The sequence below is a fragment of the Affinundibacterium amnicola genome (assembly GCF_014284275.1).
In the GTDB taxonomy this organism is placed as follows: domain Bacteria; phylum Pseudomonadota; class Gammaproteobacteria; order Burkholderiales; family Burkholderiaceae_D; genus Undibacterium; species Undibacterium amnicola.
The window spans coordinates 1-55,988 of record NZ_JACOFU010000011.1; the positions used below are offsets into that span (position 1 = coordinate 1).

A 55,988-nucleotide genomic window follows, 5' to 3' on the forward strand; every position below is an offset into this window, starting at 1 on the left:
ATAACGTTTCTATCACAGTAAAATTGATCAACCCGATCGCGATGGAAGAAGGTCTCCGTTTCGCGATTCGTGAAGGTGGTCGTACTGTTGGTGCAGGTGTTGTTGCTAAAATTATCGCTGGTTAATTTAAAGTTTGTCGGTGAAGCTCGCTAGTTTCATCGATAAAATTTAGAATAATTCGAAATTTGGTGTACACTAGTCGGCTGTCGTGCTTTTTAAGCTCGACAGCCGTAGTTTTTTAGTCTAAGTAGTAATCGCTCTTTGTTAAAAATGCCACTTTCCAGCATTGTGGCTCGTTCTTTACAGGAAATATCATGTCTACAGCAAATCAAAAAATCCGTATTCGCTTGAAAGCTTTCGATTACAAGTTGATCGATCAATCAGCTCTCGAAATCGTAGAAACAGCTAAGCGTACCGGCGCTGTTGTTAAAGGTCCAGTTCCTTTGCCAACACGTATCCAACGTTTCGACGTATTGCGTTCCCCGCACGTTAACAAAACTTCCCGTGATCAATTCGAAATCCGCACGCATCAGCGTTTGATGGACATCGTTGATCCAACGGACAAAACTGTTGACGCATTGATGAAACTCGACTTGCCAGCTGGTGTCGACGTAGAAATCAAATTGCAATAATTAATAAAGCGATAAATGTCATTGCAGGGCACAGACCGTCGTTGCTTGTCCTCGCAATACTTAAGTATTGCTGTGGGAAGCGCCTAGTTCTGCATCCCTGAAATGAAATTTCTCGCATTATTAAGTGCTGTCAGGTTTATTGGTGTGGTTGATATTCAAAATATTGAATTTGAATTGTGCTAGTAAAAAACTGACATACCATAATTTTTTCTATTTTCAAATAAATTTATCTTGTAAGTGGAAAATTTTCGGGTTACAATCGAAGGCTTAGATTTGGATAGGCTTGCGCCTGTCTATTTTTTAAGTTTTAAAAAGTAAGTTTCTAAACATCAGCCTCACCCAATCGTAGGTGAGAATGGAGAAAACAATGAGCTTGGGCCTAGTTGGTCGCAAGGTTGGTATGATGCGCATTTTTACTGATGATGGTGATTCAATTCCAGTCACAGTATTAGATGTGTCCAACAACCGCGTGACACAAATCAAAACTCCTGAAACAGACGGTTACTCCGCTGTTCAGGTAACATTCGGTCAGCGCCGTGCATCCCGTGTAACTAAAGCGGCTGCAGGTCACCTCGCAAAAGCGGGCGTGGAAGCTGGTACTGTCTTAAAAGAATTCCGTGTTGACGCTGCTAAAGCTGCTGAACTGAAAGCGGGCGATGTTGTGCCTGTTGGCTTGTTCGAAGCTGGTCAAAAAGTCGACGTGCAAGGTGTGACAATTGGTAAAGGCTATGCCGGTACTATTAAGCGTCACCACTTCGCATCTGGTCGTGCTACTCACGGTAACTCACGTTCACATAATGTTCCTGGTTCTATCGGTATGGCGCAGGATCCTGGTCGCGTTTTCCCAGGTAAGCGCATGACTGGTCACTTGGGTGATGTTACGCGTACAGTGCAAAATCTTGTTATCGCTCGTGTAGATGCTGATCGCCAATTGTTGTTGGTGAAAGGTGCTATTCCAGGCGCGAAAAACGGTCAGGTGATTGTATCGCCAGCTGTTAAAGTTAAAGCAAAGAAGGGGGCTTAATCTATGGAACTGAAGCTCCTAAATGCAGATGGTCAATCTGCTTCTAATGTTGCTGCACCAGATACTATTTTTGGTCGTGACTACAATGAAGCTTTGATTCATCAAGTAGTTGTTGCTTACCAAGCGAATGCTCGCAGTGGTAACCGCAAACAATTGGGTCGTGACGAAGTTCACCACACAACTAAGAAGCCGTGGCGTCAAAAAGGTACGGGTCGTGCTCGTGCTGGTATGTCATCTTCCCCATTGTGGCGTGGAGGTGGTCGCGCTTTCCCTAATTCTCCTGATGAGAACTTCTCTCACAAAGTTAACAAGAAGATGTATCGCGCAGGTATCTGCTCGATTTTGTCTCAGTTGGCTCGTGAAGGTCGTTTGAATGTTGTTGACAGTCTGACTGTTGATGCGCCAAAAACTAAGTTGTTGTCTGAAAAATTGAAGACTATGGGTTGCTTGGATTCAGTATTGATTATTACTGAAGACTTCAACGAAAACTTGATGTTGGCTGCTCGCAATCTGGTTAACGTTTTGGTTGTTGAGCCACGTTATGCTGATCCAGTTTCTTTGGTGTTCTACAAGAAAGTGTTGATCACAAAAGCGGCCTTGACAAAGATTGAGGAGATGCTGGCATGAGCGTAATCAAGCATAGTGAAGAACGCCTGATGAAGGTGTTGCTGGCTCCGGTGATCTCTGAAAAAGCAACTATGGTTGCAGAGAAAAACGAGCAAGTTGTATTCCTGGTGATGCCAGATGCAACTAAGCCAGAAATCAAGGCTGCTGTTGAGTTGCTGTTTAAGGTTCAGGTTGAATCTGTGCAAGTAGCTAACCGCTTGGGCAAACAAAAACGTACTGGTAAATTTAATGGCCGTCGCAATCATACAAAACGCGCTTTTGTATGCTTGAAACCAGGTCAAGAAATTAACTTTACCGAGGGGGCATAAGCATGGCACTCGTTAAGATGAAGCCAACCTCACCAGGCCGTCGTGGTATGGTTAAAGTGGTAACTGAAGGCCTGCATAAAGGTCGTCCGTTTGCTGCTTTGTTGGAAAAGAAAAATAAAACTGCTGGCCGTAACAACAATGGTCATATCACTACACGCCATATCGGCGGTGGTCATAAGCAGCACTATCGTTTAGTCGATTTTAAACGTTCTAAAGATGGTATTCCTGCGAAAGTTGAACGCATTGAATACGATCCTAACCGTACAGCGCACATTGCTTTGTTGTGCTACGCGGATGGTGAACGTGCATACATCATTGCATCCAAAGGTATGGCTGCTGGTGACCAGGTCATGAACGGCTCACAAGCGCCGATCAAATCTGGTAACTGCTTGCCAATCCGCAATATCCCAGTCGGTACAACTATGCATTGCGTAGAAATGTTGCCAGGCAAGGGTGCGCAGATCGCTCGTACTGCTGGTGCTGGTGTGGTGTTGATGGCTCGCGAAGGTACATACGCTCAAGTGCGTTTGCGCTCTGGTGAAGTTCGTCGTATCCATATCGAATGCCGTGCAACTATCGGTGAAGTCGGTAACGGTGAGCATAACCTCCGTAAAATTGGTAAAGCTGGTGCGATGCGTTGGCGCGGTGTACGCCCGACAGTTCGCGGTGTTGTCATGAATCCTATCGATCACCCACACGGTGGTGGTGAAGGTAAGACAGCAGCAGGACGTCATCCAGTTTCTCCATGGGGTCAGCAAACTAAGGGTAAGAAGACACGTCGCAACAAGCGTACGACTTCCATGATCGTTTCACGCCGTGGCAAGAAATAAGGGGTAACACATGACACGTTCAGCTAAAAAAGGGCCGTTTTGCGACGCCCATTTGGTAAAGAAAGTCGAAGCTGCGCAAGCAAATAAAGACAAAAAGCCAATTAAGACTTGGTCACGTCGTTCGACAATCATGCCTGATTTCATCGGTCTGACTATCGCTGTACATAATGGTAAGCAGCACGTACCAGTGTACGTTTCTGAAAACATGGTAGGCCATAAATTGGGCGAATTCGCATTGACTCGCACATTTAAAGGTCATATCGCGGATAAGAAAGCGAAGAGATAATATGGAAACCAAAGCAATATTGAAGGGTGTACGTCTGTCCGAGCAAAAAGGTCGCTTGGTAGCAGATTTGATCCGTGGTAAGAAAGTCGATCAAGCATTAAACATCTTAGCCTTCAGTCCGAAAAAAGGCGCGACTATCATTAAGAAAGTCTTGGAATCAGCAATTGCTAATGCCGAGCACAATGATGGTGCCGATATCGATGAATTGAAAGTTACGACGATTTATGTCGAAAAAGGACCAATTCTCAAACGCTTTACAGCGCGCGCAAAAGGTCGTGGTGATCGTATCTCTAAACAATCCTGTCACATTTATGTGACTGTTGGTAACTAAGGAGTCACGATGGGACAGAAGATACATCCAACCGGTTTCCGTTTAGCGGTAACACGTAATTGGTCTTCACGTTGGTATGCTGGCAATGGTAACTTTGCCACTATGCTCAATGAAGATATCAAAGTACGTGAATACCTGAAAAAGAAACTGAAAAATGCATCAGTAGGTCGTATCACTATTGAGCGTCCAGCAAAAAATGCACGTATTACTATTTACAGCTCTCGTCCAGGCGTTGTGATTGGTAAAAAAGGCGAAGATATCGAATCCTTGAAAGCGGATTTGGCAAAGATCATGGGCGTGCCTGTGCACGTAAATATCGAAGAAATTCGTAAGCCAGAAATCGATGCTCAATTGATCGCTGATTCTATCTCTCAGCAGCTCGAAAAACGTATTATGTTCCGCCGCGCGATGAAACGTGCGATGCAAAACGCAATGCGTCTGGGTGCTAAGGGTATCAAGATCATGTCTAGTGGTCGTTTGAATGGTATCGAAATTGCTCGTAAAGAATGGTATCGCGAAGGCCGCGTGCCTCTGCATACTTTGCGCGCTGATATCGATTACGGTACAAGTGAAGCATCTACGACATACGGTATTATTGGCGTTAAAGTTTGGGTTTACAAAGGTGATCGTTTAGCTAATGGCGACGCTCCTGTAATCGAATCCACACCAGAAGACGACAAAAAACGTCGTGGCCCACGTCGCGAAGATGGCAAGCCAAATAGCCGTCCACGTGCAAAGCGCCCTGAAGGTCAAACTCCAACTGGTACAGCAGCAGCTCCAGCAGCTAAACGTGTTCGCACGAAAGCAGCTGACGGCGCAGCGGCACCAGCTGAGAAAGCAGGAGAATAATCATGCTGCAACCAGCACGCAGAAAATATCGTAAGGAACAAAAAGGCCGCAACAAGGGTATATCCCATGACCGTGGTACAGCAGTTTCTTTCGGTGAATTTGGTTTGAAATCAATTGCACGTGGCCGTATTACAGCACGTCAAATTGAGGCGGCACGTCGCGCTATGACTCGTCATATCAAACGTGGTGGCCGTATCTGGATCCGTATTTTCCCAGATAAGCCAATTTCTCAGAAACCAGCTGAAGTTCGTATGGGTAATGGTAAAGGTAATCCAGAGTACTACGTAGCCGAGATTCAACCAGGCAAAATGTTGTACGAAATGGATGGCGTTGATGAAGCGCTGGCACGCGAAGCTTTCCGCTTAGCAGCTGCTAAATTACCATTGTTGACAACGTTTGTCGTACGTCAAGTCGGCACTTAATAGGGAGTTGTAAATGAAAGTATCTGAACTCCAAGGCAAAGACTCCGCAGCTTTGACGAAAGAATTGAATGATTTGTTGAAGGCACAATTCAGCCTGCGTATGCAAATCGCTACGCAACAGTTGAATAACACTTCGCAACTCAAAAAAGTTCGTCGTGACATCGCCAGAGTTAAAACAGTCATGAATCAGAAGGATGCCAAATAATGAACGATCAAGTTAAAGTTGCACTGAAGCGCACATTGATTGGCAAAGTTGTCTCCGACAAGATGGACAAGACAGTGACAGTATTAGTTGAGCGTCACGTTAAACATCCTTTGTACGGTAAGATCATTGTGCGTACTGCGAAATACCATGCACACGATGAAGCTAACCAAGCAAAAGCCGGTGATACAGTCGAGATTCAAGAAGGTCGTCCAATCTCTAAAACTAAAGCTTGGACACTGACTCGCGTTGTACAAGTTGCGCCAGTTTTATAATAGTTGTTGCAGTAATCGTTTTTTGATGTAATAATGATGGGCTGTCATTTGCAAAGCTTGCAAATGACAGCTTAAATGTCTCTCAGGCTAGTAATTTGAGAGTGGTTAAAAAATCGTCCACCTAATCGGTTGACTCGTGCATTGTTATTTGTGCTTCTAAGGCGTCTGACAATAAAAGAGTTGGCTGGCGGGGCCAAGACTGACTACAGATTTGCAATGTGCGGATTGTGTGGATTAAGTTGGGAAAGAGAACAATATGATTCAAACAGAAAGCCGGCTAGAAGTGGCTGACAATACTGGTGCGCGTGAAGTTTTGTGCATTAAAGTATTGGGTGGCTCTAAGCGTCGTTATGCAGGGATCGGTGATGTTATTAAGGTAACAGTCAAGTCTGCTGCTCCACGCGGTCGCGTAAAAAAAGGTGAAATTTACAATGCAGTTGTAGTTCGCACTGCTAAAGGTGTTCGTCGTCAAGATGGCTCTTTGGTAAAGTTCGACGGCAATGCTGCAGTGTTGTTAAATGCAAAACTTGAGCCTATCGGAACTCGTATTTTCGGCCCAGTAACGCGCGAATTGCGTACTGAGCGTTTCATGAAGATCGTTTCGCTTGCTCCAGAAGTGCTGTAAGGAGTCGTGATGAATAAGATTCGTAAAAACGACGAAGTCATCGTCTTGACGGGTAAAGACAAAGGTAAACGTGGTCAAGTGCAGCAATGCGTTGATGCGAATTACGTTGTTGTTGCGGGCGTTAATGTTGCTAAAAAAGCGACTAAGCCTAACCCAATGACTGGAGCAGTTGGTGGCATCGTTGATAAATTGATGCCGATTCATGTTTCCAATGTTGCGTTATTTAATGCTGCATCTGGTAAAGCAGACCGTGTAGGTTTTAAAGATGTGGATGGCAAAAAAGTCCGCGTTTATAAATCTACTGGCGAAGTTGTGAAGGCATAAAGTCATGGCCCGTCTACAAGCATTATATAAAGAAAAAATCGTTGCTGATTTGACTGAGAAATTCTCTTACAAATCACCAATGGAAGTTCCTCGCATCTTGAAGATCACCCTGAATATGGGTTTGTCCGAAGCGATTGCTGATAAGAAAATTATCGAGCATGCAGTTGGTGATTTGACGAAGATTGCAGGTCAAAAACCTGTCGTAACTAAGGCACGTAAAGCGATCGCTGGTTTCAAAATCCGCGAAGGCTATCCAATCGGTTGTATGGTCACCCTGCGTGGTAATCATATGTACGAATTCTTGGATCGTTTCGTGACTGTGGCTTTGCCACGCGTTCGTGACTTCCGTGGTGTATCTGGCCGCGCATTTGACGGTCGTGGTAACTACAATATCGGTGTTAAGGAACAGATCATTTTCCCTGAGATCGAGTACGACAAGATTGACGCGTTGCGTGGTATGAATATCAGTATTACTACGACAGCTAAGACCGACGAAGAAGCAAAAGCGCTTCTCGCCGCATTTAAATTTCCGTTCAGAAACTGAGGTCGCCATGGCAAAATTGGCACTGATTAATCGTGAGCAAAAGCGTGCAGATTTGGTGAAGAAATTCGCTGGCAAACGCGCCGAATTGAAGGCCATCATTGATGACCAATCAAAAACTCCAGAAGAGCAATATTTAGCTCGTTTGAAGTTGCAGGCATTGCCACGTAATTCTAATCCGACTCGTCAGCGCAATCGCTGCGCTTTGACAGGTCGTCCACGTGGCACATTCCGTAAGTTCGGTTTGGGCCGTATTAAAGTCCGTGAATTCGCCATGCGTGGTGAAATCCCGGGTATGACTAAAGCTAGCTGGTAATAGGAGAATAAGCAATGAGTATGAGCGATCCTATCGCCGATATGCTGACCCGCATCCGTAACGCGCAAGTTGTTCAAAAGACTGCCGTCGCGATGCCGTCCTCTAAGGTAAAAGTTGCAATTGCAAACGTACTGAAGGACGAAGGCTACATTGAGGATTTCGCAGTAGTTGACGCTGCTGGTAAATCTGAATTGAAAATCGGTTTGAAATATTATGCAGGACGTCCTGTTATCGAACGCTTGGAACGTGTTTCACGTCCAGGTCTCCGTATTTACAAAGGTAAAGACGAGATCCCAAGTGTGATGAACGGTTTGGGCGTGGCCATCGTGTCCACACCTAAGGGCGTTATGACTGACCGCAAAGCGCGCGCAACCGGTGTCGGTGGCGAAGTTATTTGCTACGTCGCCTAAGGAGTGCAAGATGTCTCGAGTAGGTAAAATGCCAATCGCGTTGCCAGCAGGTGCAGAAGTTGCAATCTCAGCAGCGGCGATTACAGTAAAAGGTCCAATGGGCGTGTTGACACAAAGCTTAAACGGCTTAGTGTCTATCGCTAACGAAAGTGGTGTCCTGAATTTCAAACCGGCAAATGACAGCCGTGAAGCTAATGCTATGACTGGTACCTTGCGTGCCTTGGTTAATAACATGGTGAACGGTGTTACTAAAGGTTTTGAGAAGAAGTTGAACCTCGTCGGCGTTGGTTATAAAGCGCAAGCGCAAGGCGACAAGTTGAATCTCTCCTTGGGTTTTTCTCATCCTGTCGTTCATGACATGCCAGCTGGCGTGACATGTGCAACACCAACTCCAACTGAAATTCTCATCAAAGGTGTGAATAAGCAGCAAGTTGGTCAGGTCGCAGCAGAAGTTCGTGCATACCGCAGCCCAGAGCCTTATAAAGGCAAGGGTGTCCGCTACGCGGACGAAGTGGTTGTGATTAAAGAAACCAAGAAGAAGTAATAGGGGTTAGACGATGGATAAGAAACAATCACGTCTGCGCCGCGCGACTCAAACCCGTGCCAAGATCGCAGAGCTCAAGGTCACACGTTTATCTGTGCACCGTACGAACCTGCATATCTACGCCAGCATCATTGATGCAGATTCCAAAGTATTGGCATCTGCTTCTACAGTGGAAGCTGAAGTGCGTGCAGAATTGGCAGCGGCATCTAAGCACGGTGGTAATGCTGCGGCAGCCACTTTGATTGGTAAGCGCGTTGCGGAAAAAGCATTGAAAGCAGGAGTTACCGAAGTCGCGTTTGATCGCTCCGGTTTTCGTTACCACGGTCGTGTGAAGGCGTTGGCAGAAGCCGCGCGTGAAGCCGGCTTGAAGTTCTAAGGAATATTGTCATGGCAAAAATGCAAGCAAAAACAGCAGCCGACAAGCCGGATGATGGCATGCGCGAAAAAATGATCGCGATCAACCGTGTAACCAAAGTGGTTAAGGGTGGTCGTATCATGGGTTTCGCAGCACTGACAGTCGTTGGTGATGGTGACGGTCGCATCGGTATGGGTAAAGGGAAATCGAAAGAAGTTCCAGTAGCCGTACAAAAAGCGATGGAAGAAGCCCGCCGCAAAATGATTAAAGTAACTTTGAAAAACGGTACATTGCAACATGCAGTGACTGGTAAGCACGGCGCCTCATCAGTCATGATGATGCCTGCTAAAGAAGGTACTGGCGTTATTGCTGGTGGTCCAATGCGCGCGATTTTCGAAGTGTTGGGTGTGGTTAATGTAGTTGCTAAGTCAAATGGCTCTACTAATCCATACAACATGGTTCGTGCAACTTTGAACGGTTTGTCGAAAATGAGTACGCCTTCCGATATCGCTGCAAAGCGCGGTAAGTCCGTTGAAGAAATTTTGGGCTAAGGTGAGCGAAATGACAACTACAGTTAAAGTACAATTGGTCAAGGGTTTGATCGGTACGCGCGAGTCACATCGTGCTACTGTGCGCGGCTTAGGTCTGCGTCGCGTAAATTCAGTTTCTGAATTGCAAGACACACCAGCAGTGCGCGGTATGATCAATAAAGTCTCGTATCTTGTGAAGGTTGTATCGTAAGCCCTTGGGGTTACGATCGGAGCAAATTATGGAATTAAATACAATCCAACCAGCTGATGGCGCTAAACACTACAAACGTCGTGTTGGTCGTGGTATCGGTTCTGGTATCGGTAAAACAGCGGGTCGTGGTCATAAAGGTCAGAAATCTCGTACAGGCGGCTTTCATAAAGTCGGTTTCGAAGGCGGTCAAATGCCTTTGCAACGCCGTTTGCCTAAGCGTGGTTTCAAATCTTTGGCAACACCTTACAAAGCAGAAGTTCGTTTGTCTGACCTGGAAAGTTTGCCAGTTACAGAAATCGACGTTTTGGCATTGAAGCAAGCTGGTGTCGTTTCTGAATTGGCACGTGTTGTTCGCGTGATTTTGTCAGGCGAGATCACTAAAAAAGTAACTTTGAATGGCTTAATCGTCACCAAAGGTGCTAAAGCTGCGATCGAAGCTGCTGGCGGAACAGTGACTGAATTAGTGATTGCACCAGTGGTTAAGAAATTACCTGCTAAAGCTAAAGCATCTGCTTAATTAAGTCATAACAGGAGCAAACATTGGCAACATCTCCTCAACAAACTAAAAGTGCTGCAAGTGGTTTTCCTTGGGGAAGACTCTGGTTTTTACTAGCAGCACTGGTTGTATATAGGATAGGCGCACATATACCTGTTCCTGGAATTGATCCAAAGGTATTAGAAGATTTGTTTAAGCAAAACCAAAATGGTATTTTGGGTATGTTTAACATGTTCTCTGGTGGTGCTTTGTCTCGCTTCACAATTTTGGCGCTGGGAATTACGCCTTACATTTCTGCCTCTATTATTATGCAGTTGATGTCAGTTGTGTCCCCGCAGCTGGAAGCTCTGAAGAAAGAAGGCGAGTCGGGTCGTCGTAAGATTACTCAATACACACGTTACGGTACTTTGGTACTCGGTGTGGTGCAAGCTTTCTTCATTGCTTTTGGCTTGGAAACGCAAGCAGGTTTGGTGTTAGATCCTGGAATGGCGTTTAGATTTACTACTGTCGTTACTTTGGTAACCGGCACGATGTTCCTGATGTGGTTAGGTGAGCAAATCACTGAACGCGGTTTAGGTAACGGTATTTCTATCATCATTTTTGCAGGTATCGTCGCTGGCTTGCCAGGTGCATTAGCAGGTTTGTTCGAATTAGTTCGTACCGGTTCTATGCAAGCGTTTTCCGCGTTGATTATTTGCGTGATGGTTGCTGCAGTTACTTATCTGGTGGTGTTCGTAGAACGCGGCCAACGTAAGATTCTGGTCAACTATGCGAAGCGTCAGGTTGGCAATAAAGTTTATGGTGGTCAAAGCAGTCATTTGCCACTCAAGTTGAATATGGCAGGTGTAATTCCTCCGATCTTTGCTTCTTCTATTATTATGCTGCCTGCCACGATTACTGGCATGTTTGCAAAAGGGGCTGAAGATCAGGATTCTGGATTTGTTCGGTTCTTGCAAGATTTAGCAAGTTCTCTGACTACCGGTGAACCTGTTCATGCATTATTGTATGCTGTAACAATTATCTTCTTCTGCTTCTTCTACACTGCGCTGGTATTTAACAGCAAAGAGACAGCAGATAATTTGAAGAAGAGTGGTGCATTTGTTCCAGGGATTCGTCCTGGTGATCAAACAGCTCGTTACATCGACAAGATTTTGATGCGTTTGACTTTGATTGGCGCGGTCTACATTGCATTAGTTTGCTTGTTACCGGAATTGCTGATTGCTCATTGGAAAGTACCATTCTATTTCGGCGGCACATCGCTGTTGATTATTGTGGTAGTGACCATGGACTTTATGGCTCAAGTGCAGAATTACGTAATGTCACAGCAATACGAATCGCTTCTTCGTAAAGCAAATTTCAAGGGCGGCATACCTTCACGGTAAGCACACCAAAGGAACAGCAGATCGAATGGCAAAAGACGACGTTATACAGATGCAGGGAGAGATTCTAGAGAATCTTCCGAATGCAACATTTCGAGTTAAGTTGGAAAATGGGCATGTTGTGCTTGGCCATATTTCAGGAAAAATGCGAATGAACTATATCCGCATCCTTCCTGGTGATAAGGTGACAGTAGAATTGACGCCTTATGATTTGAGCCGAGCACGTATTGTGTTCAGGACCAAGTAAATTAAATTGAACTAGAAGGGAAGAGGGCAAAAATGAAAGTTCTCGCATCAGTTAAGCGGATTTGCCGCAACTGCAAGATCATCAAGCGCAAAGGTGTTGTTCGTGTAATTTGCACAGAACCACGCCATAAACAGCGCCAAGGTTAATTAACGTTATTGAACGAGGAATAACGAATGGCACGTATAGCAGGGGTTAATATCCCAAATCATCAGCATACCGTAATTGGCTTACAAGCAATCTATGGTATTGGCGGCCCACGCGCAGCAGATATCTGTGCAGCAACGGGTGTATTGACAACTAAAAAGGTCAAAGATCTGGACGACAACGAGTTAGAAAAGCTTCGCGACAGTATTGCAAAATACGTTGTTGAAGGTGATCTTCGTCGTGAAATCTCGATGAACATCAAGCGTTTGATGGACTTAGGCTGCTACCGCGGTCTGCGTCATCGCAAAGGTTTGCCTGTTCGTGGTCAACGTACACGTACGAATGCACGTACACGTAAGGGCCCACGTAAAGCAGCGCAATCATTGAAAAAATAATCCAGCGTAGTTGAACAACTGGATTCAAGGAACCAATTATGGCAAAAGCACAAAATAACGCAGCGGCAGCACGCGCTCGTAAAAAAGTTAAGAAAAATGTTGCTGAAGGTATCGCACACGTTCACGCATCTTTCAACAACACCATCATCACGATCACTGATCGTCAAGGCAATGCATTGTCTTGGGCAACAGCTGGTGGTCAAGGTTTTAAAGGCTCACGTAAATCTACTCCTTTCGCGGCTCAGGTTGCAGCGGAAGCAGCAGGTAAAGTTGCGGTTGAGTGCGGTATCAAAAACCTCGAAGTTCGCATCAAAGGTCCAGGTCCAGGCCGTGAATCTTCTGTGCGTGCTTTGAATAATTTGGGTATCAAGATCTCCTTGATCCAAGACGTTACGCCAGTACCACACAACGGCTGCCGCCCTCCAAAGCGTCGCCGTATCTAATTCATTGCTTAGCTTAGGCTAAGCTTTGGATAATTCTAACAATTATGTTAGAATGCAGCCCGCCAATTCATTTGGTGGGTTTTGTCTTTCGTATTTTTGATACGATTTTATTTTTCTTATTCGATTTTTTATTTAATAAGACCACTGTCTGATTGCAAGTAGATCAGACTAGCGTAGGTTGTCACACGGCACTTACGTCATTTTTAAAGGAAATTATTGTGGCACGTTATATCGGACCTAAAGCAAAATTATCCCGTCGCGAAGGCACGGATCTGTTCCTGAAAAGCGCACGTCGCTCTTTAGATTCAAAATGCAAATTAGATGTAAAACCAGGCCAACACGGCGCGAAATCTGGCGCACGTACTTCTGACTTCGGTAATCAATTGCGTGAAAAACAAAAAGTTAAACGTATGTACGGCGTGTTAGAGCGTCAATTCCGTCGTTATTTCGCAGAAGCTGATCGTCAAAAAGGTAACACTGGCGAAACTTTGTTGAAATTATTGGAATCCCGTTTGGACAACGTTGCATACCGTATGGGTTTCGGCTCCACACGTGCTGAAGCGCGTCAGTTGGTTAGCCACAAAGCATTCACAGTCAATGGCGGCGTAGTCAATATCGCTTCTTACCAAGTTAAAGCTGGTGACGTTGTTGCTGTTCGTGAAAAATCCAAAAAACAAGTTCGTATCGTTGAAGCTTTGGCCTTGGCTGAACAAATCGGTATGCCATCTTGGGTGTCTGTAGACTCCAAGAAAATGGAAGGTACTTTCAAGGCTATGCCTGATCGTAGCGATATCGCTCACGATGTCAACGAATCTTTGATCGTTGAATTGTACTCACGTTAATATTAAGTTTCACCGCCTGCCCATTTTACGATGGGCAGGCTTTTTTCTTTTTGCCATCAGCCTTATCGGTGTAACGAGCCGAGGGTATTGAAAAGGACAAATAATGCAAAACAATCTGTTTAAACCTCGTATTATCGACGTTGAAATGTTGGGCCCTGGCTCAGCAAAAGTAGTGATGGAGCCATTTGAACGTGGTTTCGGTCATACACTCGGTAACTCTTTACGCCGCGTTTTATTGTCCTCTATGGTTGGTTACGCGCCAACTGAAGTGACGATCGCCGGTGTTGTGCATGAATACTCAACTCTCGACGGCGTGCAAGAAGACGTTGTGGATATTTTGTTGAACTTGAAAGGCGTAGTCTTCAAGTTGCACGAACGTGACGAAGTTACTTTGACTTTGAAAAAAGAAGGCGAAGGCGCAGTATTGGCTTCCGACATCGATTTGCCACATAACGTAGAACTGATTAATCCAGATCACGTGATTGCTAATTTGACCGCTGGCGGCAAATTGGATATGCAAATCAAAGTAGAAAAAGGTCGTGGCTACGTTCCTGGTAACGTACGTCGTTTGTCTGAAGATGCGAACAAAACTATTGGTCGTATCATTTTGGATGCGTCTTTCTCTCCAGTGCGTCGTGTTTCTTACTCTGTTGAATCTGCGCGCGTTGAACAACGTACAGATTTGGACAAGTTGATCATCAACATCGAAACAAATGGTGTGATCACGCCAGAAGAAGCGATTCGCCAATCTGCTCGCGTATTAGTCGATCAATTGCACGTATTTGCAGCATTGGAAGGCACAGAAGCAGCTGCAGAAGCACCATCACGTGCACCTGCTGTTGATCCAGTCTTGTTGCGTCCAGTCGATGATTTGGAATTGACAGTACGTTCAGCAAACTGCCTGAAAGCAGAAAATATTTACTACATTGGTGATTTGATCCAACGTAGCGAAAACGAATTGTTGAAGACACCAAACTTGGGTCGCAAATCTTTGAACGAAATCAAAGAAGTATTGGCTTCCCGTGGTTTGTCTTTGGGCATGAAGTTAGAAAACTGGCCACCAGCTGGTTTAGAGAAGTAATTTTGATGTCGGGTCGACTTGTTTGACCCGATGTTTTATTTGTAGTGTGTAGTAAGAACATTACCGGTCCGCGTCAAATGGTTTGACGATAGAAGAACTGGAATTTTTAAACATATCGAAAGGAAGTACCATGCGTCATCGTCACGGCTTACGTAAGCTGAATCGTACATCATCCCACCGTTTAGCAATGTTGCGCAATATGACAGTTTCTCTGTTGCGCCACGAAGCAATCAAAACAACTTTGCCAAAAGCAAAAGAATTGCGCCGCGTTGTTGAGCCAATCTTGACTTTGGGTAAAACAGACACATTGGCAAACAAGCGTTTGGCATTCAACCGTTTGCGCGATCGTGAAATCGTTCAAAAATTGTTCGCTGAATTGGGTCCACGTTTTGCAAATCGCAATGGTGGTTACCTGCGTATTTTGAAAATGGGTTTCCGCGTTGGCGACAATGCGCCTATGGCCTATGTAGAATTGTTGGATCGTCCAGAAGTCTCTGACGCTGCAGATGCACCAACAGTTGACGAATAAGCTAAGTTGTCATTAGCAGTTCTGAAATAAGAAGCCGTTCAGTAAAATGAACGGCTTTTTCTTTTTGAGAGCCTGTTCTCCGCCAAGTGCATTTCGGAGCGCAGTATGCATGAACCTCTCAGCATCAACGAGCATATTCCGTTAAGATGGCGAAATGATCCTTTGGTCTGTTTGTGGTCTGATCTTGGAACCTTGACAGCTTTATCGAATCTGAACTGCGTCATCTCATCTTTAAAAGAATTATGAAATTAACTCGTAGCATTATTCACTTCCTGCACTTAGCATTTGCTTTGAATTTACGTCGGCTGGTGGGCGCGTGTGCGGTACTCATGTTGTTGATAGCTGGAGCCGCAAAAGCCGATGATTTTTTAGCCCCTGAAGTTGCTTTTAAAGTAAAAGTGCAGATGGTGTCTGAGAATCAATTAGCGATTCGATTTGATATTGCAGACGGCTATTACTTGTATCGTGATCAGTTCAAGTTTGCTGCGCAAGGTGCAGAGTTAGGTGCATTTCAAATTCCGCCCGGAAAAGTGAAATTCGATGAAACATTTCAGAAAGATGTTGAGAGCTATTATCGCGAGTTGACTGTACTCATTCCGGTCACAGCCAAGGGCGATTTTCAGGCTTTGATTCGACTGCAGGGTTGCGCTGATGCGGGCTTATGTTATCCGCCAATGGAACTGACACTTCCGGTTAGCTTGAAGGCAGTCGCGGACATGCCAACACAAAAAGTGCCATCAGTAAGTGTTGACATGCAAGCCGGTGAGCAGTCTACTATCGCGGAAGCGCTCAAGAGTGGTCGTTTGGGTTTGATCATTCCCCTATTTATTTTGTTGGGACTAGGCTTGTCATTGACGCCGTGTGTGCTGCCTATGGTGCCTATTCTGTCCTATATTATTGTGGGCGAAGGTGCTGGCATTAAGCGCAGTCGCGCATTTTTCCTGTCGTTGAGCTATGTACTTGGTATGGCTTTGGTGTACACCGCTTTGGGTGTCGCCGCTGGGTTGCTCGGGGAAGGCCTTTCGGCGAGTTTGCAGAATCCATGGGTATTGTCAGCTTTTGCTGCGCTGATGGTCGTGCTGTCTTTCTCCATGTTTGGTATTTATCAGTTGCAAATGCCCGTTGCGATTCAAACTAAGTTGACCTATTTTTCTGAGGGACAGCGTAACGGTAAGATGGCTGGTGTGTTCCTGATGGGCGCTGTATCAGCTTTGATTGTGGGGCCATGTGTTGCCGCGCCGCTCGCTGGTGCTTTGGTGTATATCAGTCAAACCAAAGATGTGGTGGTGGGTGGCACTGCCTTATTTGCGATGGCGATGGGGATGGGTGTGCCATTACTATTGGTTGGCATTTCCGCTGGCAGTGTGTTGCCACGCGCCGGGGTTTGGATGGAGCAAATTAAACGTTTCTTCGGTGTGCTTATGTTGGCGATGGCAATCTGGATGGTATCGCCCGTTATTCCAGCGCTGTTTCAAATGATTGCATGGGCAATTTTGTTGCTGTTGTATGGTGCCTATCAACTATTTGTATATCGGGGGCGCGTATTTTCAAAGCTCGTCGCGATACTGTTTGTTCTGGCTGGTTCTGCGCAATTGATAGGGGCATTAACTGGCGGACGTGATGCACTTTCGCCAGTTGCTCACTTGATCGGTGAAGTGGTGCATGTAAAGTTCCAGCGAGTACGAACGACCGCCGAATTGGATGCGGTGCTAGCGCAGTCGAAAGAAAAAATAGTCATGTTGGATTTCTATGCGGATTGGTGCGTGTCATGCAAAGAGATGGAAAAACTCACTTTTGTTGAGCCACGCGTAAAAGCAATGCTAGATCAGATGCTGTTGTTACAGGTTGATGTGACTGCAAATAATGCAGATGATAAAGCGATGCTCAAGCGCTTTGGTTTGTTTGGGCCGCCGGGGATTATTTTCTTTGATCGCGAGGGGCGTGAAATACCAGGTAAGCGTGTTATTGGTTATCAGAATGCTGACAAGTTCTTAGGCTCATTACGAAGCGTGGAAAGTCTTAAACAGTAGTCTGAGCTTGGAAAATTTGATTTCATAAAAAACGAAAAGCTAGATTCATTCTAGCTTTTCATTTTTTATCGAACTGGTACTACCAATTCAGCATAGTCATACAGTGCTCCTAAGATGTGCTCATCTTCTTCACTGGCGTTTTCAGACAATTGGTCGATTTCATTGAAATACATTTCTACTGTGCGAGCATTTGCTTGGCCATCAAGTAAGCGTGCACATCGGTGCTCTTCCCAGATCGCTTGTTCGTCTGAACTCAAACTGTTAGGGAAATTACGAGCACGATAGCGGAAGAGTAATTCGCCTAAGCGTTGATCGTTAAAATGCGGTGATGCACTTGCCAACTGCGGCGGTGTCATATGACGCAAATCATTCAATACCTTACGGTCCGCACTGCTAATAAATCCGCCGTACAAATCTTCGTCCACATCGACCGCTTCAAAACTCGGGCGGGCATATACTTGTTCCCAAAGTTGAGGATGGAGCACCGATTGCATGTCACGTGCCAAATCTGCATTGACCATGACTTGCTGCATATCGATATTCCAGCGCGCGGCCATTTCATCGTTCAGCGTTTTGAGATTGCCGATGACGATAGGCGATTTATTTAGGTGAATGCTTTTAACCGATAAACGTGAGACGCCTTCGGGTAAGGCATCCGTCTTGCTAAACATCCGTTGCTGTATTGTGGCGATATCTAAGTGCTGCAATTCTGTGGGGTCGAATTGCAAGTCCCAAGCAATCACCTCATTCTTATTTGTCGGGTGTATTGCTAGAGGCCACATCACTGCAAGGCAACCACGTTCGGTACCAAACATGCCTGATATATGCAAAAATGGTTTGCCAAGAAAAGACAGCCCAATCTCGCTAGCAACGCGGTCTTTTTTATGCAGAGAAAAACAAAAATCAAAGAGCTTAGGATGTTTTTCTTTGATGAGCTTTGCTAGCGCAATGGTGGCACGCACGTCGGATAAGGCATCGTGCGCAGCGGTATGACTAATGCCATTTGCCGCGGTCAAATGTTCCAGTCTAAAACTAGGCTTTCCTTCATCATTCAATGGCCAATTAATGCCGTCTGGACGCAGTGCGTAGGTGGTGCGCACCATATCCATAATATCCCAACGTCCGCATTGATTTTGCCATTCACGTGCATAAGGATCGATTAGATTGCGCCAAAACATAAAGCGCGTAATTTCGTCATCGAAGCGTATGGTGTTATAACCCACGCCGATAGTGCCGGACATCGCGAGTGCATTTTCTATGCGCGCTGCAAATTCGTGTTCGGCCAAACCTTGCTCTAGACATTGTTGCGGCGTGATGTGCGTGATGAGACAGGATTGCGGATCAGGTAGAAAATCATTCGCTGGTCGACAAAACAAATTTATTGGCTCGCCGATCTCATTCAAGTTTGCATCTGTACGAATTGCAGCAAATTGTGCTGGTCGATCACGACGAGCTTGCGCCCCAAAAGTTTCGTAGTCGTGCCAAAGAAAGCTGTGTGTAGTCATCGTGAGATTGGTGGTTATATCGATTAAGGTAGATTATTCATTGCGTTGACCTCGTCCTTCTAAGTAACCTTGAAGTCGCATCGCCAGTAAAAATATCACCACGGTAAATCCCATCAATCCCAACACGAGTTTGAAACCCATGTCTTCATTAATCCACGGCATCTTCGCGAAATTCATACCAAAAATTCCAGTGATCAAAGTTAAGGGCATGAATAAGGCGGTAATGACCGTCAAGATGCGCATGATCTCACTGGTTTTGTGTGATACCGCCGCGAAGTGAATCTGGACGGATGATTCTAATGAGGCTTCCAAGCGACGCGTATGATTGAGCACGCGATTAATGTGTTCCATCACGTCGTTGGTGCGAACCAGTAATAGATCTTTAGCGCGACTTTGTTTGCCACCAGAACCATCATAAGTATCGACAAAGTGATCGCGTAGTTCTTGCAAAGCGTCATATTGTTCTTCGCATAAATGTTCTAACTTGCGCAGCTCAACCCGAGAATCCAGCAATGCGACCCAATTATTGAAAGGCTTACGTGGATCAAGTAAGGCATGTTGCCATCGATCTAGTTGATTGGTCAGTGGTTGTCGTAAATCCAGATACTGATCAACCATCGCATTCAATAAGCGCAGCATTAAATCTTCAGGTGATGCTGGCAATTTACTGCTGAGGTTATTGCTGTCTTTTGGCTTGAAGCTCAGTAAGCGTGAACGCATGGTTTCGATTGTACGGCTATAGTTTGCGCGTACCGTAATGAGCGCATTGCCGATTAAGAGAAATGAAACAGGCTGTGTTTGCAATCGATGCAGCACCGCTGGCATTTTTTTCTTAACACTACTGTTTTCTGGATTGATGGCACTCGACTCTTCACCTTCGCCATTTAAGGCCAATTTTTGAAAAACCACTAATTCGTAATCTTGTGTAGCATCAAAATTGGAAGGGTGACTGCGGTTGCAAATGTCTTTAAGATGTAGATCAAAGATGCGTACGCCAGTCAATTTTTCAACTTGATCGCGCCAAGCTTCCGCATCTTTTTCAACTTCATCATGAGTGATATCGATCCACATAAACCGATAAGCGTCACCGCTCACATCGTTCTCACCATCACCAATCAAATCGACGGCATGATTCGCAGTCATAGGATTGAGAATCACCTGCGTATCGCTAATGTAGAAAATATCCATGAATCGCAAACTCAGTCATCAAATCGAAGTGGTAAAGCCAAATATTACTGGGCTTGTTTTAACAGACGTGCAATATCGCGTGCAAAGTAAGTTAAAACGCCATCGGCGCCAGCACGTTTAAATGCCATCATGGCTTCCATCATGGTTTTATCATGATTGAGCCATCCGTTTTGTGCAGCCGCTTTAATCATCGCATATTCGCCACTGACTTGATAAGCAAACGTTGGTACTTTAAATTCATCTTTAACGCGGCGCACGATGTCTAGGTAAGGCATGCCAGGCTTAACCATGACCATGTCAGCGCCTTCAGCCAGATCGAGCGCGACTTCACGTAAGGCTTCGTTGCTGTTCGCTGAATCCATTTGATAATTTGCTTTATTGCTTTTGCCTAAGTTCGTTGCGGAACCAACAGCATCCCGGAACGGGCCATAGAACGCGGAGGCATATTTTGCTGAGTAGGCCATGATGCGTGTGTAGATAAAACCATTTTCTTCCAACGCTGAGCGAATCGCACCTATGCGACCATCCATCATATCGCTCGGCGCAACGATGTCGGCACCAGCAGCAGCATGTGTTAAGGCCTGTTTAACTAGGATCGCGGTTGTTTCATCATTTAAGACATAACCATCTTCGTTAATCAAACCATCTTGCCCGTGGCTAGTGTAAGGATCAAGAGCGATGTCCGTCAAAATACCCAGTTCTGGACAGCGGGCTTTTAAAGCTCGGATTGCTCGCGGAATCAAGCCATCAGGATTGCAGGCTTCGATACCATCTTCTGTCTTCAAACGATTATCAATGGATGGAAATAAAGCCAAAACTGGAATCCCCAAGGCAACGCAGTCGTCGGCAACTTCGAGTAACTTGTCTAAAGTCATTCGTTCAACGCCGGGCATCGAAGCAACGGCTTCTATTTTATTGTCACCATCAATTAAAAAAACAGGATAGATAAGATCGCTGGCGCTGATATGGTTTTCGCGCATTAAGTTGCGAGAGAAAGTATCGCGGCGCATACGACGCATACGAATATGTGGGAACTGAGCGGAAAGTGTATTAGACATAGTGAATAAAAAAATTATCGAGGTTAATGAAACTTTTCTTACGAATTTAGCTCTTATGATTAGGCATTATGCTTACCGCTGGTCCTCCCTAAGCGGGCGCCATTTGTTCCCATTCGATTGGCGTTTTTTTTCCTCGGCACCGCAAAGTGCCGAGGTTTTTTTATGCTTGATCTGAAAAATTGTCTGGTTTGTCTAAGTCTTCTATCGCTGGCAAATTGTTTAAACCTGTTAGTTCGCGAATTTTTGCGTCGGCTTCTTCAATGCCTGTGCGATTCAATGCTGAAAATAATTGTGCAGTAAATGGATAGGGTGTGCCATTTGCATCGACATAACTAGCCAAAATATTTTGCGCTAAGCGCAATGCATTGGTCGCATCGTTGCGGTTGAGCTTATCCGCTTTGGTCAACAAACAATGAATTGGGCGTCCAGTGGGCGCAAACCACTCTAGCATTTGTTTATCTAAATCGGTGAATGGCCGACGTGAATCCATGATCAAAATCAAAGCGGCTAATTGATCACGCTTTTGCACATAGTTGCCCAACAAAATATTCCAATGATTTTTTGCTGCGCCCGGAACTTCGGCATAGCCGTAGCCAGGCAAGTCAACTAAGAGTGCTCGGATTTCATCTTGGCGAGTTTCATCTTTACGATGTTGGCCTACATGGGCACCGCCAATTGAGAAAAAATTAATATGTTGCGTCCGTCCAGGTGTCTTTGATGCAAAACATAGTTTCTTTTGGTTGCACAAAATATTGATTGCAGTCGATTTTCCTGCATTCGACCGACCTGCAAATGCAACCTCTGGCACTGGTAAGGTCGGCAGATCTCGCAAATGGTTGACGGTGGTGAAGAATCGGGCTTGCCAGAGGATAGACATAAATCGGGGCCAATCTAAAAGGAGGGAGCAAAAATGCAAAAAATGGGACAAAACGATCAGTTTCATCCTGAAATGTGAGGTTTCTTAGCGTCAATTGACTTGGAATAGCTCAACATTTCCACGAAAGCTATTGTACAATAAGGGGTTAGCTACGTGGGCTTCATGACATCAATGTCCTTCACGTCAGTTTCTGCTTTTCAGATGCGTCAATAGAACCGATTTCCAATTTTTAGTCTCAAGGTGTTTGAATGAACCGTGCTTTTTTATCATTTTCCAAGTCCCTCAGCATCGTTGCTTTAGCGGCATCTTCGCTCGTTTCTGTTGCATTTGCTAGTGAGCCTGCTGCGAAACCTGCCAAGGCCGATCTGGCAAAAGGCGAAGCTTTGTATACCAATGGTGATGCAGCTCGTGGCATCGTGGCTTGCGTTTCATGTCATGGCGCTTCAGGCAATTCGACTATTAGTATCAATCCGAAGTTGTCTGGTCAGCATGATGCCTATCTTGTGAAACAATTAATGGATTTCACAACACCAGCACGTAATAATGCAGTGATGACGACATTCTCTAAATTGATGACTGCAGATGACATGAAAAATGTTTCTGCTTACTTGGCTGTACAAAAGCCAAAAGCAGGCGCGGCAAAAAATAAAGATATCGTCAATTTAGGTCAAACGATCTACCGTGCTGGTATCGCTGAGAAAAATATTGCTGCATGTGCAGGTTGTCACAGCCCAAATGGTGCTGGTATTCCAGCGCAATTTCCGCGCATTGCTGGCCAGCATCAGGATTATACCGTTGCTCAATTAACGGCCTTCCGCACAGGTGTTCGTAAAAATAGCGCGCAAATGACAACCATCGCGAAGCGTATGTCTGATGAAGAAATGAAAGCAGTTGCAGATTATGTTGCTGGTTTAAAGTAAACACATCGCATCATCAACAGCTACAAGTAAAATGATTAACGGAGGGGGTGGCAAATGCCATCCCCTTTTTGTTTTTGGAATTGTATGGAACTTGAAACCAATACCTCTGGTCTGGAAATCAAAACGCAACGAGCTTGGCTAGCGAATAGCGTCGAATTGTTATCGTCGATGCGTTTCGCGATTAGTCTGCTAACTATCATTGCGATATCCTCAGTGATCGGCACAGTGTTAAAGCAAAATGAGCCATTGCCCAACTATGTGAATCAGTTTGGACCCTTTTGGTTTGAGGTGTTTCAACATCTGAGTTTGTATTCGTTGTACTCGGCATGGTGGTTTTTGACCATTATGGGATTCTTGGTTTTATCTACCAGTCTTTGTCTGATTCGCAATTCCCCAAAAATGCTGAAGGATATGCGTAGCTGGCGTGAAAATGTGCGCGAACAATCCTTACGTAATTTCCATCATAAGGCGGAATGGCGCAGCACTGCATCAAGAGAGGTATTTACGATGCAGATGACGACCCAGATGAAGAACCTGGGGTACCAATTTAAGCTAGTGGAAAAAGATAGCGCAACCCTGATTGCTGCAAAAAAAGGTGCAGCGAATAAATGGGGCTATATTTTTGCGCATGCGGCAATTGTGGTGATCTGTGTTGGTGGGCTATTGGATTCTGATTTGGCGATTCGATTTCAAACCTGGTTTGGCGGCAAAGTTCCTTTTGAGGGTAGTGGGGTACTGATTTCACAAATTCCTGCTCAGCACAAGTTATCGTTGGCGAACCCGACTTTTCGCGGCAATATCGCCATTCCTGAAGGTAAAAGTGGCGATACCGCAGTCATTCCCCAAACTAAGGGGGTGCTATTGCAAGAGTTGCCATTCACGATTCAGCTAAAGAAATTTCATATCGACTTTTATTCCACGGGCATGCCGAAGTTGTTTGCCAGTGATGTGACGATTGTTGATCACGAAACAGGCAAAACCTTTGATTCGACCATCAAAGTCAACCATCCCTTAATTTATAAAGGAATTGCAGTTTTTCAATCGAGCTTTGACGATGGCGGCAGTTTATTGCAAATTCAGGCGCACGCGATGTCGGGCGCAAATCCGAGTAAGTTTGCGATGAATGCGAAAATGGGCGGTGAGAATCGCTTGACCGCAGAACAGTCAAATGGACGTGGTGATTACACCATAGAATGGACCGCGTTCAGGCCATTTAACGTCGAGAACTTGGCGCGCGATGGGCAGGACTTACGGGCGGTGAATCCTAATCTGAATTTCACACAAAAACTGACAGCAGATCTCGATAAACATTCTGGCTCTGCTGCGAAGAACGTGAATAATAAGGATTTAAAAAATGTCGGCCCCAGCATGCAATACAAATTGCGTGATAAAACAGGGCAAGCGCGCGAATTTCATAATTACATGCAACCAGTTTTATTGGACGGTAGCTGGGTTTTCTTGGCTGGCGCACGTGATTCCCCGAATGAACAATTTCGATTTTTAAGAATTCCCGCCGACGAGAACGATAAACTGGATGAATGGATGCGCTTGCGTGCGGCCTTGGCGAATCCCGAGTTAAGATCGAAGGCTGCGGAGATCTATGCCAAGCGCGCCTTGCCAAATGCCGGCGCGGACGCAATGCAAGTGCAATTAGCTAATTCAGCGAAAAAAGGACTGAGTATTTTTGCTGGCGAAGGCGAGGCACCTAAATTGGCAGGTTTTACGGCTATTGCTGGTTTCTTAGAAAATATTCCAGCCGAGGAGCAAGCCAAGGCTGCCGATGTTTTCATGAAAATTCTCAATGGCAGCATGTGGGATTTGTGGCAATTAGCGCGTTTGAAAGATGGCTTGCCAGCTTTGGAGTTAACCGAAAAACACGCACAATTTTTGCAACTAGCAACCTCAGCGCTTTCGGATGCATTCTTCTACGGTGCACCGGTGTATTTGCAAATGACTGGCTTTGAAGAAATCAAAGCTTCGGTATTTCAAGTGGCGCGAGCACCTGGACAAAATGTGGTGTATCTTGGCTGCTTGTTTTTAGTCATTGGTGTGTTTTCGATGTTTTACATTCGTGAACGTCGTCTATGGGTTTGGATTAAGCACGATGGCAATGAAACTCAGGCATTGATGGCCTTGAGTTCGCAGCGCAAAACTTTAGATTTCGAAAAAGAATTTGAGCAACTAAAAAAACAGCTCGGTGTTCCTGAAGAACCTACTGGTGCTGCAAATGCAGCAAACTAGTATGTGCATCAATGCCAGTACTTGGAACAGCAAAGAATTAAACATTATTCTCACAGGATTTGTATGGAAACTAGTCTGACCTACCAAAATTATTTTCAGCGTCTCAGCGCTTTTGATTGGGTTTATGCGGTGTTGCTGTGCGCAGGCGCATTTTTCGCCTTTGACCGCTACGGCGAGCACATGGATATTTATGAAGAGGTGATTCTGCTATTGAGTGCACCAACTTTTGCATGGCTAGGATGGAATTGGAAGCCGATGCGTGCATTAATGATTGTTTTAGCCGTGTTGTCTTTGTTCGCGATTTCCCAGTATGCCGGCTCTTTAGATCTGGCAAATAAGAAATTTTTCTTAAAGTATTTATTGTCGAGTCAATCTGCCATTTTGTGGATGAGTACTTTCTTTGTGCTCTCAACTTTGTTTTACTGGGGTGGCTTGATTTTGCGTTCGGACTTTGGTGCGTCGGTTGGCTCTGGTTTATGTTGGGCGGCCGTGGTCATGGGCTTCACAGGTTTACTGGTGCGTTGGTATGAGTCTTATTTAATCGGCCCAGATGTTGGCCATATTCCGGTATCGAATTTGTATGAAGTGTTCATCTTATTTTCTATGATCACAGCCTTGTTTTATCTGTATTACGAAGAAAGTTACGGAACACGTCAGTTAGGCGCTTTCGTCTTATTGGTCATCTCTGCCGCAGTCGCTTTTTTGCTGTGGTACACCGTTAGCCGAGATGCCGCAGAGATTCAGCCTTTGGTGCCAGCGTTGCAAAGTTGGTGGATGAAAATACATGTTCCAGCGAACTTTATTGGGTACGGCACCTTCTCTCTTGCTGCAATGGTTGGCGTTGCCTATCTTTTTAAATCAAAAGGTTTGTTGCAAGACCGTTTGCCTAGTCTGGAAGTTTTAGATGATGTGATGTACAAGGCAATTGCAGTTGGTTTTGCTTTCTTTACTATCGCTACCATTTTGGGAGCATTGTGGGCGGCGGAAGCTTGGGGCGGCTATTGGTCTTGGGATCCGAAAGAGACTTGGGCCTTAATCGTTTGGCTTAATTATGCTGCATGGTTGCATATGCGCCTGATGAAAGGATTGCGTGGTCAAGTTGCTGCGTGGTGGGCAATTATAGGTTTGTTGGTGACCACTTTTGCGTTCCTCGGCGTGAACATGTTTTTATCTGGATTGCATTCTTACGGAGCACTCTGATTTAATTTAATCATCATGAAGCGGCACAAACGAGTTCGTTTGTGCCGTTTTTGTTTAGGCTTATCGCGGCAATAAGCCTTGAGTTGGACATCTTGAACCGCAAGTTAAGAAACTTTCTGGTTTCTGTAAGGTTCAAACCAATTTCTCGACTTATGAGACACTAGGCAAATTAATTTGCCGTGACTTTTATAACAGGAGTAATTATGCGTATGCCTTTTCAGCAATATGGCGATCAACCTCCCGCGGCATCAGAAATTACCCCGCGAGAAATTGTCGAATCACGGCGTGATTTTATACGGCAACTCGCCGTCGGTTCTGTCGCCAGTGCTGCGGTGATTGAAATGGCGCAGCGTGAAGCGTTCGCACAAAATCCAAGCGCACAAAGACTGGCAGTTGTTGCTAATGCTAACTATGTGATTTTAGACAAAAAGACTTCGTATAAAGATGCGACGACGTATAACAATTTTTACGAGTTCGGAACCGATAAGGCAGATCCTGCTGAGAACGCGGAAAGTTTAAAGACGCGTCCGTGGACCGTGACGATCGAAGGTGAAGTGAAAAAGCCAATCACGCTTGATTTGGATAGCTTGTTGAAACTCGCCCCTTTGGAAGAGCGTGTGTATCGCTTGCGATGTGTTGAAGGTTGGTCGATGGTGATCCCTTGGATAGGTTACTCTTTATCTCAATTGTTGAAGAAAGTAGAACCGACTGGGAACGCACGCTATGTGGAATTTATTTCTCTAGCAGACAAGCGCCAAATGCCGGGCGTGAATAGCCGTGTGTTGCAATGGCCTTATACCGAAGGATTAAGAATGGATGAGGCAATGCATCCGCTGAGCTTGCTCGCACTGGGTATGTACGGGGAAGCCTTACCAAAGCAGAACGGTGCGCCTGTGCGTTTGGTGTTACCGTGGAAGTACGGTTTTAAGTCTGCTAAATCGATAGTCAAAATTCGTTTGACCAAGGATCAGCCTCGCACTTCTTGGAATTTATCTGCTCCCGACGAGTATGGGTTTTATTCCAATGTGAATCCTGAAGTTGATCACCCGCGCTGGTCGCAAGCGAGTGAACGACGTATTGGCGAAGATGGTTTTTTATCGCGTAAGCGCAAGACCTTGATGTTTAACGGCTACAGTGAAGTGGCGAGTTTGTACGCTGGCATGGATCTGAGGAAATTCTATTGATGACAGCATTGAAGTCTTTGAGCTCACGTCAACTTCAATGGTTTAGAATCATTGTTTTTGTGTTAGCGGCACTACCATTTTTGCGTTTGATTTATGCAGTCTATGTTGATGCGCTTGGTGCAAATCCATTGGAATTTATCACGCGTAATACTGGTGATTGGGCACTATATTTCCTCTGCATCAGCTTAGCAGTTACACCTCTACGCAAGCTTTTAGAATGGCATTGGTTGATTCGATTGCGCCGCATGTTAGGCTTGTATGCCTTCTTTTATGCGACATTGCATTTCTTAACTTTTTTATGGTTCGATCACTTTTTTGATGTAAGTGATATGTGGCGTGACGTTGTTAAGCGTCCGTTTATTACGGTGGGATTTGTCGCATTCGTTTTGTTGATCCCGTTGGCGATGACTAGCAATCAATGGATGATCAGGCAACTTGGTGGTAAGCAATGGCAACTGCTTCACCGTTTGGTATACTTGATCGCACCCTTAGGCGTCTTGCACTATTTCTGGATGAAGGCGGGCAAAAATTTACTGCTGCAACCTTTATTATTTGCCGCTCTGATTAGTTTGTTGCTGGGATTACGTTTGTACTGGCGTTTTCAATCAGGCATCAAGCGCTAGCGATCACTTTTGCTGGCTGCCGTCCATCTGTGTTGGCGTTGATTGCACGGCACTGGGCGTTGGCGAGGCAAGCTTTTTTTCCGGCATATACAAAGGACCTTTTTGGCCGCAGGCACTCAATAACAAAGTGCTAAAGAGAATTAACCCGGCAATGCGTGGTGAAATGTGCGTGTGCTTATTCAAAATTTCGTAACCCGTATAGAATGCCGCATGGTGATGCAGAATTTAAATCAAAGCAGGAGTGTAACATGACGGAATCGGAATTTTTAGTGCTGGCAGATACCTGCTTGCAACAAGTGCAGGAGATGTTTGAGCTGGCATTTGAAACAGATGAATGGGATGTTGATACTAAACGTAGCGGCAACGTTTTAGAAATTGAATTTGTAGGCAATGGTTCGAAGATTATTGTGAATAGCCAGGCGCCTATGCAAGAAATGTGGGTGGCGGCACGATCAGGTGGATTCCATTACAAATATGATGGGGAATTTTGGCGTAATACGCGTGATCAATCAGAGCTATTTGCTGTGTTACGTGAAATCGCAGAGGCACAAAATTGATGCGCTGAAACTGTAGGCTTTATAGTGAATTCTCTAGATAAAAAAATGGCGAGAAAAATTTCTCGCCATTTTTTTACTCGATGATTACTTCATCTGCATTCAACGCTCGCGGCACTGAGCCTGGCGGATTCTCTACATAGAAGTAGTCACCTTCCGCTTGAATAATGCCGTTTGGAATAGGGCGTTCCATAATTGGTATATCGCGTAATGCACGTTGCATGTAGCTAATCCAGATAGGTAACGCAAGACCACCACCAGTTTCGCGATTGCCAAGATTGCGAGGTTGGTCATATCCCATCCAAGCGACGCCGACAATTTTCGATTGGTAGCCGGCGAACCAAGCATCGATTGAGTCATTCGTTGTACCCGTTTTTCCAGCGATGTCAGGGCGTTTTAATGATAAAGCCTTTGTTGCCGTGCCAAACCGCACCACATCTCTCAGCATACTATCCATTAAAAATGCATTACGTTCATCGATGACACGGTTTGCTTCATCTGCTGCTGTATCGGGTTTCGCTTGCGCGATAACCTTGCCTTCTGAATCAGTAATCTTTGAAATAAGGTAAGGGTTCACTTTGTAGCCACCATTTGCAAACACTGCGTAGGCACCAGCCATTTGTAAAGGGGTTACTGCTCCGGCACCCAAAGCCAAAGTCAAATAAGGTGGATTCTTCTCAGGCAAGAACCCAAAACGACTGGTGTACTCTTGTCCGTACTTCGCGCCCACTTTTTGCAATATGCGAATTGAAACCATATTTTTTGATTTGGTTAAGCCTTTTCGCATCGACATCGGACCTTCATATTTGCCGTCATAGTTCTTCGGTTCCCATGCTTGACCACCTGTCTGTCCAGCGTCAAAACTGATTGGAGAATCATTAATGATGGTTTGTGGTGACAGACCTCTTTCTAATGAAGACGAATAAATAAAAGGCTTGAAACTAGATCCAGGTTGGCGCCACGCTTGGGTAACGTGGTTAAACTTGTTGAGGTTGTAATCGAAGCCACCAACCAACGCGCGAATTGCACCGTCATGGGTATCCGCTGCAACGAATGCAGATTGCACCTCTGGCATTTGAATAATCGACCAGTTCTTTCCTTCCAAAATCACACGAATCACCGCCCCTCGTTGAATCCGCTTATTCGGTGGTGCATTTGCTTTCAATCCTGAAGCGGCAAAACTTAAGCCAGGGCCAGTTATTTGAATTTCCTCGCCATTTAACAAGGTCGCCTTGACTGCGCTTGGGCTTGCTTCTGTGACCATTGCTGACAAAATATCGTCACTATCTGGATGTTCAGCTAATTCTTTTTCAATAATTTCATCTGCAAGCTCTTTGTTCCTAGGTAACTCTACAATGGCTTCCGGTCCACGATAGCCATGACGGCGCTCATAGTCGAGTACCCCTTTTCGCAATGCCGCATAGGCTGTCTCTTGTTCTTCTTTGGTAATTGTGGTGTAGACATTAAAGCCATGTGTGTAAGTTTCTTCTTTAAACTGTTCATATACCAATTGGCGAGCCATTTCAGCGACATATTCAGCATGAATAGCAAATTGTGCGCTGTTGGTCTTAATTTGTAATTTTTCGATTTTCGCAGTTTCAAATTGTGCTTCTGTGATGTAGCCCAATTGTTTCATACGTTGCAAAATATATTGTTGGCGCACTGTCGCTCGTTTAGGATTCGCCACCGGATTGTAAGCAGAAGGTGCTTTTGGTAAGCCTGCTAGCATCGCGGCTTCTGCCACGGTGACTTCTTTCAAATTTTTCCCAAAATAAATTTGTGCTGCTGACGAGAAGCCATATGCTCTTTGTCCCAGATAAATTTGATTCATATAGACTTCTAGAATTTCATCTTTTGTCAGATTTTGTTCAATTTTCCAGGCAAGCAGAATTTCGTAAAGTTTGCGTTTAATAGTTTGCTCTGTTGATAGGAAGAAATTTCTGGCTACCTGTTGGGTAATGGTTGATGCACCTTGTTTGTTACTGGTCGTAACATTATTGATTGCCGCACGTGCGATGCCGATATAATCCACTCCCCCGTGCTCGTAGAAGCGGTCATCTTCAATCGCTAAGACGGCTTTTTTCATGACGTCGGGAATTTCAGCGAAATGCACGACATTTCGTCGTTCCTCGCCAAATTCTGCGATTAGCACATTGTCAGCTGAAAAAACACGCATGGGCATTTTGGGGCGGTAACTGGTGATGGCGTCAATTTCTGGCAAATTTGGGTATGCCATTGTGACGGCAAAAACCAGTATTAAAATTCCTGTCAGAAATAATCCGAAGATGGCTAGACAAAAAAGCAAAATAAAGCGCGTAACAAAGTTCGGCGCCTTTTTATTGGACGCTTGAATTTCAATGGATGGTTCAGTCGGCGATGTGGGAGTCATGGTGAATTTGATTGAAGCAGATAGCTGCCATTATAGCCGTGCCGAATCAACTATAAAAATTGCATTTCAGCGTTTTTAAGCGCTAAGTGGAGAATTGACAACGTAAAAGCGCCAATTTGCCTTGAAAATGCTTTACATTACACTCCCCTTATTGCTAGGATTTAACGTAAGCTAGTATGAGTGTCAGCTAAATCGCGGTTTTTAAAAGAAAAATTGAAATTTGTGGTCGCTGAGATTATTTTTTTACAGCAAGATAAGTGGCAGTTTTTTGGTGTATTTAGCATGAAAAAAATATTTAATTGAGGGGATATCCTTGGCTTTAGATCTCGCATCATTGCTCGGACAAAAGAATCCACCCCTAGTGGGCTTGGATATCAGCACGTCTGACGTCAAGCTGGTAGAACTCTCACGTTCTGGCGAAAAAGACTTTAAATTGGAACGCTGTGCTTTTGAAGCATTGCCAAAAGGCGCGGTTGTTGATGGGAATATCGAAAATCTCGAACAAGTGTCTGACGCAATTTTGCGTGTTTTAAAGCGTAGTGGTACCGGCACACGTAACGTTGCTTTGGCAATGCCTGCTGCTTCTGTGATTACAAAAAAAATGATCTTGCCAGGAAGTTTGACTGAACAAGCTTTGGAGTTTCAGGTTGAATCAGAGGCCAGTCAATATATTCCCTTCTCGATGGATGAAGTCAGTATTGACTTCTGTGTCATGGGCTTGACCGCAAATTCTGAAGAAGACATTGATGTTTTGCTGGCAGCGTCTCGTAAAGAAAAAATTGAAGACCGTGTCGCCGCAGCCCAAGCCGCTGGACTGCAGGCAAAAGTAATGGATATTGAATCATTTGCAGCACGTGCGGCTGTTGAACGATTAATTGAACAGCAGCCTAATGGCGGCCAAGATCAGATTTATGCCTTGTTTCAAATTGGTTCTAAGGTTACCTATATTTCGATATTGCTGAACGGCGAAGTAATTTATGAGCGCGATCAACAGTTTGGTGGCAATCAATTAACGCAAGATATCGTAAGAAATTATGGATTGTCCTTCGAGGAAGCCGAAAGCAAGAAGCGTCAAGGAGATTTACCAGATAGTTATGAAATGGAGCTGTTGGAGCCATTTTTAGAAAATGCTGCCTTAGAAGTGACTCGAGCGATTCAATTCTTCTTTACCTCTACACCCTACACACGCATAGACCAAATTTACTTAGGTGGTGGTTGTGCGATGTTGCCTGGCTTGGTCGACATTGTTGCTGAGAGAACAAAGTTGTCCACATCAGTAATTAGCCCATTTAAAGGAATGGAATTAGGATCGAATGTGAATGAGAAATCATTGCGAAGTGATGCTCCTGCCTACTTGGTCGCTTGTGGTTTGGCCATGCGGAGGTATGGATAATGATCAAAATTAATTTACTTCCGCATCGTGAAGCTAAGCGTAAAGAACTGAAAAGCCAGTTTTATTCTTTAATGACGCTAGCTGGATTGTTTGGTGCAGGCATCGTTATTTTGGTTGGTTTTGTATTTTCATCCCAACTATCAGCTCAAACCGAACGCAATGCATTTATTACTCAGGAGAACACTGAGTTAGATAAAAAAATCAAGGAAGTTGCAAATCTAAAACAAGAAATCGATGCATTAAAGGCCAGACAGCAGGCTGTTGAAGACTTACAGGGCGATCGAAATCAACCAGTATTTATGATGAATGAGTTAGTGCGACTCGCACCAGAAGGTCTATATTTAACGCTCATCAAGCAAGAGGGGCAACGTATTGCTATTAAAGGTTACGCGCAGTCACATGCTGTGGTCGGTCTCTTTGTAACCGAATTGAATGCATCCGAATGGATGAGTAAGCCAGAGATTATTCAAAATAAAGCGGTTGGCTTGGGGCAAGGGCGAGACGCAAAGCGTGTCATTGAATTTGATTTGAACGTTGGAATTCGACGTCCACGTGAGCTCGAGGCTGCTGCGAGTGCTGATGCTGCTGGCTCAACGAAGAAGAAGTCAACTGACGTAAAGTCGCCTTAGAGAAGAGAAGACTATGTCAAATATTCAGGAAAAATTCGATTCGATTGCGAGCCAATTTCGTGATCTTAATGGCTTGCACCCAGGTTTGTGGCCGCTCGTACCGAGACTACTGACTGCGATTGGTTTGTGCGTGTTTGTGTTGTTTGTCGGGTGGTGGTTCTATTGGAGTACGCAGTTAGAGGAAATTGATCTCGGCCAGCAAGAAGAGCAAAAATTAAAAGATACCTTTAAAATTAAAGTCCAACAGTCGATTAGTCTTGAAGCCTTGAAAGAGCAGCGCAAGCTTGTTTTGCAGTATGTATCAAGAATGGAGAAGCAGCTTCCAAGTACGGCTGAATATGCTGCTGTGTTGGCCGATATTAACTCCGCAGCAAATGGGCGTGGTTTAAGTATGGATATTTTTAAGCCTGCTGCCGCGACAATCAAAGATTACTATGCTGAGTTGCCGATCGAAATTCAAATGGTGGCTAATTATCATGACATGGGTCAATTTGTTGCAGACATCGCGAAATTGCCGCGAATTGTGACATTAAATAATCTGAGTTTTTCGGTCAGTAAAGATGCAAAAAAACCTGGAATTGTGATGGATGGTATTGCTAAGACCTATCGTTATTTAGATCCTGAGGAAATTGCTGAACAAGCTGCTGAGCGTAAGAAAAGCAAAGAGGTGAAAAAATGAAAATTTTTTCTAAATTTGGATTGATTTTTGTTGCAATTTCCCTGTCTGCGTGTGGTGAAAATGGCATGGGTGAGTTAAAGGGATGGATGGAGCAGGTTAAGAAAGAAACACATGTGAAAGTAAGTCCAATTGCAGAACCGAAAGTTTTCATACCAGTCGTATATGACGGGGGAGAGTTAATTGATCCTTTTGATTCGAGTAAGTTACTGGTTGTTTTCGCTAGGATGAAGGCTGCCAATGACAATGGTTTGAAGCCAGACTTTGATCGCCCTAAAGAGGCATTAGAGGGATATGCATTGGAAACGATGAAAATGGTCGGCACCTTTGATAACCGTAAAACTTTGCAAGGGCTGATTCAAATTGGTAAGGCAGTTTTTCCAGTCGTTGTTGGTGGTTATATTGGGCAGAACTTTGGTAAGGTTATCAGCATCAATGATGTTCGCATTGATCTTGTAGAAGTTGTACAGGATGCGTCAGGCGAGTGGACCGAGAGAAAAGCAAGCTTAGAGTTGCAAGAGGCGAAAAAATGAATAGATTGTTAAATGCGGTTAAGAGGAGCGTCATGAGCATTAAGTATTTTTTTCTGGGATTAATGTTTTTGAGCTCGTTCGTTCATGCGCAGTCAGCAAATACGATTGAATCGATTACCGCCAATCAACAGGGAGCAAATATTATCGTTAAGATAAATTTCAAAAGCCCCTTGGTGAAACCTCCAGTGGCGTTCTCTATTACCAATCCAGCGCGTATCTCTTTGGATTTTGCTAATACCAGTAACGGTACCGGGAAAAACACTGTCGATATCGGTTTGGGCGAAGTGCGTAGCATCAATTTGATTGAAGTGCCAGAGCGTTCCCGTATGGTGTTTAATCTTAATCGATCTTTGAACTATGCTACTTTTATTGAGGGAAATGCCTTAATTGTCACCATTGATGGTTCTGGTGGTTTGGCTACGCCAGTAAATGCGAGTGGTTTACCAGTGAATACAAAAGAAGTCGTTCAGCCAGTTAAGCAGCTATTGCGTGATATCGATTTTCGATTGGGTGTTGCAGGTGATGGTCGTGTTGTAGTTGACCTTCCGAGCAATCAAGTGGCAATTGATGCAAAGCTGCAAGGCCAAGCGATTGTTGTAGATTTTATGAAAGTCGGTATTCCTGATGTCTTGCGCAGAACTTTAGATGTTTCAGATTATGGTTCCCCTGTTCAAAAAGTAACAACCATTCGTCAAGGCGAGAATGTACGAATGTTGATTGAGCCGAAAGGCCTATGGGAACACAGTATTTATCAGAGTGATAGTCAGTTAGTGATCGAAGTTAAACCGATTAAGGAAGATCCAAATAAACTGACGCAAGGAACACAAGGATACAAGGGAGATCGATTTGGCATGAACTTCCAAGACGTTGATGTTCGTGCTGTATTGCAGATTTTGGCCGAGCAAGGTAACGTCAACATCATTGCAAACGATTCAGTTAGTGGAAATATTACGATCCGATTGATCGATACTCCTTGGGATCAGGCGCTCGATATCGTTATGCAAATGAAGGGACTCGATATGCGTAAGAATGGTAACGTCATTCTGATTGGTCCAAAAGACGAGTTGCTTACTAAAGAGAAGCTCGAGTTAGAGCAAAAAGCTGCTATTGCGGAACTTGAGCCATTGAAGACAGAGTCATTTCAATTGAAGTATCAAAAAGCGGATACTTTCAAGAAGTTATTTGGTGCCGAAGATACGACAACAAATCGAATTTTGTCTAAACGCGGTAGTGTGATGACTGAGCCACGAACAAACCAGCTATTCGTTACAGATATTGCTGCGAAGATTGAGGAAGTACGCAAATTAATTCAGAAAACGGACATTGCTACTAAGCAAGTTGTTATTGAGGCTAGGATTGTTGAGGCAGATAACAAATTTAGTCGTAACCTTGGCGCAAAATTGGGTTTCGCAGATTTGCGTGGACTTAGCGGTGGCGATACTGGCTTTCAAATTTCAGGAAATCAACGTGCTGCAATTACCGGAAACTATCTAGGTGTAGGTGAACAGACTGGTCAAGCCAAGATTACTGAGAAGAGCTATATACCAAACACGCAGTTTGTCAACTTGCCAGCGGCGGGTATCGGTGGTTTGGATGCAGGTAGTCTCGCTGTGAGCCTATTTTCTGCGGCTGCAAATCGTTTCCTAAATCTAGAATTGTCAGCATTAGAAGCTGACGGTGATGGTAAAATTATTTCAAGCCCTCGAGTCGTAACGGCAGATCAAACTCCTGCACACATTGAGCAAGGGCAAGAAATTCCATATCAGATTGCGACTTTGAGTGGAGCGACTGCTATCTATTTCAGAAAGGCGACATTGAGTTTAGACGTTACGCCTCAGATTACTCCTGATGGGACGATTATTCTGGCGGTAGATGTACACAAAGATAGTCGAGGGGAAGAAACGCGTGGCGGACCAGTAATTAACACCAAGCAAGTCAAAACTAATGTCTTGGTGGAAAATGGTGGTACGGTTGTTCTGGGGGGCATTTACACACAAGAGGAGCGTGCCGACGTCACTAAAGTTCCTTTCCTTGGAGATATTCCCTTGTTTGGAAATTTATTTAAGTCGACTGGTAAAACAAATAATAAAACCGAATTGTTGATTTTCATTACGCCTAAAGTTCAGCTCACGGGAACGTTTGCAAATCAGTAGAGACATTGCCAGTAAGATTTTTGATTCAGGTGCAGAATATTTCTGCATCCATTTATATTTAATAGGTGTTACATGACGAAGTTAATTCGCGCTTTTTTTGCAATGACTGTTATCTCATTGCTTTCGGCTTGTGGTGGTGGTGGTGGATCTGCTGGTAATACTAGTGGAGTCGCTTTATTTACAACCGCTCCAGAGAAAGTCACTGTAGCACCTGGGGAAACACTTACTTATAACATTGGTGGTGGTATTCCAAACTACATCGCTACCACCAGCTCCACCTCAGCTAGTGTCAAAGTTACTGGTAAAGAAATGAAGATTTCTGGCGTAAGTGGTGGGTCAGCAGTCATTACCGTTAATGACGCGTCTGGTGCAAAAGTAATTATTGAAGTTACGGTTGGAAGTGGTGTTGATATTTTTACAAGTGCGCCTGAAGAGGTGACTTTAGGAATTGGTCAGGTCTCATCGACCTTCACTATTGGAGGTGGCAGTCGTATATACACCGTCGCAAGTGGTAATCGACAAATCGTCTCTGTAACGCAAAGTGGCTCTGAGTTTAATTTGACGGGAGTTTCAGTAGGCGTCGCGACAGTAACGATTACTGACTCGCTAGGTGGAAGTAAACAAGTCAAAGTAACAGTAGGTTCAGGAGTTGACTTGTACACCACAGCGCCAACCACAATTGTCGTTTCTGTCGGCGCAACTTCCGCAAGCTATCAAATTGGTGGTGGAAGCGAAGTATATTCGCTTGCAAGCAGTGATCGTAGCGTGGCTTCAATCATACAAACAACACCAAGGTCTTTTTCAGTTATAGGTCAATCAGGTGGGCGTGCGGTAGTGACGGTTACCGATTCATTTGGGAAATCTGTTCAAGTTAATGTTGTAGTTGGTACCTTAGTCGATTTATTCACAACAGCCCCAAGTTTGGTTTCAGTAGGTGTGGGAACCTCATCTGCCATCTATACCATTGGCGGGGGGAGTCAGATTTACGCTGTTTCGAGTAGTGACAGTCGGATTGCAACGGTTGGACAGACCGCAGGAAAAGAATTTATTATTACAGGCCAAACAGGCGGTAAGGCTGTCGTGACTGTTAAAGATTCTTTGGGTAAAGAGATAAAGATTGACGTCGTGGTTGGAACAGTTGATGCACTTTATTCAACAGCCGCTAGTGAGATTACTGTTGAAGTAGGTGGTGCTAATAGCTATAAAGTAGGTGGCGGAACAACAATTTACTCCGTTGGAAGTAGTAATGTAGGTGTTGCTCGGGCAACATTGACCGGCAACGACCTCGTGATTACCGGTGTTGCCACGGGCAAGGCGACCGTGATTGTTCGAGACTCTACCACTGGAAGTTTAACTATCAATGTGACTGTAGGTACAGGTACACCTCTACCATTATTTACTACTGCAGCTAGTGACATTGTTGTCGGACCAGGTACTTCGCCAACATTCACTATTGGTGGTGGTCGTGCACCCTATCAAGTCACAAGTAGTAATATTAGCGTCCTAACTACCTCTATCTCCGGCAGTACAATGACTTTAAATGGTTTGGTTGTCGGTACCGCAAAAGTGAATGTGGTTGATTCTGCCGGTGCGATTGTTTCGATCAATGTCGTTGTTGGAACTGGTACTTCTGTTCCTTTGTTTAGCACCGCACCATCTTCTATTACCTTGACGTCCGGATCAACAGCAACCTATACAATAGGTGGTGGCACAGCACCATATTCAGTTACTTCTAGTAGCATTGGAGTTGCTTCCGTGACCTCATCAGCTAACAGCTTTACTGTCACTGGCGTGTCTGCTGGCTCAGCACAAATTGTGATTCGCGACTCTTTAGGTGGCGTGGTTGATATTGGCGTCACGATTTCTTCAGTGGCAAATACTCCTGTTGATATTTTGCCTGGTGATTCAACGGGTGCCGTTGGAGATACTTTGACATTTAGAATCTCCGGTGGATCTCCAGCCTATACAGTAACAAATAATAATCCAAGCATAGCAAATGTATCTCCGACGTCAATCACAAGTACTGGCGGCACATTTACTGCGCAGTTGTTAAATGTTGGATCTACATCTGTAACGGTTGTTGATGCGCAAGGTCAAGTCAAGAGAATTACAATCACTGCAACAGCTGCAAGTTCATTTTTGAGAATCTCTCCTAACGTTATTTTGGTTGCGGAGGAATCAAGAAATACGGTTGATTTGTCAATTTATGGAGGTACTCCACCATACCGAGCATTTACTAGTGATCTTGGATTGACATCCGTTTCTATCGTGGGGACTTCTACTTTACGTGTGGGTCTTGGCTCTACAGGAAACCGATGCTTTATTCCCGTAGATTCTTCTGGCACGTATAAACCGCTCGGTATCGGAACAATTACCTTAACAGTATTAGATAGCTTGGGTGCGTCAGCTACAGCTCAGTTCAATATTCAAGATAATGGTATGGGTAACGCTGCTGGAACGCCTCCTGGAATCGGTGGTTGTACACCTTTGTAATGAGTATATTTAGTGACAAGTAATATATTTTTAGTAGGTCTGATGGGCTCTGGCAAAACAACCGTTGGCAGAGCCCTCGCCAAAAAACTGAACAAGCGTTTTATTGATTCTGATCATGAAATAGAGGCGCGTACTGGCGTTGCTATTTCAGTGATTTTTGAAATTGAAGGGGAAGCGAGTTTTCGTCAACGTGAAGCTGATGTGATTCGTGACCTTTGCCAACAACAAGACATCGTCCTCGCCACTGGTGGGGGCGCTGTATTGAATCCCCAAAGTCGAGAGTTACTTCATACACGCGGTACTGTCGTGTATTTGAAGGCGAGCATTAGTAATATTTTGCATCGTACTCGGCATGACAAAAAGCGTCCTTTGCTACGCACCCCAGATCCGCGCAAGAAACTCGAAGAGTTAGAGCAGCAGCGTGATCCTCTCTATCGTGAAGTTGCCCACGTGGTCATTGAGACTGGTCAGCCTCAGTTACAAACATTGGTGCAAACTATCGTTGAGAAATTGCCCGGTGCTGTGAATGAACTTGATCAGACTGCACAGAAAATCATTAAGCAAGTACCCACTGCGAATCAGAATAAAGTGATTATGGAACAGGAAATACATCAGGCACGTACGTTGCAAGTCGATCTTGGTGAGCGTGCTTATCCAATCACCATTGGCGAGGGCTTATTATCAAATCCCGCATTGCTACAAAGTCGGATTAAAGGGCAGCGTGTTGTGATTGTGACGAATACAGTGGTAGCACCTCTGTACTTGGAGAATTTAACAAAACAACTGAATGCGATTGGTAAGCAAACTGAGGCAATTATTTTGCCTGACGGTGAAGAATACAAAAATTGGGAAAACCTAATGTTGGTATTCGACGGATTGTTAGCAAAAAAATGTGATCGTAAGACCACTTTGCTAGCCTTGGGTGGCGGTGTGATTGGCGATATGACCGGGTTTGCCGCTTCAGCTTATATGCGTGGCATTCCTTTCGTGCAGATTCCGACGACGCTGCTAGCGCAAGTGGATTCATCGGTTGGTGGCAAGACGGGTATTAATCATCCTTTAGGCAAAAATATGATCGGCGCGTTTTACCAACCGCAAGCCGTGATTGCTGATGTGAGCACATTAAACACCTTGCCAGATCGAGAATTGTCCGCAGGTTTAGCCGAGGTGATTAAACACGGTGCGATTATTGACTCAGGTTTTTTCACCTGGATAGAAAATAATATCGAAAAGTTGCGCGCGAAAGATGTAGAAGCATTGTCTTACGCGGTGTTGCGTTCATGTGAAATCAAAGCGAATGTGGTTCGACAAGATGAACGCGAAGGTGGCCTACGTGCAATATTAAACTTCGGCCACACTTTTGGTCATGCGATTGAATCAGGTCTCGGTTATGGAAACTGGCTACATGGTGAAGCCGTTGGCTGTGGCATGGTGATGGCTGCAGATCTATCCTATCGGCTAGGTAATATTGATTTTGTCAGTAAAACCCGGATTACAAAATTAGTTGAGGCGGCGGGACTGCCCATTATTGCGCCAGATTTAGGCGAACAAACTTGGCTGGATTTGATGGAAGTAGATAAGAAAAATGAGGGGGGGCAAATCAAGTTTATTTTGCTTAAACCTTTAGGAAGCTGTCTCATTACCGAGGTTCCGAAGGAGTTGTTACTAGCGACTTTACGAGCCAGTATTTAGTAGATTTCTCAACGCTTGAAAGAAACTTTATGTTTTCCGATCATCAACTCGCTCCTTATGCTGCACAATCTGCACAAACTAAGGGGCGACGATTTTCGGAACCAGCGCCAAGCTCCCGCTCTGAATTTCAACGAGACCGGGATCGCATCATACACAGCACGGCTTTTCGTCGTCTCGAATATAAAACACAAGTCTTCGTCAACCATGAAGGCGATCTGTTCCGCACACGCCTAACGCACAGCATTGAAGTCGCGCAAATCGCCCGCTCGATCGCGCGTAACTTGCGTTTGAATGAAGATCTGGTTGAAGCCATTTCACTCGCCCATGACCTCGGCCACACACCTTTTGGTCATGCTGGGCAAGATGCGCTCAACGCCTGCATGAAAGATTATGGTGGCTTTGAACATAATCTGCAAAGTTTGCGTGTAGTGGATGTTTTAGAGGAGCGTTACGCTAGTTTTGAAGGCTTGAATTTAAGCTTTGAATCTCGCGAAGGAATACTTAAGCACTGCTCTTTGAATAATGCTCGTATGCTTGGTGATGTAGGTCAACGATTTATTAAAAAGACCCAGCCCAGTCTTGAAGCACAACTAACCAACTTGGCAGATGAAATTGCCTATAACAACCACGATATTGATGACGGTTTGCGCTCAGGTTTGCTGAATGAATCGCAATTAATGGAAGTTGATTGTTATGCGCGATTTCGTCGAGAAGTTGATCACACCTATCCTAGTATCACTGGGCGACGAGCGATTTCAGAAACGATACGCCGTATGATCAATTTGCTGATTACCGATCTTATTCAAACTTCGGAAAAGCGAATCGCTGATTACGCACCAAAGACGATAGAGGATGTACGCGCAATGCCTGCCATGATTGCATTTTCTGATGTGATGTATCAGGAAGCAAAGGTATTGAAGCAGTTTTTATATGAAAATTTGTATCGGCATTATTTAGTCAATCGCATGAGTAATAAGGCCAAAAATACGGTGCGCGAATTATTTACTTTGATGATCGCAGAACCTGGTTTAGTGCCACCTGACTACCGCGTTGCAATACAAAGCGATTTACAACAAACACAGCTTCTGCAGGCGCGTAGAATTGCTGATTATATTGCGGGTATGACTGACCGATTTGCGATCCGCGAGCATAGACGTTTGTACCTGATAGAAGAAGTGTAAGCGACGATAAATCTCGAAAAGGAAAAACGATGCAAACTACGCAAACAATAAAGAATTCTTTGATCACTTCACTGCTATTGCTGTGTTGTTCGGCTAACGCAGTAGATTTGAGTCAACTCAGTTCCAAGGATGCAAATAGTGGATTGAAGGCCGCGTTGGAGCAGGGGGCCAATGCCGCGATATCGAAGCTAGGTGTGACCGATGGATTCTTAAATAATGAGAAGGTGAAGATTCCATTACCATCCATTTTGGAAAAAGCGAAGCCGATATTGAAATTGAGCGGGCAGGGCAAACATCTTGATGAGTTAGTGGTGGCGATGAATCGTGCCGCTGAAACAGCTGTGCCTATGGCTAAGCCCTTGTTATTGGATGCAGTGAAAACCATGTCCGTTACGGATGCAAAAAATATTTTGATCGGTGGCGAGACTTCAGTGACAGATTTTTTTAGGCAAAAAACCGCAACGACATTAACGACTAAATTTACACCAACAGTAAAAACGGTGACAGATAAAGTTGGCTTAGCTGGTAAATACAATGCAGTTATGGCGAAGGCGCAGAAAATGGGCGCTGTGCCAGAAAAAGAAGCGACAGTCGAATCCTATGTTTCTGGTAAAGCGGTTGACGCGCTGTATACCTTGATTGCGGAAGAAGAGAAAAAAATACGGCAAGATCCTATCGGCACTGGCAGCAAGATTATTGGTAAGGTTTTTGGCTTACTTAAATAAAAAACTAATCTTTATTTTTGAGGCCTTCGCACAAGCTACCGCGTGACCGAATATTGAATCTGTTATTGAGAAATGCATCGCTGTGCTCTAGCACAGGTGCGCTTCTCGATCCAAACTTATGCCGTTCGCTGCGCTTGTGCAGAGATCCCTGTTGAGAATACACCTGCACTAATTTAAAAGTGCAGGCGTATTTGTAAGCCTTATTGTAGATGCGCCAAAGGATGTGCGTAGCCCGGCCAAACCTCGGCAAAAAAACTCGCGATCATTGCGTCATCAACTTCCGCCATACTTGCAGGCGACCATCGCGGCGCATTGTCTTTATCGACCACTAATGCCCGCACTCCCTCTAATACCTCACCGTGCTTGAAACAATGTCTGACCATGGTGCGCTCAATACGCAGACACTCGGCGACGGACCTCTGTTGGCAGCGCTGTAACTGTTCAGAGGTAACCGCCATCATCAGAGGCGATCGTTTGTTCATTGTGGCTAAGGTGCTTATCGCAAAGGATGAATCGTCTTTTGCGAGCGATGCCATGACTTCATCAACGCGATGTGTTTTGAAATGATGATCAATCGCTGATCGGTGTTGCACTAGCATACAGTTTTCAATAGAAGATGCTGGATGAAACTGTAAGGAAAAATCACGAATAGCGATGCGAATGTCTGGCGATGTTGATTGCGTAATTACCTGTAACAAATCTGGAATGGCGGACGTCGGAATATAGACATCGGCCAAGTTGGCATAAATCGCATCCATCCCTTGAATGACTTCTCCAGTTAAGCCTAAATAGCGTCCAATTTGTCCCGGCGTTTGATTTAAGAAGTAGCCGCCACCAACGTCTGGAAACAAGCCGATGTTAACTTCTGGCATCGCCATTTTAGTACGTTCAGTCACGATGCGTAGACGACTAGCAACGCCTGATTGGGCGATGCCCATGCCGCCGCCCATCACTACCCCATTAAGTAGGGCGATATAGGGTTTTGGATAAAAATGGATTAAATGATTTAGGGCATATTCTTCAGTGAAGAAGTCTTCCAGCAAGGCGCTGTCTTGCATCGGCGTTTTTGTGCCGACATCATAGAAGAAACGAATATCACCGCCAGCACAGAATGCCTTCTCACTACTACTTTGAATAAACACAGCAGTGACTTCTGGATCATTGCGCCACGTTAATAAGGCTGCTGTAATCGCACGCACCATTTCTAGCGACAATGAGTTAAGTGCCTTGGGACGATCTAAGGTGATGATGCCAATATGATTTTTGATTTCGCTTAAGACGTGAGAGCTCATAAGATTGCCATAAGATTTGTAGAATTGGATTTTAACTCAGAGCGATTGCCTAAATAAACCAAAAATAGCCTCAAAATAAAAGGGCGCTGAAAAGCGCCCTGGGATCATCACTGAAAGTGAATCGACTATGTCATTTAATCTAATTGTGCAGATGTTGGATCAGGAATATGCTTGATCGCATCATGTTGATGGTCTTGAATTTTGTCCTTATGTTTAATCACTTGACGGTCAAGTTTATCGACTAAAGCATCTATGGCTGCATACAAATCATGCGCCAGACTTTCAACGTGGATGTCCTTTCCACTCAGATGTAAATTAATATCGGCTTTGTGACGTTTATCCTTTTCGCGGAGCTTATCAACCGTCAAAATAACGGCGATATCAATGACTTGATCGAAGTGTCGTCTTACCCGCTCTAACTTGGTTTGTACATATTCACGAATTGCAGGAGTAACTTCGACGTGGTGTCCACTGATGGTGAGATTCATACTACGCTCCTATGGTGATATTGCTTTTATTGCCTTCTGTACTGCCAGTCATTACGATCGCTCATTGGCAGAAAATTGTTTTGAGCTAAATCATATATAACGATAGAAAACAATATTTCAAGAACTGGTTTATAAAGATTTTCGCAAACTGACTGGGGGGATTTTCAGAGCTTCGCGATACTTGGCAACGGTGCGCCGCGCGATGACCATGCCTTGTTCTCCCAATATGTCGGCGATCTTACTATCCGAGAGGGGTTTCTTCTGGTCTTCTTCTCCTATTAATTGTTTAATCAGAGCCCGTATCGCGGTGGAAGATGCTTCACCACCTGTTTCCGTTGCGACGTGACTACCGAAAAAATACTTCAACTCAAACATGCCGTGTGGTGTCAGCATAAACTTTTGAGTTGTTACACGTGAAATAGTGCTCTCGTGTAATCCTAGTGTATCAGCTATTTCGCGCAAAACAAGGGGTCTCATCGCAACAGCACCATGCGTGAAAAAATTATATTGTCTTTCAACTATGGCTTGCGCTACGCGTAGAATCGTGTCGAAGCGCTGCCGCATGTTTTTGATCAGCCAGCGTGCCTCTTGAAGCTGAGGACTAAGATTGACATCTCCACGTTGTTGCTTCATTAAGTTCGCGTACATGTGATTAATCCGTAAGCGTGGCATGACATCACGATTTAGCATGACTTGCCATTCGTCACCAATTTTTTTCACGACGACATCGGGCACGACATAATCAGATTTTGCCGCCGCGAAAGCGAGTCCCGGCTTAGGATTGCATTGACGAATCACGACTTGCGCTTCGCGTAAATCTTCATCATCGCAATGCAAGAACTTGCGTAATTTGGTGAAGTCTCGCTGTGCAAATAAAGGCAAGTATTCTTGTACGATTTGCAGTGCAAGGCGCCTGGTGACGAAGGGAATTTTCGGAAAGCGTTTGATCTGAATTGCCAAACATTCCGCTGTCGTTCTTGCACCGACACCCTCGGGCTCAAAGCTTTGCAGCATGTTTAAAGCAAACTGCAGTTCTTCTGGCTCTACACATAAATCGATAGGTAAGCTGGCGTGAATCTCTTCTAAGGATTCACATAAATAGCCATTCTCATCAATCGCATCAATCACTAATTCGATGAGTGCACGATCACGCGGTTCTCGAATTGAGATGCGCATTTGCTCTAACAAGTGCTCACGTAGCGTTGTTTGCGCTGCTTCTAACTGTGGCCTGCCGTCTTCATCATCGTGGCTATTTTTTGATCCAGATACCGGAGTTTCATCAAAGCTCCAATCATCGCTACTACCTTGCGCATCGGCTTCAGCATTGTTTTCATTGACCTCACTTGCCGTGCTATTTTCGGCCTTCTCTGATGGTGAGTTCTCAAGCGATTTAAATTCAGTTTCGTTTTGCGCACTTGTATTATTGATGCAGCCGTCGGCTAGTAAACGCACAGCATTATCTAAAGCGTCGTCGACCCTTTCTAACATCGGGTTTTCGATTAACAAGCTTTCAAGTTCTTGATGAAGTTCTAATGTGGATAACTGCAGCAAGCGTATTGATTGCTGTAACTGCGGGGTTAGCGCTAAATGCTGTGAAGTGCGTAGCTGTAAGCTTTGCTTCATGATTCGGACGTCATAATTGGGCTCGATTACATGCGGAAATGTTCACCCAAATAGACCCGTCTTACGGTCTCATTGGTGATGATTTCATCGGGACGTCCACTCGCTAACACTGAACCTTGATTGATGATGTATGCATGATCGCAAATACCTAAAGTTTCGCGTACATTGTGATCCGTAATTAAGACGCCGATATCGCGTTCTTTGAGAAAGCGCACAATGCGTTGGATTTCAATAACCGCAATCGGATCAACACCCGCAAAGGGTTCATCGAGCAGTACGAAACGAGGATTGGTGGCTAGCGCACGGGCAATTTCTACCCGGCGTCGTTCACCCCCAGATAATGCGCGCGCTGGACTTTCACGTAAGCCGTCAATCTGCAGCTCTTCAAGTAAAGTATTTAAACGTTGGTCGATCTCAGCTTTACTGAGTGGTTTCCCGTTTTCATTTTTTTGTAATTCTAAGACCGCACGAACATTGTCTTCAACCGACAACTTTCGAAACACTGAGGCTTCTTGTGGAAGATAGGAAAGACCTAACTGTGCACGTTGATGAATCGGAAAGTTTGAAATATCGACACCATCAACATCAATTTTCCCAGCATCAGAAGGTACCAAACCAACAATCATATAGAAGGACGTGGTTTTGCCTGCACCGTTCGGGCCGAGCAAACCAACAACCTCGCCACTTTTGACTTGCAAGGAAACGTCATGCACCACTTGGCGCATGCCATAGCGTTTTTGTAAACCTTCGATTACTAATGTACTTGTCATAGGATTTGCTTATTTTTATTTGTTGTCTGGCTTAGCGTCAGACTTCTTCCCTTTCGGCTCAGATGTGATGGTGACACGACCACCGCCGGGAACACGTTTGCCACTCGTTGAGTTGGTCGCAGTGAACACATCATTTACGCTGTCATAAGATAAGAATTCACCATTCTGTTCTTGAGTGACTTTTTGTTGGCTCAAATAACGAACTTGTGCCTTGCTGATAAATCGTACGACTTCAGTTTTTTTGTCGTACTCAACTCGATCGGCCAATCCTTCTATCCAGAGATCTTCACCACCATCGCGTTTTTGACGGAAGAATACTTGGCTCCCCGCGTGACCTGACAAGGTCACAGCACCACCACCGTCAGGGGTTTCTGTTTCCACACCATTCTCAGCGCGAATTAATAGAGTTCCACGGGTCAATTCAACTTTACCTTTTAAAGTTTTGGTATTCGTTTTCCCATCAAATTCCGTGTATTCGGCAGAGATGTTGGTACGCTTCTGGCTATCGGCTTTTTCTGCATGGGCACTAAAAGATAGTATGCAAGCGATACTCATGCTAACAATACTAGTAAGGCGTTTCACTGAGTTAAAGTGGGTCATTTGTTTTGTAGGCATCGTCATGCAATTTCCTTTTTTCTTTCAATTTCTTTTATCTGTTGATGATAAAACTTAATATCTTTTTTCAGCGATCACAGTAAAAAATGATTCATTTTGTGACCTTATTTTGCGGATGGAGGTGCGATACTAATTTGTACCTTACTCAATAAGCGAATTTTCTGGCGATTGTTTTCTGCTTCCATGCCGATCGCTGTAATGTTCGCCCGTGGCGTCGTCATAGTAATCGCTTCAGCCGTTCTCATTCTTTCGCTATCTGGAAAAAGAATAAGGCTGTCGGTTGCCATTTTCAAATAGCTGCCCTGATCACTTTTACTTCGCTCAACCAATACATTGCCATGCATGTGAATCTGATCTTCCGGTTTGTTTTGTAATTTTTCTTGCACCTTTTGTTTAACAATTGCGCGATCAGCACGTATCGTCATGGGTGTTTTTTCTTGATCAATTCCAACGATTCTTGGTTGAATAATTTCAAATTCATCTTCGAGTGGAAAGTGAATCAATTTTTCGCCGGTGACTCTATAGTTGGTTTGTTTCGACTGTGATAAACGTACAAAATTAAAATGTTCGACATAGTAATCTGGCTCACTGCGATTTTTTGCATTGGCGGCTTCGTCTTCGCTTTGACGTCGCATCACTTCATAAATCCAAAAACTCCCCAGCATGACTAAGCCCAGCAGCGCAACACCAAGCCAGACGCGGATACGATCAGCGGTCATCGTTACTCACATCCAAAAAGGGCGCTAAGGCAGTGGCATATTTGTCTTGCGCTCGTAAAATAAAATCACTGATTTCGCGCGCAGCACCTCGACCACCTTGAGCTTGCGTGACATAAGAAACTCGACTACGTACTTCCTCGTGTCCATTCGGAACGCTCGCGGCAAAACCAACGCGTAACAAGATCGGCAAATCGATCACATCATCGCCAATGAAACCGCAGGCTTCATGCGGGATATTGAGTTCTTTTGTCAGTGCTAAAAACGCAGACTTTTTATCATGGATGCCTTGCATCACATGAGTGATGCCAAGATCACTGGCGCGCTTGCTGACGATTGCTGATTGACGCGCACTGATGATGGCAGTGGCGATACCAGCGTTTTGCAATAACTTGATACCCTGGCCATCAAGTACGTTGAAGGTCTTCATCATTTCGCCTTCAGGGCCAAAATGTAAACTGCCGTCAGTCAATATGCCGTCAACGTCAAAGATCATTAGGCGCACTTGTGCCGCCTGTTGTGTCGCAGTTCTATGCAAATTGTCTGCTGTATGTTGTGTCATCAAATCACCTTGGCACGTGTCAAATCATGGATGTGCAAAGCACCGACTAACTTGCCTTCTGCGTCGGCAACTAATAATTGATTGATTCGATGTTGCTCCATAATTTCTACTGCTTCTACCGCCAATTGTTCAGGGCCGATACGATGTGGATTTTTGCGCATGATGTCTGCGATGATTAACTCGGAAAAATTGAGTGGTTTGTCCATCAAACGGCGTAAATCACCGTCTGTGAAAACGCCAACGATGGTATTGTCATGATCAACAATGGCCGTCATCGCCATACCTTTTTGCGTAATTTCTAATAAAGCGCTGCTGAGTTTTGTGTCAGGCTTGACTTGTGGGATCGCATTGCCTGTTCGCATCACGTCCTTGACGTGCGTAAGCAAGCGGCGACCAAGCGCGCCACCTGGATGAGAACGGGCGAAGTCTTCTTCTTTAAATCCTCGGGCATCAAGGACTGCGACTGCAAGTGCATCGCCGAGTGCCAATGTGACGGTGGTGCTGGCAGTTGGTGCGAGATTGAGAGGACAGGCTTCTTTATCTACATGTACGCTCAAGTGCAGATCCGCCAGTTTCGCTAAAGTGGAATTAGGGTTACCAGTTAGTGCAATGAGCTTGACGCCGAGTCGCTTCAGGATAGGCAAGATAGCGACTAATTCACCTGCTTCACCAGAGTAAGAAATCGCGATGAAAACATCTTGTGACGTCACCATCCCAAGATCACCATGCGCAGCTTCGGCTGGGTGTAAAAAGAAAGAAGGCGTGCCCGTAGACGCGAAAGTAGCAGCAATCTTCCGCGCTATATGGCCAGACTTTCCTATGCCGGAAATGACTAAGCGGCCTTTGCAATGTAACACCAGATGGATCGCGTCAATAAATGCTGATGAGTCGCCACCGCTTAAGCGTTGTTTTAAGCTGAGAATGGCATCAGCCTCAATCTGCAAAGTTTCGCAAGCGAGTTGCAAAGCGTGACTCGCTTTTGCGTCTTCTGTGGAGTTAAGATTTGATGCGGGAGTAGTATTTAATGTGCTCATGCGTGGAGTATAAACTAAATATGAATAAGCAAGAACTCTGCCAGATGCGAATTTGTTATCGTAGAAACGCAGTACATGGCTGGAAACTGTTGGTTAAACGTAGCAAAGATGTAGAAAAGAACTAGAAATAGAAGTTTGTCGATTCATAAATTATGCGAAAGCTTGTCAATTAATTTTTATTCAAGGATACTTTTGTTGCTATGAACTCGCCTAAATGTATTATTTTCTTCCAACTACTTTGAGAAAGCCTGGATATGAATGTGAACCCTGATCAACCAGAAAACAATTTTCCGAACATGAGCAACTTGGTATCGGAGATCCCGCAGCAACCACAATATAACCCCGAAGGTAATTTGATTGACGCGGGTAAGGCGACTTCTTGGTATGGCTATGGCTTTGATCAGTTTAAGGCAAATGCCGGAGTTTGGATCGGCATGGTGGTCGTGCTGTTTGTTATCATGCTTGCGCTTAATATCATTCCTGGGATTGGCACTTTTATTTTTAATTTGCTGATGCCAGCGTTTTTCGGTGGATTGATGTTAGCGTGCCAGGCACATCGTGAATCAAAACCTGTGATATTTGAGTTCTTGTTTGCTGGATTCAAAGATAAGTTTGGCGCATTGGCTTTGCTAGGCTTGATTTGGATGATTGGCGTCTTTGTCGTCTCGATTGTCGCCGGCTTCTTTGCCGTGGCGGTTTTCGGAGGCGCAATTGCCACTGGTGCAGCGTTTGGTAGTGCGGGTTTGATGGGATTGGGATTTAGTGCGCTGCTTGGCTTTGTTGTACTCGCTATGTTAATTGCTATACCTTTAGCAATGGCAATTTGGTTTGCACCTGCTTTGGTGGTATTTCATAATGTACAGCCAATTGATGCATTGATTTTGAGCCTAAAAGCTAGCTTGAAGAATTGGGCAGCGTTTTTGCTGTTTTTTGTGCTGTATATCGTTTTTGCTATTTTGGCGTCGATTCCTTTCGCGCTTGGTTGGCTGGTGTTGGGTCCGGTATTAATTGGTGCCATTTACGCAGCTTATCGCGATATCTTTCTTAGTTAATTGGTCGAACAAGTGAAAAATTAACAGGTAGAAGAATCGATCATTCATACTCAGAGTGATCTACATGGAAAACGCGGAAACGATTTCGTTCCGCGTTTTTTTCTGTGCGCTTCCTTTTCATATTGAGATTAATAATGTGCTTTCGTCGTTTTCTCTTAAGCGAAGATGTTTGAGTGACAAATAATCGGTAATAATACGCAACATGAATGCACTCGATACCACTTTACTTTTGTTGAGCAGCGCCGTGTTAGGCGTAGTTGCCTTGCGGCTGTTGAATTTGCCGCCGATGTTGGGTTATCTGGCCGTTGGAATTTTGATTGGGCCGCATGCTTTAGGCTGGGCGCAAGAAAGCTCGACAACGCATTTATTAGCTGAGTTTGGCGTGGTGTTTTTGATGTTTTCAATTGGACTCGAATTTTCATTGCCCAAATTGATTTCTATGCGTCGTGCAGTATTTGGCTTGGGAATGGCGCAGGTAGTTAGTACGATTGCTTTGGCTATGTTGATGTGTTTTGGTGCAGCGATGATTCTGCCCGAATATTTTGCGATTAGTTGGGAAGCTGCGTTTGCGATTGGCGGTGCTCTGGCGATGTCGTCGACGGCGATTGTATCCAAAATGTTGACGGAAAAATTGGAGCTAGAAAGTCCGCATGGCAGGCAGATTATTAGTATCTTATTGTTTCAAGATTTGGCAGTCGTGCCTTTGCTGATATTAGTACCAGCTTTAGCGGCAGATTCTGATAACTTAAGTATGAGTTTGTTGACCGCAGTGGGTAAAGCAACCGTGGTTTTGTTTCTACTTTTTTTTGTCGGAAAAAGAGTCGTGCGAGAATGGTTCGCGATTGTCGTGCGACGTCGCTCGCAAGAATTATTTATGTTGAATCTGCTGTTGTTCACCTTGGGCGCAGCATGGCTTACCGAAAAAGCTGGTCTGTCTTTGGCACTGGGTGCATTTGTGGCGGGGATGTTGATTTCTGAGACTGAGTACAAACATCAAGTTGAAGAAGACATCAAATCCTTCCGTGATGTGTTGTTAGGTTTGTTCTTTATTACTGTCGGCATGCTGCTTAATTTGCAGTTGGTGTTGGACTATGGATGGCTGATTTTATTGCTATTGGTTGGTCCTGTGGTGTTTAAATTTGGACTGATTTTTTTACTCGCCCGACTATTTTCCTGTCCGACCAGCGTCGCTCTTCGTACAGGTCTAGGCTTAGCACAGGCTGGTGAATTTGGTTTTGTCCTATTGAATCAGGCTGGAGGATTGAATTTAATCGACCCATTGTTGTTGCAATTGATCTTGGCTTCTATGGTGTTATCGATGTTGATCTCGCCCTTTATCTTGGCGAAATCTGATTGGATCGTGCTGAAATTGTCGTCGAATGAATGGATGATGCAATCCTTGGCGCTAACGCAAATTGCGGCACGTACAATGAAGGTGAAGAAGCATGTGATTATCGCGGGCTTTGGTCGTAGTGGGCAAAGCTTGGCTAAGTTGTTGGCAGATGAAAATATTGATTATCACGCCTTAGATCTAGATCCCGACCGTATCAGCGAAGCGCAAAACGCGGGGGCGAATGTCTCTTACGGAGATGCTGGTCGTCGCGAAAGTTTAACGGCTGCGGGGATTAATCGCGCTGCTGCTTTGGTAATTACTTATACAAATACACAGTCGGCATTAAAAATTTTGCACTTGGTGCATGAGCTCAATCCGAGTTTGCCAGTGGTTGTGCGCAGTCATGATGATACCGACCTTGAAAAATTGCGAGCTGCTGGCGCGACTGAGGTGGTTCCTGATTTAATGGAAGGTAGCTTGATGCTCGCTTCACATGCCTTGGTGTTATTGGGGGTTCCATTAAGACGCGTGGTACACACTGTGCAAATGGCACGAGATGCACGATATGAATCTTTACGCGGATTTTTTCATGGCGCTAGTGATGCCGCTGATGATGCAGAAAATTTACAATTGCGTTTGCATACGGTAGTTCTGAATGAACGCAGTAAAATTATTGGTAAAACCATAGAAGCTTTAGCACTCGCAGAGTTAGCTGTTGATGTGACTGCGGTTCGGCGTGGTAAAAACAGATTGCAAGCTGAAAATGAGTTGGTACTACAAGCAGGTGATGTGATTGTATTGCGAGGCAGTGCAGAGGGCGTCGCACGTGCAGAACAGAGATTATTAAAATAGGAAAACAGATGATTAACTCAAGCGAATTTATAAAACAGCACATCCGTACAGTGCCAGATTGGCCGCAAGCGGGTGTGCAGTTTCGCGATATCACAACGCTGTTACAAGACCCAAAGGTATTTCGCGTATTGATCGATATTTTTCTAGCGCGTTACGCAGATGCGAAGCTCGATTTAGTGGCTGGTATGGATGCACGTGGTTTTATTCTCGGTTCGGTAGTGGCGTATGAATTGAATATTGGTTTTGTCCCGATTCGTAAAAAAGGTAAGTTGCCGTTCACAACAGTTTCCGAAAGCTATGAGCTTGAGTACGGTAGCGCGACGGTGGAGTTACATACCGATGCTTGCAAAGCTGGCGACCGTGTTTTGCTGATAGATGATTTGATCGCAACAGGCGGCACAATGATGGCGGGAAAGAAATTATTGGAACGCCTCGGCGCAGTCGTTGTCGAGGGGGCAGTGATTGTCGATTTGCCAGAATTGGGTGGATCGAAATTGGTCGAAGACACTGGATTGACGCTATTTAAAGTGTGTGATTTCTCAGGGCATTAATCTTTCTCTGGTTGAGGGTTGATTAAAATTTAAGCATAAAATTTTAAGTGCCATCACAATTTCAAATAAATTGCGTTATACTTCGTCCTCTCCAAGGAGCGCTGCGACAAGTTTTGCTTAACATGCAATCGTTAAACTCAACTGCCAGGCTTGGATTAGACGAGTGGATTGTTAGGGAATCCTAAAAATCACACTCACAGCAACTGCGCTCACGTTACTTTTTTCTTGAACATTCTTGGAAAGGAGGGCGTGAGAACGCCACCATCATGACATCTCAAACCACACAAGATTTCCACGTCGCTGACTTAAGCTTGGCCGACTGGGGTCGCAAAGAAATTCAAATCGCAGAAACAGAAATGCCAGGCTTGATGGCAATTCGTGAAGAATTCGCAGCTAGCCAACCTTTAAAAGGCGCGCGTATCACAGGTTCTTTGCACATGACGATTCAAACCGCCGTGCTGATCGAAACCCTGAACGCACTCGGCGCACAAGTGCGTTGGGCATCTTGCAATATTTACTCAACACAAGATCATGCTGCTGCCGCAATTGCGGCTGGCGGTACACCAGTGTTCGCATTCAAAGGTGAAAATCTGGATGAATACTGGGAATTCACACACCGTATTTTCGACTGGAAAGATGGCGGCTACTCCAACATGATCTTGGATGACGGCGGCGATGCCACTTTATTGCTGCACCTCGGTACACGTGCAGAAACAGATATTTCCGTATTGAACAACCCAGGTTCAGAAGAAGAAACTTGTTTATTCAATTCTATCAAAAAACATTTAGCGGTTGATGCAACCTGGTACTCTAAACGTCTCGCCGCCATCAAAGGTGTAACAGAGGAAACGACTACTGGCGTACATCGTTTGTACCAAATGCATAAAGAAGGCAAGCTCGCTTTCCCAGCAATCAACGTCAATGATTCCGTCACCAAATCCAAGTTCGATAACTTGTATGGCTGCCGCGAATCTTTAGTTGATGGCATCAAGCGTGCAACCGATGTAATGATCGCAGGTAAAGTCGCTGTCATCGCTGGTTATGGTGATGTAGGTAAAGGTTCTGCACAAGCGATGCGTGCTCTGTCCGCACAAGTGTGGGTTACAGAAATCGATCCTATCTGCGCTTTGCAAGCAGCGATGGAAGGTTATCGTGTTGTGACCATGGATTACGCTTGTGAACACGGTGATATCTTCGTGACGACGACCGGTAACTACCATGTGATTTCACATGAACACATGTTGAAGATGAAGGATCAAGCCATCGTTTGCAACATCGGTCACTTCGATAATGAAATCGACGTCGCCGCACTCAAACAATACAAGTGGGAAAACATTAAGCCACAAGTTGATCACGTGATTTTCCCTAGTGGTCGCCGTATTATTTTGTTGGCTGAAGGTCGTTTGGTGAATCTCGGTTGCGGTACTGGCCACCCTTCTTATGTGATGAGCTCTTCATTTGCGAATCAAACCATCGCGCAAATCGAATTGTTCTGCAATACGGCGCAATACCCAGTCGGCGTTTACACTTTGCCGAAACATCTCGACGAAAAAGTCGCACGTTTGCAATTGAAAAAACTCAATGCGCAACTGAGTGTTTTGACGGACGAACAAGCGAACTATATCGGTGTGAAAAAAGAAGGTCCGTATAAACCAGAGCACTATCGCTACTAAGACTCGCCATAGATCCAATTATTGGGTGCATACCTTTGTCGTGAATACTCGCAATATAAACATATTGCTGCGTTTCACTTCGCGGTCTGCATCCCAGTAATTGAATTTCTGTCGATCTTAGCTTTTCAAATTTGTAAAAACTTTGGAGATTCCATGCGCTTACTTGCTACCTGGTTAATCAACGCACTGGCGCTATTGGCGCTGCCATATTTACTCAGCTCGATTACGATAGATAGTTTCACGACAGCTCTGTTGGTTGCTGTAGTTTTAGGTTTCGTGAACACCGTAATTCGTCCAATCTTATTAATCCTCACTTTACCTGTGACTGTCTTGAGTCTGGGATTGTTTATTTTTGTGATTAATGGATTGATGTTCTGGGCAGTCGCTAGTATGTTTGATGGCTTTCATGTCGCAGGTTTTTGGTCAGCGGTCTTCGGTGCTTTGTTATACAGCGTAATTTCATGGACACTCTCCACCTTACTCCTAACAAAAAATGAATCCACATAATTTTAGTATTGAATTCTTCCCGCCAAAAACGGAAGAAGGAACCGAAAAATTACGGGTGACACGTGCCAAACTGGCGGAACTTAATCCTAAGTATTTTTCGGTGACTTTTGGTGCGGGTGGTACGACGCAACAGGGGACTTTGGATACGGTTGTTGAGATCCGCAAAGAAGGTTTTGATGCCGCGCCACATTTGTCTTGTGTCGGCGGTACGCGTGATTCAATTCGCCAAATTTTACAAACCTACAAAGACCATAATATTCATCGCTTAGTTGCTTTGCGTGGTGACTTGCCGAGCGGTTATGGTATGGGCGGTGAGTTCCGTTATGCGAATGAATTGGTCGAATTTATTCGTTCCGAAACGGGTGATTGGTTTCAGATTGAAGTTGCAGCTTATCCAGAAATGCATCCACAAGCAAAATCGCCGCAAGATGATTTACAGAATTTCGTGCGCAAGATACAAGCCGGTGCGAATGCCGCA

Annotated in this window: 66 protein-coding genes and 1 riboswitch (1 of these 67 running past the window's edge); of the genes, 52 read left to right on the forward strand and 14 right to left on the reverse strand. The window is 44.7% G+C overall.

Translation table 11 applies throughout. The annotated features are described in order from the left end of the window. From H8K33_RS18620 to dsbD, 31 genes are all read left to right on the forward strand, one after another. The coding region (locus H8K33_RS18620; RefSeq protein WP_463315754.1) for an EF-Tu C-terminal domain-related protein at positions 1-125 on the forward strand (125 nt) is incomplete at its 5' end. A 189-nt stretch (positions 126-314) separates the two neighbouring features. Continuing rightward, positions 315-632: a 30S ribosomal protein S10 gene (gene rpsJ / locus H8K33_RS18625; RefSeq protein ID WP_186892579.1), complete on the forward strand. Its 318-nt coding sequence runs from the start codon at positions 315-317 to the stop codon at positions 630-632. Between the two features lie 367 nt (positions 633-999). Further along, on the forward strand, positions 1,000-1,656 hold the full coding sequence (gene rplC / locus H8K33_RS18630) for a 50S ribosomal protein L3 (protein WP_186892580.1): 657 nt from the start codon (positions 1,000-1,002) through the stop codon (positions 1,654-1,656). A gap of 3 nt (positions 1,657-1,659) precedes the next feature. Beyond that, positions 1,660-2,283: a 50S ribosomal protein L4 gene (gene rplD, locus H8K33_RS18635; protein WP_186892581.1), complete on the forward strand. Its 624-nt coding sequence runs from the start codon at positions 1,660-1,662 to the stop codon at positions 2,281-2,283. Next, entirely contained in the window at positions 2,280-2,591 is a 312-nt protein-coding gene (gene rplW, locus H8K33_RS18640; RefSeq protein ID WP_186892582.1) for a 50S ribosomal protein L23, read from the forward strand. The genes rplD and rplW overlap by 4 nt, the downstream gene beginning before the upstream one ends. A 2-nt stretch (positions 2,592-2,593) precedes the next feature. Then, complete coding sequence (gene rplB, locus H8K33_RS18645) at positions 2,594-3,421, forward strand: 50S ribosomal protein L2 (RefSeq protein ID WP_186892583.1); 828 nt, start codon at positions 2,594-2,596, stop codon at positions 3,419-3,421. Positions 3,422-3,431: 10 nt separating this feature from the next. Beyond that, the gene (rpsS, locus tag H8K33_RS18650; RefSeq protein WP_186892584.1) at positions 3,432-3,707 is read left to right on the forward strand and encodes a 30S ribosomal protein S19; all 276 of its coding nucleotides are present in this window, start codon (positions 3,432-3,434) and stop codon (positions 3,705-3,707) included. 1 nt (position 3,708) lies between these two features. Next, the gene (gene rplV, locus H8K33_RS18655; RefSeq protein WP_186892585.1) at positions 3,709-4,038 is read left to right on the forward strand and encodes a 50S ribosomal protein L22; all 330 of its coding nucleotides are present in this window, start codon (positions 3,709-3,711) and stop codon (positions 4,036-4,038) included. A 9-nt stretch (positions 4,039-4,047) separates the two neighbouring features. Continuing rightward, positions 4,048-4,887: a 30S ribosomal protein S3 gene (gene rpsC / locus H8K33_RS18660; RefSeq protein WP_186892586.1), complete on the forward strand. Its 840-nt coding sequence runs from the start codon at positions 4,048-4,050 to the stop codon at positions 4,885-4,887. 2 nt (positions 4,888-4,889) lie between these two features. Then, on the forward strand, positions 4,890-5,309 hold the full coding sequence (gene rplP, locus H8K33_RS18665) for a 50S ribosomal protein L16 (protein WP_186892587.1): 420 nt from the start codon (positions 4,890-4,892) through the stop codon (positions 5,307-5,309). Between the two features lie 13 nt (positions 5,310-5,322). After that, entirely contained in the window at positions 5,323-5,514 is a 192-nt protein-coding gene (gene rpmC, locus H8K33_RS18670; protein WP_186892588.1) for a 50S ribosomal protein L29, read from the forward strand. Continuing rightward, the gene (gene rpsQ / locus H8K33_RS18675) at positions 5,514-5,786 is read left to right on the forward strand and encodes a 30S ribosomal protein S17 (protein ID WP_186892589.1); all 273 of its coding nucleotides are present in this window, start codon (positions 5,514-5,516) and stop codon (positions 5,784-5,786) included. The genes rpmC and rpsQ overlap by 1 nt, the downstream gene beginning before the upstream one ends. Positions 5,787-6,042: 256 nt before the next feature. Further along, positions 6,043-6,411, forward strand: a complete 369-nt coding sequence (rplN, locus tag H8K33_RS18680) for a 50S ribosomal protein L14 (RefSeq protein ID WP_006464924.1) — start codon at positions 6,043-6,045, stop codon at positions 6,409-6,411. 9 nt (positions 6,412-6,420) lie between these two features. After that, positions 6,421-6,735, forward strand: a complete 315-nt coding sequence (gene rplX, locus H8K33_RS18685; RefSeq protein ID WP_186892590.1) for a 50S ribosomal protein L24 — start codon at positions 6,421-6,423, stop codon at positions 6,733-6,735. A 4-nt stretch (positions 6,736-6,739) separates the two neighbouring features. Continuing rightward, positions 6,740-7,279 carry a 50S ribosomal protein L5 gene (gene rplE, locus H8K33_RS18690; protein ID WP_186892591.1) on the forward strand — a complete coding sequence of 180 codons (540 nt, stop codon included), beginning with the start codon at positions 6,740-6,742 and terminating at the stop codon, positions 7,277-7,279. A 7-nt stretch (positions 7,280-7,286) separates the two neighbouring features. Continuing rightward, complete coding sequence (gene rpsN / locus H8K33_RS18695) at positions 7,287-7,592, forward strand: 30S ribosomal protein S14 (protein ID WP_186892592.1); 306 nt, start codon at positions 7,287-7,289, stop codon at positions 7,590-7,592. Positions 7,593-7,606: 14 nt separating this feature from the next. Next, a complete protein-coding gene (gene rpsH, locus H8K33_RS18700) occupies positions 7,607-8,002 on the forward strand; it encodes a 30S ribosomal protein S8 (protein WP_186892593.1) in 396 nt (131 codons plus the stop codon). 10 nt (positions 8,003-8,012) lie between these two features. After that, positions 8,013-8,546: a 50S ribosomal protein L6 gene (rplF, locus tag H8K33_RS18705; protein WP_186892594.1), complete on the forward strand. Its 534-nt coding sequence runs from the start codon at positions 8,013-8,015 to the stop codon at positions 8,544-8,546. Positions 8,547-8,559: 13 nt separating this feature from the next. Next, positions 8,560-8,922 (forward strand): 50S ribosomal protein L18, encoded by a 363-nt coding sequence (rplR, locus tag H8K33_RS18710; protein ID WP_186892595.1) that lies wholly within the window; start codon positions 8,560-8,562, stop codon positions 8,920-8,922. Between the two features lie 11 nt (positions 8,923-8,933). Beyond that, the gene (rpsE, locus tag H8K33_RS18715) at positions 8,934-9,452 is read left to right on the forward strand and encodes a 30S ribosomal protein S5 (protein WP_186892596.1); all 519 of its coding nucleotides are present in this window, start codon (positions 8,934-8,936) and stop codon (positions 9,450-9,452) included. Positions 9,453-9,462: 10 nt separating this feature from the next. After that, positions 9,463-9,642 carry a 50S ribosomal protein L30 gene (gene rpmD / locus H8K33_RS18720; protein ID WP_186892597.1) on the forward strand — a complete coding sequence of 60 codons (180 nt, stop codon included), beginning with the start codon at positions 9,463-9,465 and terminating at the stop codon, positions 9,640-9,642. A gap of 28 nt (positions 9,643-9,670) precedes the next feature. After that, positions 9,671-10,159: a 50S ribosomal protein L15 gene (rplO, locus tag H8K33_RS18725; RefSeq protein ID WP_186892598.1), complete on the forward strand. Its 489-nt coding sequence runs from the start codon at positions 9,671-9,673 to the stop codon at positions 10,157-10,159. A gap of 23 nt (positions 10,160-10,182) precedes the next feature. Further along, the gene (gene secY / locus H8K33_RS18730) at positions 10,183-11,520 is read left to right on the forward strand and encodes a preprotein translocase subunit SecY (protein WP_186892599.1); all 1,338 of its coding nucleotides are present in this window, start codon (positions 10,183-10,185) and stop codon (positions 11,518-11,520) included. Positions 11,521-11,545: 25 nt separating this feature from the next. Beyond that, complete coding sequence (gene infA, locus H8K33_RS18735) at positions 11,546-11,764, forward strand: translation initiation factor IF-1 (protein ID WP_005663428.1); 219 nt, start codon at positions 11,546-11,548, stop codon at positions 11,762-11,764. 32 nt (positions 11,765-11,796) lie between these two features. Continuing rightward, the gene (rpmJ, locus tag H8K33_RS18740; RefSeq protein ID WP_014004415.1) at positions 11,797-11,910 is read left to right on the forward strand and encodes a 50S ribosomal protein L36; all 114 of its coding nucleotides are present in this window, start codon (positions 11,797-11,799) and stop codon (positions 11,908-11,910) included. A 27-nt stretch (positions 11,911-11,937) separates the two neighbouring features. After that, a complete protein-coding gene (gene rpsM / locus H8K33_RS18745; RefSeq protein ID WP_186892600.1) occupies positions 11,938-12,303 on the forward strand; it encodes a 30S ribosomal protein S13 in 366 nt (121 codons plus the stop codon). 38 nt (positions 12,304-12,341) lie between these two features. Then, positions 12,342-12,746 carry a 30S ribosomal protein S11 gene (rpsK, locus tag H8K33_RS18750; RefSeq protein WP_186892601.1) on the forward strand — a complete coding sequence of 135 codons (405 nt, stop codon included), beginning with the start codon at positions 12,342-12,344 and terminating at the stop codon, positions 12,744-12,746. Positions 12,747-12,964: 218 nt separating this feature from the next. Continuing rightward, positions 12,965-13,588: a 30S ribosomal protein S4 gene (rpsD, locus tag H8K33_RS18755; RefSeq protein ID WP_186892602.1), complete on the forward strand. Its 624-nt coding sequence runs from the start codon at positions 12,965-12,967 to the stop codon at positions 13,586-13,588. A 103-nt stretch (positions 13,589-13,691) separates the two neighbouring features. Then, the gene (locus H8K33_RS18760; protein WP_186892603.1) at positions 13,692-14,669 is read left to right on the forward strand and encodes a DNA-directed RNA polymerase subunit alpha; all 978 of its coding nucleotides are present in this window, start codon (positions 13,692-13,694) and stop codon (positions 14,667-14,669) included. 130 nt (positions 14,670-14,799) lie between these two features. Then, positions 14,800-15,198, forward strand: coding sequence for a 50S ribosomal protein L17 (gene rplQ / locus H8K33_RS18765; protein WP_186892604.1), 399 nt, complete (start codon positions 14,800-14,802; stop codon positions 15,196-15,198). Positions 15,199-15,440: 242 nt separating this feature from the next. Further along, positions 15,441-17,228 carry a protein-disulfide reductase DsbD gene (gene dsbD, locus H8K33_RS18770; RefSeq protein ID WP_186892605.1) on the forward strand — a complete coding sequence of 596 codons (1,788 nt, stop codon included), beginning with the start codon at positions 15,441-15,443 and terminating at the stop codon, positions 17,226-17,228. 65 nt (positions 17,229-17,293) lie between these two features. Here the strand turns inward: dsbD and sbcB are convergent, their stop codons facing one another. From sbcB to yihA, 4 genes are all read right to left on the reverse strand, one after another. Then, a complete protein-coding gene (sbcB, locus tag H8K33_RS18775) occupies positions 17,294-18,733 on the reverse strand; it encodes an exodeoxyribonuclease I (protein ID WP_186892606.1) in 1,440 nt (479 codons plus the stop codon). Between the two features lie 33 nt (positions 18,734-18,766). Then, positions 18,767-19,921 carry a magnesium transporter CorA family protein gene (locus H8K33_RS18780; RefSeq protein ID WP_186892607.1) on the reverse strand — a complete coding sequence of 385 codons (1,155 nt, stop codon included), beginning with the start codon at positions 19,919-19,921 and terminating at the stop codon, positions 18,767-18,769. 44 nt (positions 19,922-19,965) lie between these two features. Continuing rightward, positions 19,966-20,979, reverse strand: a complete 1,014-nt coding sequence (hemB, locus tag H8K33_RS18785) for a porphobilinogen synthase (RefSeq protein ID WP_186892608.1) — start codon at positions 20,977-20,979, stop codon at positions 19,966-19,968. Between the two features lie 160 nt (positions 20,980-21,139). Then, the gene (gene yihA, locus H8K33_RS18790) at positions 21,140-21,856 is read right to left on the reverse strand and encodes a ribosome biogenesis GTP-binding protein YihA/YsxC (RefSeq protein ID WP_186892609.1); all 717 of its coding nucleotides are present in this window, start codon (positions 21,854-21,856) and stop codon (positions 21,140-21,142) included. A 248-nt stretch (positions 21,857-22,104) separates the two neighbouring features. Here yihA and H8K33_RS18795 point away from each other — a divergent pair, with 248 nt between their 5' ends. The 5 genes from H8K33_RS18795 (at position 22,105) to H8K33_RS18815 (ending at position 28,024) form a co-directional block, all read left to right on the forward strand. Then, a complete protein-coding gene (locus tag H8K33_RS18795) occupies positions 22,105-22,776 on the forward strand; it encodes a c-type cytochrome (RefSeq protein ID WP_186892610.1) in 672 nt (223 codons plus the stop codon). Positions 22,777-22,860: 84 nt separating this feature from the next. Then, the gene (locus H8K33_RS18800; protein ID WP_186892611.1) at positions 22,861-25,017 is read left to right on the forward strand and encodes a cytochrome c biogenesis protein ResB; all 2,157 of its coding nucleotides are present in this window, start codon (positions 22,861-22,863) and stop codon (positions 25,015-25,017) included. A gap of 63 nt (positions 25,018-25,080) precedes the next feature. Then, complete coding sequence (gene ccsB, locus H8K33_RS18805; RefSeq protein WP_186892612.1) at positions 25,081-26,217, forward strand: c-type cytochrome biogenesis protein CcsB; 1,137 nt, start codon at positions 25,081-25,083, stop codon at positions 26,215-26,217. Between the two features lie 203 nt (positions 26,218-26,420). Beyond that, complete coding sequence (gene msrP, locus H8K33_RS18810) at positions 26,421-27,401, forward strand: protein-methionine-sulfoxide reductase catalytic subunit MsrP (RefSeq protein WP_186892613.1); 981 nt, start codon at positions 26,421-26,423, stop codon at positions 27,399-27,401. Continuing rightward, positions 27,401-28,024, forward strand: coding sequence for a protein-methionine-sulfoxide reductase heme-binding subunit MsrQ (locus tag H8K33_RS18815; RefSeq protein ID WP_186892614.1), 624 nt, complete (start codon positions 27,401-27,403; stop codon positions 28,022-28,024). The genes msrP and H8K33_RS18815 overlap by 1 nt, the downstream gene beginning before the upstream one ends. A 3-nt stretch (positions 28,025-28,027) precedes the next feature. On the opposite strand, the gene lptM is transcribed toward H8K33_RS18815, so the two are convergent. Then, positions 28,028-28,207, reverse strand: coding sequence for an LPS translocon maturation chaperone LptM (gene lptM / locus H8K33_RS20255; RefSeq protein WP_186892615.1), 180 nt, complete (start codon positions 28,205-28,207; stop codon positions 28,028-28,030). Between the two features lie 65 nt (positions 28,208-28,272). On the opposite strand from lptM, the gene cyaY reads away from it, so the two are divergent. After that, the gene (gene cyaY, locus H8K33_RS18825) at positions 28,273-28,581 is read left to right on the forward strand and encodes an iron donor protein CyaY (RefSeq protein ID WP_186892616.1); all 309 of its coding nucleotides are present in this window, start codon (positions 28,273-28,275) and stop codon (positions 28,579-28,581) included. A 73-nt stretch (positions 28,582-28,654) separates the two neighbouring features. Here the strand turns inward: cyaY and H8K33_RS18830 are convergent, their stop codons facing one another. After that, positions 28,655-30,967 carry a penicillin-binding protein 1A gene (locus H8K33_RS18830; protein WP_186892617.1) on the reverse strand — a complete coding sequence of 771 codons (2,313 nt, stop codon included), beginning with the start codon at positions 30,965-30,967 and terminating at the stop codon, positions 28,655-28,657. 313 nt (positions 30,968-31,280) lie between these two features. Here H8K33_RS18830 and H8K33_RS18835 point away from each other — a divergent pair, with 313 nt between their 5' ends. From H8K33_RS18835 to H8K33_RS18875, 9 genes are all read left to right on the forward strand, one after another. After that, a complete protein-coding gene (locus H8K33_RS18835; RefSeq protein WP_186892618.1) occupies positions 31,281-32,360 on the forward strand; it encodes a pilus assembly protein PilM in 1,080 nt (359 codons plus the stop codon). Then, the gene (locus tag H8K33_RS18840; RefSeq protein WP_186892619.1) at positions 32,360-32,989 is read left to right on the forward strand and encodes a PilN domain-containing protein; all 630 of its coding nucleotides are present in this window, start codon (positions 32,360-32,362) and stop codon (positions 32,987-32,989) included. The genes H8K33_RS18835 and H8K33_RS18840 overlap by 1 nt, the downstream gene beginning before the upstream one ends. Before the next feature lie 13 nt (positions 32,990-33,002). Continuing rightward, the gene (locus H8K33_RS18845; RefSeq protein ID WP_186892620.1) at positions 33,003-33,668 is read left to right on the forward strand and encodes a type IV pilus inner membrane component PilO; all 666 of its coding nucleotides are present in this window, start codon (positions 33,003-33,005) and stop codon (positions 33,666-33,668) included. Then, the gene (locus H8K33_RS18850; protein ID WP_186892621.1) at positions 33,665-34,198 is read left to right on the forward strand and encodes a pilus assembly protein PilP; all 534 of its coding nucleotides are present in this window, start codon (positions 33,665-33,667) and stop codon (positions 34,196-34,198) included. Before H8K33_RS18845 ends, H8K33_RS18850 begins: the two co-directional genes overlap by 4 nt. Positions 34,199-34,230: 32 nt before the next feature. Further along, on the forward strand, positions 34,231-36,351 hold the full coding sequence (pilQ, locus tag H8K33_RS18855; RefSeq protein WP_186892622.1) for a type IV pilus secretin family protein: 2,121 nt from the start codon (positions 34,231-34,233) through the stop codon (positions 36,349-36,351). Positions 36,352-36,423: 72 nt separating this feature from the next. Further along, on the forward strand, positions 36,424-38,844 hold the full coding sequence (locus H8K33_RS18860; RefSeq protein WP_186892623.1) for a beta strand repeat-containing protein: 2,421 nt from the start codon (positions 36,424-36,426) through the stop codon (positions 38,842-38,844). Between the two features lie 12 nt (positions 38,845-38,856). After that, positions 38,857-40,536, forward strand: coding sequence for a bifunctional shikimate kinase/3-dehydroquinate synthase AroKB (gene aroKB, locus H8K33_RS18865; RefSeq protein WP_186892624.1), 1,680 nt, complete (start codon positions 38,857-38,859; stop codon positions 40,534-40,536). Positions 40,537-40,565: 29 nt separating this feature from the next. Then, positions 40,566-41,717 carry a deoxyguanosinetriphosphate triphosphohydrolase gene (locus H8K33_RS18870; RefSeq protein WP_186892625.1) on the forward strand — a complete coding sequence of 384 codons (1,152 nt, stop codon included), beginning with the start codon at positions 40,566-40,568 and terminating at the stop codon, positions 41,715-41,717. Between the two features lie 29 nt (positions 41,718-41,746). Continuing rightward, positions 41,747-42,442: a DUF4197 domain-containing protein gene (locus H8K33_RS18875; RefSeq protein WP_186892626.1), complete on the forward strand. Its 696-nt coding sequence runs from the start codon at positions 41,747-41,749 to the stop codon at positions 42,440-42,442. A 200-nt stretch (positions 42,443-42,642) separates the two neighbouring features. Here the strand turns inward: H8K33_RS18875 and H8K33_RS18880 are convergent, their stop codons facing one another. The 8 genes from H8K33_RS18880 to H8K33_RS18915 form a co-directional block, all read right to left on the reverse strand. Beyond that, the gene (locus H8K33_RS18880) at positions 42,643-43,734 is read right to left on the reverse strand and encodes an enoyl-CoA hydratase/isomerase family protein (protein ID WP_186892627.1); all 1,092 of its coding nucleotides are present in this window, start codon (positions 43,732-43,734) and stop codon (positions 42,643-42,645) included. A gap of 134 nt (positions 43,735-43,868) precedes the next feature. Beyond that, complete coding sequence (gene hpf, locus H8K33_RS18885) at positions 43,869-44,222, reverse strand: ribosome hibernation-promoting factor, HPF/YfiA family (protein ID WP_186892628.1); 354 nt, start codon at positions 44,220-44,222, stop codon at positions 43,869-43,871. A 129-nt stretch (positions 44,223-44,351) separates the two neighbouring features. Further along, positions 44,352-45,845 carry an RNA polymerase factor sigma-54 gene (locus H8K33_RS18890; RefSeq protein WP_186892629.1) on the reverse strand — a complete coding sequence of 498 codons (1,494 nt, stop codon included), beginning with the start codon at positions 45,843-45,845 and terminating at the stop codon, positions 44,352-44,354. 26 nt (positions 45,846-45,871) lie between these two features. After that, positions 45,872-46,615, reverse strand: a complete 744-nt coding sequence (gene lptB, locus H8K33_RS18895; RefSeq protein WP_186892630.1) for an LPS export ABC transporter ATP-binding protein — start codon at positions 46,613-46,615, stop codon at positions 45,872-45,874. Between the two features lie 15 nt (positions 46,616-46,630). Continuing rightward, positions 46,631-47,236 carry a lipopolysaccharide transport periplasmic protein LptA gene (lptA, locus tag H8K33_RS18900; RefSeq protein ID WP_186892631.1) on the reverse strand — a complete coding sequence of 202 codons (606 nt, stop codon included), beginning with the start codon at positions 47,234-47,236 and terminating at the stop codon, positions 46,631-46,633. Between the two features lie 98 nt (positions 47,237-47,334). Beyond that, on the reverse strand, positions 47,335-47,949 hold the full coding sequence (gene lptC / locus H8K33_RS18905; protein WP_186892632.1) for an LPS export ABC transporter periplasmic protein LptC: 615 nt from the start codon (positions 47,947-47,949) through the stop codon (positions 47,335-47,337). After that, positions 47,939-48,508: a KdsC family phosphatase gene (locus H8K33_RS18910; protein ID WP_186892633.1), complete on the reverse strand. Its 570-nt coding sequence runs from the start codon at positions 48,506-48,508 to the stop codon at positions 47,939-47,941. Before H8K33_RS18910 ends, lptC begins: the two co-directional genes overlap by 11 nt. After that, positions 48,508-49,542, reverse strand: coding sequence for a KpsF/GutQ family sugar-phosphate isomerase (locus H8K33_RS18915; protein WP_186892634.1), 1,035 nt, complete (start codon positions 49,540-49,542; stop codon positions 48,508-48,510). Before H8K33_RS18915 ends, H8K33_RS18910 begins: the two co-directional genes overlap by 1 nt. Positions 49,543-49,796: 254 nt before the next feature. On the opposite strand from H8K33_RS18915, the gene H8K33_RS18920 reads away from it, so the two are divergent. The 6 genes from H8K33_RS18920 to metF all read left to right on the forward strand — a co-directional run. Then, positions 49,797-50,594, forward strand: a complete 798-nt coding sequence (locus tag H8K33_RS18920; RefSeq protein ID WP_186892635.1) for a BPSS1780 family membrane protein — start codon at positions 49,797-49,799, stop codon at positions 50,592-50,594. A gap of 202 nt (positions 50,595-50,796) precedes the next feature. Next, complete coding sequence (locus H8K33_RS18925; RefSeq protein WP_186892636.1) at positions 50,797-52,779, forward strand: monovalent cation:proton antiporter family protein; 1,983 nt, start codon at positions 50,797-50,799, stop codon at positions 52,777-52,779. 8 nt (positions 52,780-52,787) lie between these two features. Next, a complete protein-coding gene (locus H8K33_RS18930; protein WP_186892637.1) occupies positions 52,788-53,330 on the forward strand; it encodes an adenine phosphoribosyltransferase in 543 nt (180 codons plus the stop codon). 87 nt (positions 53,331-53,417) lie between these two features. Then, positions 53,418-53,548: riboswitch (S-adenosyl-L-homocysteine riboswitch) on the forward strand. A 48-nt stretch (positions 53,549-53,596) separates the two neighbouring features. Beyond that, positions 53,597-55,003 (forward strand): adenosylhomocysteinase, encoded by a 1,407-nt coding sequence (gene ahcY, locus H8K33_RS18935; protein ID WP_186892638.1) that lies wholly within the window; start codon positions 53,597-53,599, stop codon positions 55,001-55,003. Positions 55,004-55,156: 153 nt separating this feature from the next. Beyond that, complete coding sequence (locus tag H8K33_RS18940; RefSeq protein ID WP_186892639.1) at positions 55,157-55,510, forward strand: phage holin family protein; 354 nt, start codon at positions 55,157-55,159, stop codon at positions 55,508-55,510. After that, on the forward strand, positions 55,497-55,988 hold the 5' portion of the coding sequence (gene metF / locus H8K33_RS18945) for a methylenetetrahydrofolate reductase [NAD(P)H] (protein WP_186892640.1). The gene runs 336 nt beyond the window's last position; the window shows 492 of its 828 coding nt (coding positions 1-492); its start codon is at positions 55,497-55,499; its stop codon lies beyond the right edge, outside the window. The genes H8K33_RS18940 and metF overlap by 14 nt, the downstream gene beginning before the upstream one ends.

Coding starts and splice junctions, on each gene's coding strand:
- rpsJ (WP_186892579.1), top strand. CDS start 315: ATGTCTACAGCAAATCAAAAAATCCGTATTCGCTTGAAAGCTTTCGAT.
- rplC (WP_186892580.1), top strand. CDS start 1,000: ATGAGCTTGGGCCTAGTTGGTCGCAAGGTTGGTATGATGCGCATTTTT.
- rplD (WP_186892581.1), top strand. CDS start 1,660: ATGGAACTGAAGCTCCTAAATGCAGATGGTCAATCTGCTTCTAATGTT.
- rplW (WP_186892582.1), top strand. CDS start 2,280: ATGAGCGTAATCAAGCATAGTGAAGAACGCCTGATGAAGGTGTTGCTG.
- rplB (WP_186892583.1), top strand. CDS start 2,594: ATGGCACTCGTTAAGATGAAGCCAACCTCACCAGGCCGTCGTGGTATG.
- rpsS (WP_186892584.1), top strand. CDS start 3,432: ATGACACGTTCAGCTAAAAAAGGGCCGTTTTGCGACGCCCATTTGGTA.
- rplV (WP_186892585.1), top strand. CDS start 3,709: ATGGAAACCAAAGCAATATTGAAGGGTGTACGTCTGTCCGAGCAAAAA.
- rpsC (WP_186892586.1), top strand. CDS start 4,048: ATGGGACAGAAGATACATCCAACCGGTTTCCGTTTAGCGGTAACACGT.
- rplP (WP_186892587.1), top strand. CDS start 4,890: ATGCTGCAACCAGCACGCAGAAAATATCGTAAGGAACAAAAAGGCCGC.
- rpmC (WP_186892588.1), top strand. CDS start 5,323: ATGAAAGTATCTGAACTCCAAGGCAAAGACTCCGCAGCTTTGACGAAA.
- rpsQ (WP_186892589.1), top strand. CDS start 5,514: ATGAACGATCAAGTTAAAGTTGCACTGAAGCGCACATTGATTGGCAAA.
- rplN (WP_006464924.1), top strand. CDS start 6,043: ATGATTCAAACAGAAAGCCGGCTAGAAGTGGCTGACAATACTGGTGCG.
- rplX (WP_186892590.1), top strand. CDS start 6,421: ATGAATAAGATTCGTAAAAACGACGAAGTCATCGTCTTGACGGGTAAA.
- rplE (WP_186892591.1), top strand. CDS start 6,740: ATGGCCCGTCTACAAGCATTATATAAAGAAAAAATCGTTGCTGATTTG.
- rpsN (WP_186892592.1), top strand. CDS start 7,287: ATGGCAAAATTGGCACTGATTAATCGTGAGCAAAAGCGTGCAGATTTG.
- rpsH (WP_186892593.1), top strand. CDS start 7,607: ATGAGTATGAGCGATCCTATCGCCGATATGCTGACCCGCATCCGTAAC.
- rplF (WP_186892594.1), top strand. CDS start 8,013: ATGTCTCGAGTAGGTAAAATGCCAATCGCGTTGCCAGCAGGTGCAGAA.
- rplR (WP_186892595.1), top strand. CDS start 8,560: ATGGATAAGAAACAATCACGTCTGCGCCGCGCGACTCAAACCCGTGCC.
- rpsE (WP_186892596.1), top strand. CDS start 8,934: ATGGCAAAAATGCAAGCAAAAACAGCAGCCGACAAGCCGGATGATGGC.
- rpmD (WP_186892597.1), top strand. CDS start 9,463: ATGACAACTACAGTTAAAGTACAATTGGTCAAGGGTTTGATCGGTACG.
- rplO (WP_186892598.1), top strand. CDS start 9,671: ATGGAATTAAATACAATCCAACCAGCTGATGGCGCTAAACACTACAAA.
- infA (WP_005663428.1), top strand. CDS start 11,546: ATGGCAAAAGACGACGTTATACAGATGCAGGGAGAGATTCTAGAGAAT.
- rpmJ (WP_014004415.1), top strand. CDS start 11,797: ATGAAAGTTCTCGCATCAGTTAAGCGGATTTGCCGCAACTGCAAGATC.
- rpsM (WP_186892600.1), top strand. CDS start 11,938: ATGGCACGTATAGCAGGGGTTAATATCCCAAATCATCAGCATACCGTA.
- rpsK (WP_186892601.1), top strand. CDS start 12,342: ATGGCAAAAGCACAAAATAACGCAGCGGCAGCACGCGCTCGTAAAAAA.
- H8K33_RS18760 (WP_186892603.1), top strand. CDS start 13,692: ATGCAAAACAATCTGTTTAAACCTCGTATTATCGACGTTGAAATGTTG.
- rplQ (WP_186892604.1), top strand. CDS start 14,800: ATGCGTCATCGTCACGGCTTACGTAAGCTGAATCGTACATCATCCCAC.
- dsbD (WP_186892605.1), top strand. CDS start 15,441: ATGAAATTAACTCGTAGCATTATTCACTTCCTGCACTTAGCATTTGCT.
- sbcB (WP_186892606.1), bottom strand. CDS start 18,733: ATGACTACACACAGCTTTCTTTGGCACGACTACGAAACTTTTGGGGCG.
- H8K33_RS18780 (WP_186892607.1), bottom strand. CDS start 19,921: ATGGATATTTTCTACATTAGCGATACGCAGGTGATTCTCAATCCTATG.
- hemB (WP_186892608.1), bottom strand. CDS start 20,979: ATGTCTAATACACTTTCCGCTCAGTTCCCACATATTCGTATGCGTCGT.
- yihA (WP_186892609.1), bottom strand. CDS start 21,856: ATGTCTATCCTCTGGCAAGCCCGATTCTTCACCACCGTCAACCATTTG.
- H8K33_RS18795 (WP_186892610.1), top strand. CDS start 22,105: ATGAACCGTGCTTTTTTATCATTTTCCAAGTCCCTCAGCATCGTTGCT.
- H8K33_RS18800 (WP_186892611.1), top strand. CDS start 22,861: ATGGAACTTGAAACCAATACCTCTGGTCTGGAAATCAAAACGCAACGA.
- ccsB (WP_186892612.1), top strand. CDS start 25,081: ATGGAAACTAGTCTGACCTACCAAAATTATTTTCAGCGTCTCAGCGCT.
- msrP (WP_186892613.1), top strand. CDS start 26,421: ATGCGTATGCCTTTTCAGCAATATGGCGATCAACCTCCCGCGGCATCA.
- H8K33_RS18815 (WP_186892614.1), top strand. CDS start 27,401: ATGACAGCATTGAAGTCTTTGAGCTCACGTCAACTTCAATGGTTTAGA.
- cyaY (WP_186892616.1), top strand. CDS start 28,273: ATGACGGAATCGGAATTTTTAGTGCTGGCAGATACCTGCTTGCAACAA.
- H8K33_RS18830 (WP_186892617.1), bottom strand. CDS start 30,967: ATGACTCCCACATCGCCGACTGAACCATCCATTGAAATTCAAGCGTCC.
- H8K33_RS18840 (WP_186892619.1), top strand. CDS start 32,360: ATGATCAAAATTAATTTACTTCCGCATCGTGAAGCTAAGCGTAAAGAA.
- H8K33_RS18845 (WP_186892620.1), top strand. CDS start 33,003: ATGTCAAATATTCAGGAAAAATTCGATTCGATTGCGAGCCAATTTCGT.
- H8K33_RS18850 (WP_186892621.1), top strand. CDS start 33,665: ATGAAAATTTTTTCTAAATTTGGATTGATTTTTGTTGCAATTTCCCTG.
- pilQ (WP_186892622.1), top strand. CDS start 34,231: ATGAGCATTAAGTATTTTTTTCTGGGATTAATGTTTTTGAGCTCGTTC.
- H8K33_RS18860 (WP_186892623.1), top strand. CDS start 36,424: ATGACGAAGTTAATTCGCGCTTTTTTTGCAATGACTGTTATCTCATTG.
- H8K33_RS18870 (WP_186892625.1), top strand. CDS start 40,566: ATGTTTTCCGATCATCAACTCGCTCCTTATGCTGCACAATCTGCACAA.
- H8K33_RS18875 (WP_186892626.1), top strand. CDS start 41,747: ATGCAAACTACGCAAACAATAAAGAATTCTTTGATCACTTCACTGCTA.
- H8K33_RS18880 (WP_186892627.1), bottom strand. CDS start 43,734: ATGAGCTCTCACGTCTTAAGCGAAATCAAAAATCATATTGGCATCATC.
- hpf (WP_186892628.1), bottom strand. CDS start 44,222: ATGAATCTCACCATCAGTGGACACCACGTCGAAGTTACTCCTGCAATT.
- H8K33_RS18890 (WP_186892629.1), bottom strand. CDS start 45,845: ATGAAGCAAAGCTTACAGCTACGCACTTCACAGCATTTAGCGCTAACC.
- lptB (WP_186892630.1), bottom strand. CDS start 46,615: ATGACAAGTACATTAGTAATCGAAGGTTTACAAAAACGCTATGGCATG.
- lptA (WP_186892631.1), bottom strand. CDS start 47,236: ATGACGATGCCTACAAAACAAATGACCCACTTTAACTCAGTGAAACGC.
- lptC (WP_186892632.1), bottom strand. CDS start 47,949: ATGACCGCTGATCGTATCCGCGTCTGGCTTGGTGTTGCGCTGCTGGGC.
- H8K33_RS18910 (WP_186892633.1), bottom strand. CDS start 48,508: ATGACACAACATACAGCAGACAATTTGCATAGAACTGCGACACAACAG.
- H8K33_RS18915 (WP_186892634.1), bottom strand. CDS start 49,542: ATGAGCACATTAAATACTACTCCCGCATCAAATCTTAACTCCACAGAA.
- H8K33_RS18920 (WP_186892635.1), top strand. CDS start 49,797: ATGAATGTGAACCCTGATCAACCAGAAAACAATTTTCCGAACATGAGC.
- H8K33_RS18925 (WP_186892636.1), top strand. CDS start 50,797: ATGAATGCACTCGATACCACTTTACTTTTGTTGAGCAGCGCCGTGTTA.
- H8K33_RS18930 (WP_186892637.1), top strand. CDS start 52,788: ATGATTAACTCAAGCGAATTTATAAAACAGCACATCCGTACAGTGCCA.
- ahcY (WP_186892638.1), top strand. CDS start 53,597: ATGACATCTCAAACCACACAAGATTTCCACGTCGCTGACTTAAGCTTG.
- H8K33_RS18940 (WP_186892639.1), top strand. CDS start 55,157: ATGCGCTTACTTGCTACCTGGTTAATCAACGCACTGGCGCTATTGGCG.